This is a genomic window from Pigmentiphaga sp. CHJ604 (genome assembly GCF_036972535.1).
GTDB lineage: Bacteria > Pseudomonadota > Gammaproteobacteria > Burkholderiales > Burkholderiaceae_B > Pigmentiphaga > Pigmentiphaga daeguensis.
Map to the genome: position 1 here is coordinate 389606 of NZ_CP136998.1, position 54702 is coordinate 444307.

54 protein-coding genes and 1 pseudogene (1 of these 55 running past the window's edge) are annotated in these 54702 nt (G+C 68.5%); 21 read left to right on the forward strand and 34 right to left on the reverse strand.

The window, feature by feature from the left end; translation table 11 throughout:
• Window positions 1–413: the final stretch of an AraC family transcriptional regulator gene (locus R4823_RS01960; protein ID WP_087838440.1), read on the forward strand. It extends 451 nt beyond the left edge of the window; 413 of the gene's 864 nt are visible here — the last part of the coding sequence; its start codon lies off the left edge, out of view; it ends in the stop codon at window positions 411–413.
• On the opposite strand, the gene R4823_RS01965 is transcribed toward R4823_RS01960, so the two are convergent.
• Window positions 400–1377, reverse strand: coding sequence for a tripartite tricarboxylate transporter substrate binding protein (locus tag R4823_RS01965; protein ID WP_165963151.1), 978 nt, complete (start codon window positions 1375–1377; stop codon window positions 400–402). The genes R4823_RS01960 and R4823_RS01965 overlap by 14 nt on opposite strands.
• Window positions 1378–1497: 120 nt before the next feature.
• Complete coding sequence (locus R4823_RS01970) at window positions 1498–2379, reverse strand: pirin family protein (protein WP_338617176.1); 882 nt, start codon at window positions 2377–2379, stop codon at window positions 1498–1500.
• Between the two features lie 117 nt (window positions 2380–2496).
• Between R4823_RS01970 and R4823_RS01975 the strand changes: the two genes are divergently transcribed.
• Window positions 2497–4914: an AsmA family protein gene (locus R4823_RS01975; RefSeq protein ID WP_338617178.1), complete on the forward strand. Its 2418-nt coding sequence runs from the start codon at window positions 2497–2499 to the stop codon at window positions 4912–4914.
• 22 nt (window positions 4915–4936) lie between these two features.
• Window positions 4937–5809 (forward strand): MOSC N-terminal beta barrel domain-containing protein, encoded by an 873-nt coding sequence (locus R4823_RS01980; RefSeq protein ID WP_087838436.1) that lies wholly within the window; start codon window positions 4937–4939, stop codon window positions 5807–5809.
• A gap of 13 nt (window positions 5810–5822) precedes the next feature.
• On the opposite strand, the gene R4823_RS01985 is transcribed toward R4823_RS01980, so the two are convergent.
• From R4823_RS01985 to rsmD, 3 genes are all read right to left on the reverse strand, one after another.
• Window positions 5823–6074, reverse strand: a complete 252-nt coding sequence (locus tag R4823_RS01985) for a YfhL family 4Fe-4S dicluster ferredoxin (RefSeq protein ID WP_087838435.1) — start codon at window positions 6072–6074, stop codon at window positions 5823–5825.
• A 28-nt stretch (window positions 6075–6102) separates the two neighbouring features.
• Window positions 6103–6603 carry a pantetheine-phosphate adenylyltransferase gene (gene coaD / locus R4823_RS01990; RefSeq protein ID WP_087838434.1) on the reverse strand — a complete coding sequence of 167 codons (501 nt, stop codon included), beginning with the start codon at window positions 6601–6603 and terminating at the stop codon, window positions 6103–6105.
• A gap of 177 nt (window positions 6604–6780) precedes the next feature.
• The gene (gene rsmD, locus R4823_RS01995; protein WP_132979797.1) at window positions 6781–7383 is read right to left on the reverse strand and encodes a 16S rRNA (guanine(966)-N(2))-methyltransferase RsmD; all 603 of its coding nucleotides are present in this window, start codon (window positions 7381–7383) and stop codon (window positions 6781–6783) included.
• 114 nt (window positions 7384–7497) lie between these two features.
• Between rsmD and ftsY the strand changes: the two genes are divergently transcribed.
• Window positions 7498–8703: a signal recognition particle-docking protein FtsY gene (ftsY, locus tag R4823_RS02000; RefSeq protein ID WP_338617181.1), complete on the forward strand. Its 1206-nt coding sequence runs from the start codon at window positions 7498–7500 to the stop codon at window positions 8701–8703.
• A 33-nt stretch (window positions 8704–8736) separates the two neighbouring features.
• On the opposite strand, the gene R4823_RS02005 is transcribed toward ftsY, so the two are convergent.
• Genes R4823_RS02005 through R4823_RS02015 form a run of 3 tightly spaced genes read right to left on the reverse strand, consistent with a single transcriptional unit; the run spans window position 8737 to window position 11471 of the window.
• Window positions 8737–9645, reverse strand: coding sequence for an alpha/beta hydrolase (locus tag R4823_RS02005; RefSeq protein WP_338617184.1), 909 nt, complete (start codon window positions 9643–9645; stop codon window positions 8737–8739).
• Between the two features lies 1 nt (window position 9646).
• Window positions 9647–10615 carry a tripartite tricarboxylate transporter substrate binding protein gene (locus tag R4823_RS02010; protein ID WP_338617187.1) on the reverse strand — a complete coding sequence of 323 codons (969 nt, stop codon included), beginning with the start codon at window positions 10613–10615 and terminating at the stop codon, window positions 9647–9649.
• Window positions 10616–10673: 58 nt separating this feature from the next.
• On the reverse strand, window positions 10674–11471 hold the full coding sequence (locus R4823_RS02015; protein ID WP_338617190.1) for an aspartate dehydrogenase: 798 nt from the start codon (window positions 11469–11471) through the stop codon (window positions 10674–10676).
• A gap of 104 nt (window positions 11472–11575) precedes the next feature.
• Here R4823_RS02015 and gcvA point away from each other — a divergent pair, with 104 nt between their 5' ends.
• Window positions 11576–12451, forward strand: a complete 876-nt coding sequence (gene gcvA / locus R4823_RS02020; protein ID WP_338617192.1) for a transcriptional regulator GcvA — start codon at window positions 11576–11578, stop codon at window positions 12449–12451.
• Window positions 12452–12473: 22 nt separating this feature from the next.
• Here gcvA and R4823_RS02025 read toward each other — a convergent pair whose 3' ends face one another.
• The 7 genes and pseudogenes from R4823_RS02025 to R4823_RS02055 form a co-directional block, all read right to left on the reverse strand.
• A complete protein-coding gene (locus R4823_RS02025) occupies window positions 12474–13424 on the reverse strand; it encodes a succinylglutamate desuccinylase/aspartoacylase family protein (protein ID WP_338617194.1) in 951 nt (316 codons plus the stop codon).
• A 2-nt stretch (window positions 13425–13426) separates the two neighbouring features.
• Window positions 13427–14410: a tripartite tricarboxylate transporter substrate binding protein gene (locus R4823_RS02030; RefSeq protein ID WP_132979802.1), complete on the reverse strand. Its 984-nt coding sequence runs from the start codon at window positions 14408–14410 to the stop codon at window positions 13427–13429.
• Window positions 14411–14611: 201 nt separating this feature from the next.
• Window positions 14612–15523: a LysR family transcriptional regulator gene (locus R4823_RS02035; RefSeq protein ID WP_087838426.1), complete on the reverse strand. Its 912-nt coding sequence runs from the start codon at window positions 15521–15523 to the stop codon at window positions 14612–14614.
• A 100-nt stretch (window positions 15524–15623) separates the two neighbouring features.
• A complete protein-coding gene (locus R4823_RS02040) occupies window positions 15624–16370 on the reverse strand; it encodes an amino acid ABC transporter ATP-binding protein (protein WP_087838425.1) in 747 nt (248 codons plus the stop codon).
• A gap of 44 nt (window positions 16371–16414) precedes the next feature.
• Window positions 16415–17431, reverse strand: a pseudogene (locus R4823_RS02045) (amino acid ABC transporter permease); the annotation flags it as partial.
• Window positions 17432–17544: 113 nt separating this feature from the next.
• Window positions 17545–18699, reverse strand: coding sequence for an amino acid ABC transporter permease (locus R4823_RS02050; RefSeq protein ID WP_338617199.1), 1155 nt, complete (start codon window positions 18697–18699; stop codon window positions 17545–17547).
• Window positions 18700–18706: 7 nt separating this feature from the next.
• Window positions 18707–19690 carry an amino acid ABC transporter substrate-binding protein gene (locus R4823_RS02055; protein WP_243724521.1) on the reverse strand — a complete coding sequence of 328 codons (984 nt, stop codon included), beginning with the start codon at window positions 19688–19690 and terminating at the stop codon, window positions 18707–18709.
• Between the two features lie 182 nt (window positions 19691–19872).
• Between R4823_RS02055 and R4823_RS02060 the strand changes: the two genes are divergently transcribed.
• Both R4823_RS02060 and R4823_RS02065 read left to right on the forward strand, forming a co-directional pair.
• Window positions 19873–20568 carry an ATP-binding cassette domain-containing protein gene (locus R4823_RS02060; RefSeq protein ID WP_087838421.1) on the forward strand — a complete coding sequence of 232 codons (696 nt, stop codon included), beginning with the start codon at window positions 19873–19875 and terminating at the stop codon, window positions 20566–20568.
• Entirely contained in the window at window positions 20565–21470 is a 906-nt protein-coding gene (locus R4823_RS02065; protein WP_087838420.1) for an ABC transporter permease, read from the forward strand. The genes R4823_RS02060 and R4823_RS02065 overlap by 4 nt, the downstream gene beginning before the upstream one ends.
• Window positions 21471–21512: 42 nt before the next feature.
• Here R4823_RS02065 and R4823_RS02070 read toward each other — a convergent pair whose 3' ends face one another.
• The gene (locus tag R4823_RS02070; protein ID WP_338617204.1) at window positions 21513–22421 is read right to left on the reverse strand and encodes a LysR family transcriptional regulator; all 909 of its coding nucleotides are present in this window, start codon (window positions 22419–22421) and stop codon (window positions 21513–21515) included.
• Between the two features lie 116 nt (window positions 22422–22537).
• Between R4823_RS02070 and R4823_RS02075 the strand changes: the two genes are divergently transcribed.
• From R4823_RS02075 to R4823_RS02095, 5 genes are all read left to right on the forward strand, one after another.
• Entirely contained in the window at window positions 22538–23515 is a 978-nt protein-coding gene (locus tag R4823_RS02075) for a tripartite tricarboxylate transporter substrate binding protein (protein WP_338617207.1), read from the forward strand.
• An 8-nt stretch (window positions 23516–23523) separates the two neighbouring features.
• Window positions 23524–24780, forward strand: a complete 1257-nt coding sequence (locus R4823_RS02080) for an aromatic ring-hydroxylating dioxygenase subunit alpha (RefSeq protein WP_338617209.1) — start codon at window positions 23524–23526, stop codon at window positions 24778–24780.
• Window positions 24781–24820: 40 nt separating this feature from the next.
• Entirely contained in the window at window positions 24821–25288 is a 468-nt protein-coding gene (locus R4823_RS02085; protein WP_338619246.1) for an aromatic-ring-hydroxylating dioxygenase subunit beta, read from the forward strand.
• Window positions 25285–26280 carry a 2Fe-2S iron-sulfur cluster-binding protein gene (locus R4823_RS02090; RefSeq protein ID WP_338617212.1) on the forward strand — a complete coding sequence of 332 codons (996 nt, stop codon included), beginning with the start codon at window positions 25285–25287 and terminating at the stop codon, window positions 26278–26280. Before R4823_RS02085 ends, R4823_RS02090 begins: the two co-directional genes overlap by 4 nt.
• A 103-nt stretch (window positions 26281–26383) precedes the next feature.
• Window positions 26384–27970 carry a CYTH and CHAD domain-containing protein gene (locus R4823_RS02095; RefSeq protein WP_338617213.1) on the forward strand — a complete coding sequence of 529 codons (1587 nt, stop codon included), beginning with the start codon at window positions 26384–26386 and terminating at the stop codon, window positions 27968–27970.
• Window positions 27971–28004: 34 nt separating this feature from the next.
• Here R4823_RS02095 and R4823_RS02100 read toward each other — a convergent pair whose 3' ends face one another.
• Complete coding sequence (locus tag R4823_RS02100; protein WP_338617216.1) at window positions 28005–28907, reverse strand: LysR family transcriptional regulator; 903 nt, start codon at window positions 28905–28907, stop codon at window positions 28005–28007.
• A gap of 122 nt (window positions 28908–29029) precedes the next feature.
• Here R4823_RS02100 and R4823_RS02105 point away from each other — a divergent pair, with 122 nt between their 5' ends.
• On the forward strand, window positions 29030–29845 hold the full coding sequence (locus R4823_RS02105) for an alpha/beta fold hydrolase (RefSeq protein ID WP_338617218.1): 816 nt from the start codon (window positions 29030–29032) through the stop codon (window positions 29843–29845).
• Between the two features lie 35 nt (window positions 29846–29880).
• Window positions 29881–30885: a tripartite tricarboxylate transporter substrate binding protein gene (locus tag R4823_RS02110; protein WP_338617220.1), complete on the forward strand. Its 1005-nt coding sequence runs from the start codon at window positions 29881–29883 to the stop codon at window positions 30883–30885.
• Between the two features lie 16 nt (window positions 30886–30901).
• On the opposite strand, the gene R4823_RS02115 is transcribed toward R4823_RS02110, so the two are convergent.
• The 3 genes from R4823_RS02115 to kynB all read right to left on the reverse strand — a co-directional run bounded on the left by R4823_RS02115 (window position 30902) and on the right by kynB (window position 33727).
• Window positions 30902–32092, reverse strand: a complete 1191-nt coding sequence (locus R4823_RS02115) for an amino acid aminotransferase (protein WP_338617222.1) — start codon at window positions 32090–32092, stop codon at window positions 30902–30904.
• Window positions 32093–32154: 62 nt separating this feature from the next.
• Window positions 32155–33009 carry a tryptophan 2,3-dioxygenase gene (gene kynA, locus R4823_RS02120; RefSeq protein WP_338617225.1) on the reverse strand — a complete coding sequence of 285 codons (855 nt, stop codon included), beginning with the start codon at window positions 33007–33009 and terminating at the stop codon, window positions 32155–32157.
• A 46-nt stretch (window positions 33010–33055) separates the two neighbouring features.
• Window positions 33056–33727 (reverse strand): arylformamidase, encoded by a 672-nt coding sequence (gene kynB, locus R4823_RS02125; RefSeq protein ID WP_338617228.1) that lies wholly within the window; start codon window positions 33725–33727, stop codon window positions 33056–33058.
• An 86-nt stretch (window positions 33728–33813) separates the two neighbouring features.
• Here kynB and R4823_RS02130 point away from each other — a divergent pair, with 86 nt between their 5' ends.
• A complete protein-coding gene (locus R4823_RS02130) occupies window positions 33814–34287 on the forward strand; it encodes an Lrp/AsnC family transcriptional regulator (protein WP_338619248.1) in 474 nt (157 codons plus the stop codon).
• A 6-nt stretch (window positions 34288–34293) separates the two neighbouring features.
• Here R4823_RS02130 and R4823_RS02135 read toward each other — a convergent pair whose 3' ends face one another.
• Window positions 34294–34671: a RidA family protein gene (locus R4823_RS02135; RefSeq protein ID WP_087779920.1), complete on the reverse strand. Its 378-nt coding sequence runs from the start codon at window positions 34669–34671 to the stop codon at window positions 34294–34296.
• Between the two features lie 160 nt (window positions 34672–34831).
• On the opposite strand from R4823_RS02135, the gene R4823_RS02140 reads away from it, so the two are divergent.
• The 6 genes from R4823_RS02140 to R4823_RS02165 are packed head-to-tail and all read left to right on the forward strand — an operon-like array spanning window position 34832 to window position 40863.
• Window positions 34832–35599 carry a hypothetical protein gene (locus tag R4823_RS02140; RefSeq protein ID WP_338617229.1) on the forward strand — a complete coding sequence of 256 codons (768 nt, stop codon included), beginning with the start codon at window positions 34832–34834 and terminating at the stop codon, window positions 35597–35599.
• A 43-nt stretch (window positions 35600–35642) separates the two neighbouring features.
• Entirely contained in the window at window positions 35643–36635 is a 993-nt protein-coding gene (locus R4823_RS02145; RefSeq protein WP_338617232.1) for a tripartite tricarboxylate transporter substrate binding protein, read from the forward strand.
• Between the two features lie 4 nt (window positions 36636–36639).
• A complete protein-coding gene (locus R4823_RS02150; RefSeq protein ID WP_338617236.1) occupies window positions 36640–38262 on the forward strand; it encodes an FAD-dependent monooxygenase in 1623 nt (540 codons plus the stop codon).
• A gap of 13 nt (window positions 38263–38275) precedes the next feature.
• Entirely contained in the window at window positions 38276–38983 is a 708-nt protein-coding gene (locus R4823_RS02155; protein WP_338617239.1) for an isochorismatase family protein, read from the forward strand.
• The gene (locus R4823_RS02160) at window positions 38980–39882 is read left to right on the forward strand and encodes a polysaccharide deacetylase family protein (RefSeq protein WP_338617241.1); all 903 of its coding nucleotides are present in this window, start codon (window positions 38980–38982) and stop codon (window positions 39880–39882) included. The genes R4823_RS02155 and R4823_RS02160 overlap by 4 nt, the downstream gene beginning before the upstream one ends.
• Window positions 39883–39933: 51 nt before the next feature.
• Window positions 39934–40863 carry a LysR family transcriptional regulator gene (locus tag R4823_RS02165; protein ID WP_338617242.1) on the forward strand — a complete coding sequence of 310 codons (930 nt, stop codon included), beginning with the start codon at window positions 39934–39936 and terminating at the stop codon, window positions 40861–40863.
• A 10-nt stretch (window positions 40864–40873) separates the two neighbouring features.
• Here R4823_RS02165 and R4823_RS02170 read toward each other — a convergent pair whose 3' ends face one another.
• The 13 genes from R4823_RS02170 to gspK all read right to left on the reverse strand — a co-directional run bounded on the left by R4823_RS02170 (window position 40874) and on the right by gspK (window position 54675).
• The gene (locus R4823_RS02170) at window positions 40874–41374 is read right to left on the reverse strand and encodes a glutathione peroxidase (protein ID WP_279814460.1); all 501 of its coding nucleotides are present in this window, start codon (window positions 41372–41374) and stop codon (window positions 40874–40876) included.
• Between the two features lie 129 nt (window positions 41375–41503).
• Window positions 41504–42466, reverse strand: coding sequence for a tripartite tricarboxylate transporter substrate binding protein (locus tag R4823_RS02175; protein WP_087838405.1), 963 nt, complete (start codon window positions 42464–42466; stop codon window positions 41504–41506).
• 1 nt (window position 42467) lies between these two features.
• Window positions 42468–43529 carry an amidohydrolase family protein gene (locus R4823_RS02180; protein WP_243724515.1) on the reverse strand — a complete coding sequence of 354 codons (1062 nt, stop codon included), beginning with the start codon at window positions 43527–43529 and terminating at the stop codon, window positions 42468–42470.
• Between the two features lie 43 nt (window positions 43530–43572).
• Window positions 43573–44100: a VOC family protein gene (locus R4823_RS02185; protein WP_087838404.1), complete on the reverse strand. Its 528-nt coding sequence runs from the start codon at window positions 44098–44100 to the stop codon at window positions 43573–43575.
• A 29-nt stretch (window positions 44101–44129) separates the two neighbouring features.
• Window positions 44130–45086, reverse strand: a complete 957-nt coding sequence (locus R4823_RS02190; protein WP_087838403.1) for a fumarylacetoacetate hydrolase family protein — start codon at window positions 45084–45086, stop codon at window positions 44130–44132.
• A gap of 161 nt (window positions 45087–45247) precedes the next feature.
• Window positions 45248–45784, reverse strand: a complete 537-nt coding sequence (locus tag R4823_RS02195; RefSeq protein ID WP_087838402.1) for a MarR family transcriptional regulator — start codon at window positions 45782–45784, stop codon at window positions 45248–45250.
• 51 nt (window positions 45785–45835) lie between these two features.
• The gene (gspF, locus tag R4823_RS02200; protein WP_087838401.1) at window positions 45836–47050 is read right to left on the reverse strand and encodes a type II secretion system inner membrane protein GspF; all 1215 of its coding nucleotides are present in this window, start codon (window positions 47048–47050) and stop codon (window positions 45836–45838) included.
• 14 nt (window positions 47051–47064) lie between these two features.
• Window positions 47065–48489 (reverse strand): type II secretion system ATPase GspE, encoded by a 1425-nt coding sequence (gene gspE / locus R4823_RS02205; RefSeq protein WP_087838400.1) that lies wholly within the window; start codon window positions 48487–48489, stop codon window positions 47065–47067.
• Entirely contained in the window at window positions 48486–50990 is a 2505-nt protein-coding gene (gspD, locus tag R4823_RS02210) for a type II secretion system secretin GspD (protein ID WP_243724516.1), read from the reverse strand. The genes gspE and gspD overlap by 4 nt, the downstream gene beginning before the upstream one ends.
• A gap of 4 nt (window positions 50991–50994) precedes the next feature.
• Window positions 50995–51738 (reverse strand): type II secretion system protein N, encoded by a 744-nt coding sequence (gene gspN, locus R4823_RS02215; protein ID WP_087838399.1) that lies wholly within the window; start codon window positions 51736–51738, stop codon window positions 50995–50997.
• Entirely contained in the window at window positions 51738–52319 is a 582-nt protein-coding gene (gene gspM, locus R4823_RS02220) for a type II secretion system protein GspM (protein ID WP_087838398.1), read from the reverse strand. Before gspM ends, gspN begins: the two co-directional genes overlap by 1 nt.
• Window positions 52316–53719 carry a type II secretion system protein GspL gene (gene gspL / locus R4823_RS02225; protein ID WP_165963154.1) on the reverse strand — a complete coding sequence of 468 codons (1404 nt, stop codon included), beginning with the start codon at window positions 53717–53719 and terminating at the stop codon, window positions 52316–52318. Before gspL ends, gspM begins: the two co-directional genes overlap by 4 nt.
• Window positions 53716–54675 (reverse strand): type II secretion system minor pseudopilin GspK, encoded by a 960-nt coding sequence (gspK, locus tag R4823_RS02230; protein ID WP_243724517.1) that lies wholly within the window; start codon window positions 54673–54675, stop codon window positions 53716–53718. Before gspK ends, gspL begins: the two co-directional genes overlap by 4 nt.
• Window positions 54676–54702 lie beyond the last annotated feature (27 nt).

The following is a 54702-nucleotide window of genomic DNA, read 5'->3' on the forward strand; positions in this document are numbered from 1 at the left end:
TAGGCGCGACCTTCGACCGGCTGTTCATGCTGGCGGGCAGCCGCAACCTGTTGCGTGGCGAACCGCGCAGCTTCGGCATCTACTACGACGACCCCGAGCAGGTGGCCACGCAGGACCTGCGCAGCGAAGCGGGCCTGGAGGCGCCGCCCGGCGTGGCGCTGGACGCGCCCCTGCACCGCGTGGAGCTGCCCGCCGGCCGCTGCGCGGTACTGGAGCACACCGGGCCGTACAGCGAGCTGGAGTCGGCCTATGCCTGGCTGTTCGGCGGCTGGCTGCCGGCCAGCGGCGAGCAGCCGGCCGACTTCCCGGTGTTCGAGGAATACGTGAACGACCCGAAGACCACCCCGCCGTCCGACCTGAAGACCCGCATCTACCTGCTGCTGGCGGACAAGACCTGGATCAGCCCCCGCTGAGATCTATGCGCGAGGCGATGTCGCCGTAGACGGACAGCTCGCGGGACAGCTTGGCGCGGAACTCGGCGGGCGTCAGCGGCTTGGCCGCCAGGTTGCCCTGCGCTTCCAGCGCCTGCTGCACGGCGGGGTCGCGCAGGATGTCGGCCACGTCGGCGTTGATCTTCGCCACCACCTCGGGCGGGGTCCCCGCGGGAGCAAGCAGGCCGTGCCAGGTGCTGATCAGGTAGTCGGGCACGCCGGCCTCGGCGAAGGTGGGAACGTCCTTCAACTGCGCCAGCCGCTCGTTCGACGCCACCGCCAGCGCCCGCAGCTTGCCCTGGCTGATGTAGCCCATGGCCGAGCCCGGCGTGGGGAAGGACATGTCCACGACGCCCCCCATCAGGTCGGTCATGCCCTGTGCCGCGCCCTTGTAGGGTACGTGCAGGATGTCGGTCCCGGTGCGGATCTTGAACAGTTCACCCGCCAGGTGCGGCACGCCGCCTATGCCCTGCGAGCTGTAGCTGAACGGTTTTTTCTTCTCGCGCAGCGCCGCCAGCAACTGGCCCAGGTTCCGGTAGGGCGAGGCCGCGTTCACCACGAGCACGTTGGGCACCTCGACCGTCAGCGCAACCGGCGTGAACGATTTCTCCACGTCGTAGCGCAGGTTCTTGTTCACGAACTTGTTGAGGTTGTGGCTGCTGGCGGCCACCAGCAGCGTATAGCCGTCGGGCCGGGCGTTGGCCACCGCGGTGGCGGCGATCGTGGCATTGGCTCCCGGCTTGTTGTCGACGATGACCGACTGCTTCCAGCGCTTGGCCAGTTCGCTGGCGATCAGGCGGGCGGACTGGTCGATGGCTCCGCCGGGGGTGTAGCCGACCACGAAAGTGACCGGTTGGGAGGGGTAGTCGGCCGCCAGGGCCGGTGGGCACAGCGCAAGCGCAGCGGCCAGGGCGGCCGCGAGCCGTCCGAGTGCAAGGACGCGCATGGGGGGTCTCCGGATGTTCTGGTGAGGATATGGCGCGCCTGCGAGACGCGCCATGCACACTAGACACCGCGCGCAGGCCGACCTCAAGCCGGATTTTTCTAGTTTCCGCCCAGCGAAAACCTACCAGGGCACCGGCGGCGCGACCAGCCGCCGGTTTTCGTAGCCCTTGACCGAGCCGAAGCGCGCGCTGCCGGCCTCCCAGTCACGCTGGGCCTGGGCAATGGCCGCCTTGCTGCCGACGAAGTTCCACCAGATGGTGATGTCGTCGGTGGGCGGTTCGCCGCCGATCAGCAGCAGCCGGCTGCCGGCCTCGCTCGACAGGTTCAGCTCGACCCGCCCTGGCGAGAGGTAGGCGAGCTCGTTCGGGCCGAAGCGTTCGCCCTCGACCTGCGCCGCACCTTCCAGCACCAGCAGGCCGTGTTCGAAACCGGGCTCGAGCGCCAGGCGCAGCGAGGCGCCTTCCGGGCTTTGCAGGTCCATGCCGACCAGCGGCGTATGGACCCGGGTGGGCGCCGTGCGCCCGGCATGGGAGCCCGCCAGCAGGGTGAAGTCCAGGCCGGCTTCCGACCAGCGCGGCAGGTCGGGATAATGGTCGAACGCCGGGGCGATTTCCTGCTTGCCGGGCGGCAGCGCGATCCATAGCTGGGCGGCGTGCAGCACGCGCTGGTCGGGCAGGGATTCCTCGGTATGGCTGATGCCGATGCCGGCGGTCATCAGGTTGACCTGCCCCGGGCGCAGAATTTGCTCGTTGCCCAGGCTGTCGCGATGCAGGGCCTCGCCCTCGATCAGCCAGGTGAAGGTCTGCAGGCCGATGTGGGGATGCGCCTCGACCAGCATCCCCTGGCCGGGCTCGAACCGGGCCGGCCCGGCATGGTCCAGGAAACACCAGGCCCCGATGCGCCGGTGCTGTCGTACCGGCAATACCCTGTCCACGCTGATGCCGCCCCCGATCTGCGCCGTGCGCGACTCGATGCGTTCGATACCGGAATTCTCAGCAGTCATGTCAGGTTCTCCATATGCAGCGCGTAGGGGGGACCCGTTATCATATAGGCCTGGTGGGTACAGTCGCGGAACCGGCAGCGGCACGCCGGCCATCCAGGATTTTCGGAGACGTGTTAAATGCGGTGGTTCAAGCGCATCGCAATCGGTGCGGCTGTCCTGCTCGCCGTGGCGGCCATCGGGTTGACGGCCCTGGTGCTGCTGGTCGATCCCAATCACTACAAGGGTCCGGTCGCCGACGCGGTCAAGAAACGCTACGACCGTACCCTGCGCATGGACGGCAACGTCCGGTTCAGCGTTTTCCCCAATCTGGGCGTGGAGATCGAGAAGCTGTCGCTGTCCGAGCCTCGTTCCACCCAGATCTTCGCGGCGGTGGATACCGCACGGGTATCGGTGGCGGTGCTGCCGCTGCTGTCCGGCCGCATCGTGGTCGACCGCGTCCGGGTCGTGGGACTCAAGGCCAACGTGGTGCGCTATCAGGACGGCAAGTTCAATTTCGAGGACCTGCTGGGCCCGGCGCCCAAGACCCCGGACCAGCCGGCGGGCGGCCAGCTGGATGCCGGCGGCAAACCTTTGCTGTTCGACGTGGCGGGCATCGAGTTCAGCGGTGGCGAGCTGGCGCTGCGCGACTACGTGAAAGGCACGTCGATGCGAGTGGAGCGGCTGTCCGCCACGACGGGACGCGTGGCGCCGCGCACGCCGTTCGACCTGGACCTGTCGGCCAGGGTGCTGGGCCAGAATCCGCGCGTGGACGCCACCATCCAGGTCCAGGGACGGCTGACGGTGGATCCCGGGCAGCGTTTTTTCTCGGTCAAGGACTTCGATCTGAAGGCGACGGGCGTGCTGCCTTCCATCCGGGCCACCGCGCTGACGGCGCAGGGCGATTTCGCCTATGACGGGCAGCGCCAGGCCATCGACGCCTCGGGCGTCTCGGTCGCGTTCCAGGGCGACGTGGCGGGCAGCCGGCCGCTCAGCGGCGTGGACCTGCGGCTGGACGCCCCGCGCCTGAATGCCGGGTTGGCCGAGGGCCGGGTACAGGTCGAGAAACTGTCGTTGTCCGCGCAAGGCAAGCTGGGCGCCGATCCCTTCGAACTGTCGCTGTCCGCGCCTGCGCTGCACGTGTCGCCGCAGGCAGCCCAAGGCGAGGCGCTGACCGCCCAGGTGAGCCTGGATGGCAAGCGCGACCTGGACCTGCGCGTGGCCCTGTCGGGCATATCGGGCAGCGCCGACAAGCTCGGCATCGAGCGCCTGTCTTTGGACGGAGAACTCAAGGAAGGAGAGCGCGTGGTCCGGCTCTCCAGCGCCTCGCCGGTCCAGGCCAGCCTGCCGCGCAGGAAAGTATCGCTGCCCCAGCTGGCGGGCCAACTGGAGATCCAGGACCCCGCGCTTCCCGACAAGCTGATGACGATCCCCGTCAAAGGCAGCGTGCGCGCCAACTTCGAGCGGGAACACGTGGTGGCCAGGCTCGATGCCATGATCGAAGGCGGCCAGTTCAACGCCTCGGCCGAGGTGTCGCAGTTCGACGAACCGCGCATCGCCTTTACCGTCGCCGCCGATACGCTGGACCTTGACAAGCTGATGCCCCCGGCCGGGCAGGTGGCGGCGGGCGGCGGGGCCGGCGGCAGCGTCCGCGCGCCCGCGGATCCGCCGGTGGACCTGTCCGCGCTCGAGGACATCACGGCCAGCGGAACCGTCAAGGTCGGCAATCTTGTCGCGCGAGGACTCAAGGCCGGCAACGTCTCCGCCTCGGTGCGGGTGGCCAAGGGGCGCGCCGATGTCAGTGGCCTGAAGGCGTCGCTGTACGGCGGCTCGCTGTCGGGCAGCGTGTTCGCGGACGCGTCCACGAACCGCATCGGCCTCGCGCCCACGCTCACCAACGTTTCACTGCAACCGCTGTTGTCCGATCTCAAGCACAAGGACGGCCTGATCGGCCGCGCGACGATCGCCCTCAACCTGACCGCGACCGGCAAGACCGTGGGGCAGATGAAGCGCGGCCTGAACGGCACGGCCAGCCTGGCGGTGCGCGACGGGGCCATCAAGGGCGTGAACGTCGCCCAGTCCCTGCGCGATTTCCGTGCGCTGCTCTCCGCCCGCAAGGACGATGCCAGGCAGCACCAGGATACGCTCCAGACCGATTTTTCGGAACTGCAGGCCCAGCTGGTGTTCGCCAGCGGCATCGGCACCGTGCGCAGCCTGAGCGCCAAGGCGCCGCTGCTGCGCATCTCGGAAGGGGAGCCGGCCCGCATCGACATCCCGGGCGAACGCTTCGACCTGGTGGCGCTGGTCACGGTCGTGAATACCTCCACGGGACAGGACGGCAAGGACCTCGCGGATCTGCGCAATGTCACCGTGCCGGTCCACGTGGCGGGGCCCTTCGCATCGCCGTCCTATACGATCCAATGGAGCAAGGTCGCCACCGACGTGCTCAAGAACACCGTCAAGAACAAACTCAAGGAAGAGCTGGGCATCGAACCGTCCGAGGCGGGCGACAAGCTGCGCGGCAAGGTCAAGGACCGGCTCAAGGGATTGTTCCGGTAGACGAATTCTTAGCGGAAAGCCGATGTCCATTTCCATCTCCGGCCTGTACATCTACCCCATCAAGTCCTGCGGCGGCATCGCCCTGGACCGCTCTCCCGTCGGCATGGCCGGCCTGCACAACGACCGCCGATGGATGGTGGTCGACGCCAATGGCGTCTTTCTTTCGCAGCGCAGCCATCCGGCCATGGCCCGGGTTCGCACCGACCTGCGCGACGGCTACCTGCTCGTGACCGCACCGGGGCAGCCGCGCCTGGACATACCGGTCGACGTGGTCGAAGACGACGACAGCGTGCGCACGCGGGTCACGGTCTGGCGCGACGAGGTCGATGCCGTGGACGAGGGGGACCTGGCCGCCCAATGGTTCGGCGCATTGCTGGGTACGCCATGCCGGCTGGTCAAGGTGCACCCGCAATCGCATCGGCTGGCCAGCACGACGCGCATCGAGAATTGGCTGGCGCGTCATCCGGTGGCCGAAGGCTTTCCGCGACACCACGTTTTCGCCTTCGCCGATGGCTACCCCATCCTGGTGGCCAACGAGGCTTCGCTGGCCGAACTGAACCAGAAGCTGGCGGCGGCGGGACAGGCTCCGGTCGGCATGGACCGCTTTCGTCCCAACGTGGTGCTGAGCGAGTTCGGCGCCTACGACGAGGACTACACCGTGCTGGTGACGGTGGGCGAGGTCCGGCTGGCGCTGGTCAAGCCCTGCGTGCGCTGCGAGATCCCCAATACCGACCAGCTCACCGGCGCGCGGGCGAATGAGCCCATGGCCACGCTGGGCACTTTCCGCAGCCAGCCCGAAGGCGGCGTGACGTTCGGCATGAACGCCATCGTCAGCGCGCCGCCGGGCGCCGTGCTGAACGTGGGGGACCGGGCCGAGGTGGTGCTGGATTTCTGACGGAAGGCGCGCCCTAGGCGGGCGCCGTCAATTTGCGGTACTTCACCATCAACTGCTCGTGGGTCTCGTGAAACTCGGGATGCAGCTCGATGCACTCGACCGGACAGACCACCTTGCATTGCGGCTCGTCGTGGTGGCCGACGCACTCGGTGCAGCGGGCAGGGTCGATCTCGTAGATCTCCGTGCCCAGGTAGATGGCATCGTTGGGGCACTCGGGCTCACAGACGTCGCAGTTGATGCATTCGTCGGTAATCAGCAGAGCCATGGTGGGGACTTCCTTGCCGCTTGGGGACTCAGGCGCCGTCGCGACCGCCCAGCTGCGTGACCTTGGCGTGCAGCCAGCGTTCGACCGACGGGAAGACGAACTTGCTGACGTCGCCGCCCAGTTGGGCGATCTCGCGCACGATGGTGCCCGAGATGAACTGGTACTGGTCCGAAGGCGTCAGGAACATGGTTTCGACATCCGGCAGCAGGTATCGGTTCATTCCGGCCATCTGGAACTCGTACTCGAAGTCCGAGACGGCACGCAGGCCGCGCACGATGACGCGGGCGTTCTGTTCGCGCACGAAGTCCTTGAGCAGGCCGGAGAAGCTGGCCACCTGGACGTTGGGATAGTGGCCCAGGATCTCCCGGGCGATCTCGACCCGTTCGCTGACCGTGAAGAAGGGGGCCTTGTTGCGGCTGACCGCCACGCCCACCACCACCTTGTCGAACAGCCCGGCCGCGCGGCGGACGAGGTCCTCGTGGCCGCGGGTCATCGGGTCGAAGGTGCCAGGGTATACGGCAATGATCATGCGTAGGCTCCGTATTTCTATTGATGGGCGTCAGCCTTTTCGGTCCCGGCCCGGATGGCGGGGACGAATCGTCCGGCGCCTTCGGCGGCCGGCATCCGGTTTCCGGATGATGTGATTATTTCCTTATTTGCGCGGCGCAGCAAATTGGAAATGACGCGTATCAGACGTTTCCAGGCGCTACGCCGCTTTCGCCTGGGCGCGCAGCAGATGGAAATGTACCGCGCCGGCCTTGTCCTGCCGCAGCAATTCGGTCCCGGGCGGTGCCTGTATCGGCGCTTCGGCTTCAATATAGAGCATTCCACCGTCAGTAAGTGCTTGCAATGATGACGCGAGGATACGATCCAGCCAGTCCTGGCCGAAGGGCGGGTCCAGCAGCACCAGGTCGAAACGGGCGGCCGGACGCGCCAGGTAGGCGCGGGCATCGCCGGTCACGATGCTGACATTGTCCGCCCCCAGGCGCGCGCGCAGTGCCTCCAGCGACGCCGTCGCGCGGCGGTCGCTTTCCACCAGCACGGCCTGTGCCACGCCGCGGGAAGCGGCCTCGAAGCCCAGCGCGCCCGAGCCGGCGAAGGCGTCGAGCACGGTCTTGTCGGCGAATTCGCCGCCCCACAGATGGTTGAGCCAGTTGAACAGGGTCTCGCGCACGCGGTCGGGCGTGGGGCGCAGGCCGGGCAGGTCCAGCACGGGCAGCGGGGTGCGCTTGTAGCGGCCGCCGATGATGCGGACCTTGTGCGGAGCGGAGCGGTGGGAGCGGGCGGCGGGAGGGCGGGATGAGGGCATGGCGATCGACCGGTAGAATCCCAGATTCTATATGCCGGCGGCCGCGTGTCCGCCGGGTGGGCCGCCGCCCGTCGTCCCGATGAAGGCGCAGGCCGTTACAGCAGACAGGTTTCCATGTTCAGTTTCTTCAAGAAGAAGACCCCCCAGCCTTCCCCCGAGCAGGATCGTGCGCAGGAGCCGCCCGCCGCGCCCGTTCCCGCGCCGGCGGCGGACCAGCCCGCCGTCCCGCCGGCTCCCCGGGAGCCAATTGCCCAGGAGCCCGTCGCTCCCGGGATGGCGGCGCCCGACACGCCGGTAGCGCCGCCTCCCGTGCCGGAGGAGCCGGCGGTGCCCGCCCAGGCGCCCGCGCCGGCCCAGCCCGTCCCCGCACCAGCTCCGGCGCCGGCGCTCCAGGCGGCCCCACCCGCCAAGTCGTCGTGGCTGGCGCGCCTCAAGAGCGGGCTGTCGCGCACCGGCCAGAGCCTGACCACGCTGTTCGTGGGCGTGAAGGTCGACGAGGACCTGTTCGAGGAACTGGAGACCGCGCTCATCATGGCCGATACCGGCGTGGACGCGGCGCAATCGCTGCTCAAGGGGCTGCGCGAGCGGGTGCGCCAGGAACGCATCGAGGATGGCGACCGCGTGCGCCAGGTACTGCGCGAACTGCTGGCCGAGCATCTGCGGCCGCTCGAGCGCCGCTTCGACCTGGACCGCCCCGCGCCCATCGTGACCATGATCGCGGGCGTGAACGGGGCCGGCAAGACCACGTCCATCGGCAAGCTGGCGCGCACCTTCCAGCAACAGGGCCGACGCGTGCTGCTGGCCGCGGGCGATACCTTCCGCGCGGCCGCGCGCGAACAACTGGTGGAGTGGGGCCGCCGCAACGACGTCACGGTCATCGCCCAGGAAGGCGGCGATCCGGCCGCCGTCGCCTTCGATGCGGTCAAGTCCGGCCAGGCGCGCGGCATGGGCGTGGTGATGGTCGATACCGCCGGCCGCCTGCCCACGCAGTTGCACCTGATGGAAGAGGTCAAGAAGATCAAGCGCGTGATCGCCAAGGCCGATGCCTCGGCGCCGCACGAGGTGCTGCTGGTGATAGACGGCAACACCGGACAGAACGCGCTGGCGCAGATCAAGGCCTTCGACCAGGCCCTGGGCCTGACGGGCCTGATCGTGACCAAGCTGGACGGCACCGCCAAGGGCGGCATCCTGGCCGCGGTGGCGGCCGGCGCGCAGGGCGTACGGCCGGTGCCGGTGTACTGGATAGGCGTGGGCGAGGGCATCGACGACCTGCAGCCCTTCGTGGCGGACGAGTTTGCCGGGGCGCTGCTGGGGAATTGATGCCGGCGGGAACGGCCCTGGCGCCGTCAGGTCCTAGGCCGGCCGCTCCATGAACGCCAGGATCTGCCGGCCCAGGTCATCCTCGGCGGTATTGAAATGCGCCACGATCGACGTATGGTTGTGGCCCGCCATCCAGACGAAGCGCGGCGCGCGGCGCCGGACGCGGGTCAGCGCGGCAAGCAACTCCACGCAGTGCACGTCGATCAGCGGGTTCTCGTACTCGGCTACGGCGATCATGGTGGGCAGCGCCTGCGCCGTGACGTGGTTGACCGGCGAGCCGTCCTCCATCGTGGCGGGCGAAGTGCCGTAGTAGGCCTCCACCCGGCTGGCGTTGGGATTCTCCGCCGAATTCTCGGCCCGCACGCGGCCGGACACCACCACCAGGCCGGCCAGGCCGTGCCCTGCGGGCGGGTGGAAGCGGGCATCGTAGGCGTAGTGCGCCGCATGGGTGCCGCCGGCCGAATGTCCCATCAGGAAGATGCGGCCCGGGTCGGCGCCCAGTTCGTCCGCGTGGGCGCGCACCCACGCCACCGCGGCGGCGATGTCCTGCGTGCCGCTGGGATAGGGATGGGCGGGCGCCAGGCGGAATTCGACGTTGACGCCGATGATGCCGTGCCGGGCGAAGTACCAGAGCACATTGCTGTAGATCTCCGCCGTGCGGTCCTTCTCGCCTTCGACGAAGGCGCCCCCGTGCACGAACATCAGCACCGGCCGGCGCGAGGCCGCCTGGCCCAGCGGCTGGAAGACGTCCAGGCACTGGCGCGGATCGTCGCCATAGGGAAGGTCGCGCGTGACCGTGGCCAGTTTCGGCGCGTCGCGCAGGATCTCGGAGAACCCCTGCACCATCTGGCGGACGTGGGCCTGTACGCTGGTGCCCCAGCGCGGACCGAGTTCCGCCATGGCCTGGCGCAGGGACGGGGGGATGTCGGGAGGATGCGGCATGTCAGTCCACCTTGCCGATGCGGCGAACGGCGGCCTGCACACGTTCGGCGTCGGTCTTCCAGTAGGCCGCGAATTCGGGCGCGTCCATGTAGTCGATGGGGCTGCCCAGGTTGAGGAATACCTGTTGCAGTCCCTGTTGCGCGGTGACCTTGCGCACCGCCTCGCGCAGCGCGTCGATGACGGGCTTGGGGGTGGCGGCGGGGGCGATCAGGGCCGACCATTGCGTGAACTCGACATCGTAGCCCAGCGACTTCAGGCTGGGGACGCCGGGCATCGAGGCCAGCGGCTTGGTACCCCAATGGGCGAGGGGCCGCATCTTGCCTGACTTGACGAAGGTGCTGGCGTTGGCGGGCCCGCTGGCCGCCAGCTGGACCTGCCCGGCCAGCAACGATACCAGGGCCGGGCCGCCGCCCGAGAACGGCACGTGGGTGATGGGAGCGCCCGATGCGGCCTTCAGCATTTCCATGGGGATGTGCATGGCGCCATACACGCCAGATGACCCGTAGTTCAGCGCCTGCGGGTTCTTCTTGGCATCCGCGACCAGTTCGGCCACCGATTTCCACGGCGCGTCGGCCCGGACCACCAGCAGGTTGGGGTCGGCGGTGATGCGCGCAATGGGTACGAACTGGTCCAGCTGAAAGGCCGGCTTGCGGCCCAGCAGGCGGTCGGCCTCGGGCAGCCCCGATATGGACGACAGCGTCAGCAGCAGCGTGTAGCCGTCGGGCTTGGCGCGCGCGACCATGCCCGTGCCCACGACACCGCCGGCGCCACCCTTGTTCTCGACGATGACCGGCTGTTTCAATTCATGGCCCAAGGCATCGGCCAGCGGGCGGGCGATGTTGTCGGCCAGGCCGCCGGCCGCATTCGGCACGACGATCGTGACAGGCCCGGCGGGGAAGGGTGCGGCGGCCATCGCGGGGCCGGCGATGGTGCCCAGCGCGGCCAGGCAGGGGATGAGTTTCTTGAGCATGATGGTCCTTGCAACGATGTCGTGGGTGCCGCGCCGGGCGCCGGCACGCACAGGGGGGTCAGATCACGATGGCGTTCAGGCGATTGCGCACGGCGCGCACGATGGACATGCCGGCCAGCGCCGAGGTCTTGGGGTTGGACGCGAAGGCGGCGGCCTCGACCATGACCTCGAGCCGGCCGAAGGCGCCACGCGCCGAAATGGTGTGCGTGTTGCCGCCGGCGGCGGGGTCGGCGATCAGGCGGACCCGGGTCTGGTCCAGCCCCATGCCGGCCAGCCCGACCATGGCGGCGACGTTGGCGTTCTGCGGGAAGGTCGCGGCGGCTTCGCGCGCGGTGCCTTCGAAGAACACCGTGGCTTCGGCAAGATGCTCCAGGTCGCACAGGCTGGCGGCCGCCGTGCCTTGCCAGCTGCCAGGGGGCTTGCGCCCGGTGTAGTCCACCGATGCCAGTCCGCTGTCGCGTGCGGCCGCCAGTGCGTCGACGCCGGCCAGCGCGCCTGGCACCAGCGTCAGCTGCGCCCCGCCCGCCCGGCAGGCCGCATCCAGCCGGTCGACCATGCCGGGCAGCGCCAGCGCGCCCACCGACGCGACGATGGTGTCGATACCCTGTTCCAGCAGCCGGGGCACCAGGGTACCCAGCGCTTCATGGCCGGCGCATTCGACGGCGAAGTCGGGGCGGGTTTCCAGGCCGTCGACCGATTGCACCACCTGGCCATGCCTGCCCAGCTTGCGGCGGGCGTCGTCGGCCCGTTCAGCCCGTTCCAGCACCAGCCACCGGCCGATGCGCGGATCGTCCCTCAGTTGATCAAAAATCGACTGCCCCATGGCTCCGAAGCCTGCGAGCAAGATGGTCTTCATGCGGGAATGCCTCCGGTTCGTCAGACTCGAATCGTGCGGGCCTGGGCGCCGTCAGGCAATCGATATATAGTCAACCCGGTTTACTTTTCATCAACATCTCCAGGATGAAACTGCCGCCCCTGAACCCCCTGCGGGTGTTCGAGTCCGCCTCGCACACCTTGAGCTTCACGCAGACCGCGCGCGAGCTGCACGTGACGACGGGCGCGGTCAGCCGGCAGATCCGCGTACTGGAGGAATTCCTGGGCATGCGCCTGTTCGAGCGTGCCAGCGGCGAAGTACGCCTGACGCCGGCGGGCCGGGAGTACCGCGACGACCTGAGCGGAGCCTTCGAGCGCATATCGCAGGCGACCACCAAGGCCCTGAACCGGAACCGGGACCAGCCGCTGCACGTGTGGTGCCAGATGACGTTCGCCATGCGCTGGCTGCTGCCGCGCATGGCCGAGTTCCATGCGCGGCATCCGGACCGCGATGCCGTTTTCACCACGTCGCTCAAGCAACTGGACAATCTAAGCGACGCCGACGTCGCCATCTGCATCGGCCATGGCGACTGGCCGGGCGTGATCGCCCACCGGCTGGTGGACATCGAGCTGCTGCCGGTGTGCAGCCCGGCCTTGCTTGCCGGACCGGTGCCCCTGCGCGTACCGGCGGACCTGGCACGCCATACCCTGCTGCAATCGGCGGCCCGGCCCGGCTATTGGGGGCGGTGGCTGGCCGCCCATGGCGTGGACGGCGTCGACCCGGCGCACGGGCTGACCTTCGAGAACGTCACGCTGGCCTACCAGGCGGCGCTGCAAGGCATGGGCGTCGCCATGGGCCAGTACGCGCTGGTGGCCGACGACCTGGCCGCCGGCCGGCTGGTTGCGCCGTTCGAAGGGCGGCTCGTGCTGGATTCCGCCTTCTACCTGGTCTATCCCGAACGCCTGCGGAACGATGCCCACGTCTGCGATTTTCGCGACTGGGTGATGGCGCAGGCGGCCTGATCGCGGCCGGGCCTCCCAAGCCTCAGGCGACCCGCCGCGCCAGCCTGACCACGGTCACGCCCGGCACGAGTTGCCGCAGCGAAGGCATGACCAGCGTGCAATGGTCGTACGGTGTCGTCACCGGCTCGCCGTCCTGCCAACCGATGATGGTGCCGGCGCGCTCCAGCTCCTCCAGCCCCTGCCAGGGCTGCGCGAACCGGAAATCCATGCTGCGCGCGACCACCGGCTGCGTGACCTCGATGGCCTGCTGGGCGTCCGGCGCGGGGCCCATCCATTCGGCGGGAATGTCGTTGTCGTCGACGATGCCCGAGGCGCGCAGGAAGCGCGCCACCTGGTCCTGCGCCACGGCCCGGCTTTCGAGCGCGCCGTGGTAGCCGCATTCGATCAGCAGCGAGCGCGTGCCGTTGTCGGTCATCTGGCCGAAGCGTCCGTAGTCGCGCATGCGCACGCCGTCCTTGTGTCCGGCGTCGACGATGATGTGGCGCGGCGCGCCCAGTTCGCGGGCCAGGTCCAGGTTGCGCGGCTGCATTCCGGTCAGCAGCAGCGGGGCGCAGGGTTCGTGCATGGAATGCAGGTCCAGCAGCCAGTCGGCTTGCCGCACCCAGGGCAGCAGCGCGGCGGCGCGCGCGCGCTCGCGGGTAGTAGGGGCGGCGAGCTTGTCGTCGCTCCAGACCCGGTTCAGGTCCTCGTCCAGATAGCGCGAGGCGTCGTGTCGGGCGGCATCGAAGGTATCGAACGCGGCCAGGTTGCAGAACGCCAGCGTCAGCTTGCCGCGCCGGGGCCGCAGGCCGGATTCCAGCGCGGTCTTGACCGCCCAGGCGCCGCACAGCTCGTTGCCGTGTACCAGCGAGGTGACCAGCACATGGCGGCCGGGCGTGCCCGAGTCGAAGTGCCAGACGCCTTCGACGCCGGTGTTGCCGGCACGGACGGCGGACAGGTCGGGCACGGGCAGCAGGAAATCGTGAGTCGCCATCTTCATTCCTCGATCTTGGCGAACTCGACGATGCGCTTGTACTTCTCGGTCTCCTTGCGCTGGAACTGGGCCAGGTCGACGCCCGGGGCGGCCACGGTGGATCCCGATTCCTGCATCTTGCTGCGGAACTCCGGCATCTTCAGGACGTCGTCCAGCGCGGCGCGCAGCTTCGCGACCACGGGCGCGGGTACGTTGGCGGGGCCGTACAGACCGAACCAGATGTCCATGTTGACGTCCTTCAGGCCGGCTTCGGCGAAGGTGGGGATCTCGGGCGCGAGCGGCGCGCGCGAGGCCTGCATCAGGCCGATGGGCACGAGCTTGCCGGCCCGGATGTTGGCCAGCGCGCTGGACAGCACGAACACGCCGAATTGCAGTTGGCCGCCCATGATGTCGCTGGCCAGCGGCGCGACGCCGCGATAGGGCACGTGCACCAGCTGCAGGCCGCCCGCTTCCTTCAGGCTCTCGGCCGACAGGTGCAGCGCGGTGCCGACGCCCGAGGTGCCGAAGCTGAACTTGCCGGGATTGGCGCGGGCCTGGGCCAGGAACTCGGAGATGTTCTTGATGGGGGAGTTGGCCGAGGCCACCAGCACCATGGGCTGGGTGCTGATCATGCCGATGGGCGTGAAATCCTTCAGGCCATCGTACTTGACCGCCTTGTTGATGAGGCTGGCGATGGCCATCTCGTTGGATGCGCCCAGCAGTAGCGTGTAGCCGTCGGCGCGGGCCTTGGCCACGCGCTGGGCGCCGATCACGCCGCCGGCGCCACCCACGTTCTCGACGATGACGCGTTCGCCGATGCGCTTGGACAGCGCCTCGCCGAACAGGCGGGCGGTCAGGTCGGTGCTGCCGCCGGCCGGGTAGCCCACTACCAGGGTGATGGGGCGGGCGGGATAGTCGTCTTGCGCATGGGCCGGGACGGCGGCGGCGCCGGCGCAGGCGGCGAGCGCCAGCATGAGGGCGCGGCGCGTAAGGGTAGGCTGGTTCATGGTGAGGCCCCGTACAGAGCAGTTATCGTGCCGCCATCCTTGCGCACGGCATGGATGCAAAGGTGCGAATCAGGCACATGTATGTGCGGATTCGGCCCGGCACCAGGGTTTGCCCCAGGAAGGTGCGGAGGTGGCGGATATACGAAACGCTTGGCGCCCCAGGGTGGTGCGGGACGCGGGCGGGGCTTCCCGCGGTACGGATCAGCGGGCGAATTCCGTCGCTGCCCAGACCGCCTCGACCACGTCGGCCTGGCGCGCGCGGGGCCGGTACAGCCGGACCTCGAACGGGACTTCGTCGCTGCGGCCGCCCAGGACCACCATGTTGCGGCGCTGGCAGTCCGCCGCCACCATGGACCAGGGCAGCCACGCGACGCCCAGGCCCTTCTTGACGAATTCGTAGACGGCGTCGGCCGAGTCGCAGCGCAGGAACACGTTCATGCCCGCCAGCGGATTGCGCTCGAAATGCTCGCTCAGCAGCCGTTCCATGGACAGGCCGATGCCGTAGGCGATCAGCGGCGTGGCCTGGCTGGCGCCGATCAGGCTGTAGCGGGGCTTGCCTTGCGCATCGGCCACGCTGACGGGGACCAGCTTCTCCGTGGACAGCGTCAGGTGGCGATAGCGGTGGCCGTTCAGCGGCACAGACAGCGCGCGGTGCTCGTAGCAGCACAGCATGTCGACCTTGCTCTGTTCAAGCATGGCGGCAAGGTCGGAAGTCGCGCCGGTGATGATGTCGATCTGCGCCTTGCCCCGCAGCGGGCTGCGCGGCATGTGGGTGATGCGAGCCAGCCAGTCGGCCACCAGGGTGCGGGCCAGGGTGCGGCCCGTGCCTATGCGCAGGCTCATGCCCTGGTTGGTGCCGTGGCGCTGGATTTGCGAGCGGGCGTTGGCGACGCTTTCGACCGTGCGTTCCGCGGTCTTGAGCATGACCTCGCCCTCGGGGGTGAGCTGGACCGGCGTGCGATTGCGTTCCACCAGCGGCGCTCCGGCCCAGACCTCCAGCGCGCGGATGCGGCGGCCGAAGGCGGGATGGGTGACGTGCCGCATTTCAGCGGCGCGCACGAAGCTTTGCGTGCGGGCGAGCGCGATGAGGTCTTCGAAGAGTTTGAGGTCCATGAGTTCCGGATTTTAATGCCTCGGGGTGCTCATCCCCGGTTGGCTTGCTCAATCGTAATAATTGGGCGTTTCGGGTTCATGGCGCCGCCGCCGGATCCGCTCAGTGCAGGATCTGGCTCAGGAACAGCCGGGTGCGCTCGTTCTGCGGATTCGAGAAGAAGGCCTCGGGGGTGTTCTGTTCGACGATCTGGCCCTGGTCCATGAAGATCACGCGGTCCGCGACCTGCCTGGCGAAGCCCATTTCGTGCGTCACGCACAGCATGGTGATGCCGGTCTCGGCCAGCGAGGTCATCACGTCCAGCACTTCCTTGACCATCTCCGGATCGAGCGCGGAGGTCGGTTCGTCGAACAGGATGATCTTGGGCGACATGCACAGCGATCGCGCGATGGCGACCCGCTGCTGCTGCCCGCCCGAGAGCTGTCCCGGGTACTTGTGCGCCTGCTCCGGAATGCGCACCCGTTCCAGGTACTGCATGGCGGCGGCCTCGGCCTGCGCCTTGGGCTGCTTGAGCACCCATATCGGGCCCAGCGTCAGGTTCTGCAGGACGGTCAGGTGCGGGAAGAGGTTGAAATGCTGGAACACCATCCCGACTTCCCGCCGGATCGCCTCGATGTCCTTCAGGTCGCTGGTCAGTTCTATGCCGCCCACGGCGATGCGGCCCTGCTGGTGTTCCTCCAGGCGGTTGATGCAGCGGATCAGCGTGGACTTGCCGGATCCGGACGGGCCGCAGATGACGATGCGTTCGCCGCGCTCCACCGCAAGGTCGATGTCGCGCAGCACCTGGTACTTGCCGAACCATTTGCTGACGCCTTCCATTTGTATGATCGGCTGCGTGGATGAGGACATGGCGGTTTTCCTGTCGGGGGCTTGCGTCCGGGCGGGACGGGAGCTCATCGTTCCCGGTCCGTGCGCAGGCGCTTCTCCAGCGATTGGCTGTAGCGCGACATCGCGAAGCAGAATACGAAGTAGATGGCGGCGATGAACAGGTAGGCCTCGACCGAGAAACCCGGCCAGGCGGCATCGGCCAGCGAGGCCTTGGCCGACTGGGTAAGGTCGAAGATGCCGATGATCACCACCAGCGAGGTGTCCTTGAACACCAGGATGAACATGCTGACCAGCGGCGCGATGATGGTCTTGAGCGCCTGCGGCAGCACGATCAGGCGCATCTGCTGCCAGTAGCCCAGGCCGATCGAGTCGGCGCCCTCGTACTGGCCCTTGGGGATGGCCTGCAGGCCGCCCCGCACCAGTTCGGCCAGGTAGGCGGCGGCGAACAGGATGATGGCGATCTGCGCGCGCAGCAGCTTGTCTATGCTCATGCCCTCGGGCAGGAACAGCGGCAGCATGACCGAGGACATGAACAGCAGGCTGATCAGCGGCACGCCGCGTATCAGTTCGATGTAGACCACGCACAGGGCCTTGATCGCGGGCAGGCGCGAGCGGCGCCCCAGCGCCAGCAGCACGCCCAGGGGAAAGGCCAGGCCCATGCCGAAGGTGGCCAGGATCAGCGTCAGCGGCAGGCCGCCCCACAGCGTGTTTTCGACGTATTGCAGGCCCAGCACGCCGCCCCACATCAGGATGCCGGTGGCCGTCAGCGCGACGACCCAGACCAGCGCCAGCCAGCGGTTCCAGAAGCGGCGCAGGCAACTGGCCACGACGGCGCCGATCAGCAGCGCGCTGGCCAGCAGCGGGCGCCATTGTTCGTCGTAGGGATACAGGCCGAACAGGATCAGCCGGTGCTTCTCGGCGATGAAGGCCCAGCATGCGCCGCCGGCCTCGCGGCATTCCTGCGCCGACGAGGCCACGAAGGTCGCGCGTATCAGTCCCCATTCCACCAGCGCCGGCACGATCATCAGCAGCAGCCAGGCCACCAGCAGCGTCAGTACGACGTTCAACGGAGACGAGAAGAGGCCCCCCCCTACGCGCTTCGCGCGCCCCCCAGGGGGCGGCGCTGGCGGACCGGCGGAGCCGGATCCGCGGCGCCCTGGAGCAGAGTCATCGTCGATGAGGGACGCCGCCTCCATTAGCGTTCCACCAGCGCCATACGGCGGTTGTACAGATTCATCAGCACCGAGATCGTCAGGCTGACCGCCAGGTACACCGTCATGATGATCAGCACGCCCTCGATCGCCTGGCCGGTCTGGTTCAACGTCGTGTTGGCGATGGAGACGATGTCCGGATAGCCGATGGCGACGGCCAGCGAGCTGTTCTTGGTCAGGTTCAGGTACTGGCTGGTGACCGGCGGGATGATGACCCGCAGCGCCTGGGGCAGCACGACCAGCCGCAGGACCTTGCTGCGCCGCAGGCCCAGGGATTCGGCGGCTTCCCACTGGCCGCGGTTCACGGACTGGATGCCGGCGCGCACCACTTCGGCGATGAACGCCGCCGTGTAAATGACCAGCCCGAACAGCAGCGCCGTGAACTCGGGGGTAAGCGTGGCGCCGCCGATGAAGCCGAAGCCCTGCAGGTGGGGCACGTCGAACTGCACGGGCGCGCCGCCCGCCAGCCACCCGGCCAGCGGCAGTCCGACCAGCAGCGCGACGACCCAGTGGGCAATGGGGCGCACGTCTCCGCTGTGCTGCTGGCGCTTGCGCATCCAGTGGGCCAGCGCCAGCGACAGCACGACCGCCAGGCCGAATCCCGCCGCGGCCAGGTCGAAGCCCAGGTGGTCGGCGGGCAGCGGCAGCTTGATGCCGCGGTTGGACAGGAACACGCCGGGCAGCAGCTCCAGTGCCTGGCGGGCCGGAGGCAGGGTCTCGGTGATCAGCGCATACCACAGGAAGAGTTGCAGCAGCAGCGGCGTGTTGCGCATCAGTTCGACGTATACCGATGCCAGCCGCGCCACCAGCCAGTTGCGCGACAGGCGGGCAATGCCCACTACCGTGCCCAGGATCGTCGCCAGCACGATGCCGGCCGCCGCCACGCGCAGCGTGTTCAGCAGACCGACCAGGATGGCCCGCGCATAGGTGTCCTGCGGATCGTAGCGGATGGGCGTCTCGCCGATGGCGAAGCCCGCTTCGCGTCCCAGGAAGCCGAAGCCCGACGCGATGTTGCGGGCGGCCAGGTTGGCCAGCGTGTTCGAGACCAGGAACCAGGCCAGCCCGGCGACGGCGGCCAGGGCGACGGCCTGGTAGACCGCCGACCGGACGGAAGGGTTGCTCCAGCTGAACCGGGTCATGCGCGCATCAGCGGATGGGCAGCGCGTACATCAGGCCGCCCTTGGTCCACAGCGCGTTGGCGCCGCGCTGCATCTTCAGGGGGCTGCCCTGGCCCAGGTTGCGTTCGAAGCTCTCGCCGTAGTTGCCGACCTGCTTGACGATGTTGTAGGCCCACTTCTCGTCCACGCCCAGGTTCTTGCCGGCGCCGGGCGTCACGCCCAGGATGCGTTGCACGTTGGGGTTGGCGCTCTTGGTCATCTCGTCGACGTTCCTGGACGTGATGCCGTATTCCTCGGCCTCGATCATCGCGTTCAGCGTCCACCGGACGATGGCCGCCCACTGCTCGTCGCCCCGGCGCACCATGGGCCCCAGCGGCTCTTTCGAGATCATCTCGGGCAGCACGACGTAGTCGTCCGGGTTGGACAGCTTGGTGGTGCGGATCACGTTCAGCGCCGAGATGTCGGTGGTGTAGGCGTCGCAGCGGCCGGCGGCGAAGGCACGGACCAGTTCGTCGAACTTGTCGATGACCACGGGCTTGAAGGTCAGCTTGTTGGCGCGGAACCAGTCGGCCAGGTTCAGTTCGGTGGTGGTGCCCGGTTGCAGGCAGATGGCCGCCTGGTTGAGTTCCTTCGCGCTCTTGACGCCCAGCTTCTTCGATACCAGGATCCCCTGGCCGTCGTAGAAGTTCACGCCCACGCCCGTCAGGCCCAGCGCCGCGTCGCGCTGCAGCGTGATGGAGGTGTTGCGGGGCAGGACGTCCACCTCGCCCGATTGCAGCGCGGTGAAGCGTTGCTGGGTATTGAGCGGGGTCAGCTTGAACTTGGTGGCGTCGCCGAACAGCGCGGCCGCGACGGCCTTGCACAGGTCCACGTCGATGCCGGTCCAGTTGCCCTTGCTGTCGGGGTTGCTGAAGCCGGCCACGCCGGTCGACACGCCGCACTGCACGAAGCCTTTCTTCTTGACGGCGTCCAGCGTGGGGCCGGCGTGGGCGGCATGCGCGGCGCCCAGCATCAGGGCGGCGGCGAGGAAGGATTTCAATGCTTTCATGGCGGGTTCCTTGCGCGGGGGGCCCTGGACTATAAAGCATCGCGGGCCATGGCCTCCTTGGGGAAACGTACCGTAGCATGTGTTCGGTATGATGAAAACCTCGGGGCCTGTCGTCTCCGGACGGCCCAGGTTACTATTTCGACCTCATGATCGAATTCCAGCAAGTCTACAAATCCTACGGCCGCGGCATCGACACGCTGGCCGATGTGACCTTCGGCATCGCCCAAGGTGAATTCGTCTTCGTCTCCGGCCCTTCCGGGGCGGGCAAGTCGACCCTGCTGAAGCTCATCGCGGGGCTGGACGTCCCCAACCTGGGCACGGTCCTGGTCAACGGGAAGAACGTCGGCAAGCTGCCCGGCCGGTTCCGGCCCTACCTGCGGCGCGCCATCGGCACCATCCTGCAGGACGTGCACCTGCTGAGCGACCGCAGCGCCTTCGAGAACGTCATGCTGCCCCTGACGGTGACCGGCCATTCGCGCGCGGCCGCCGCCAAGCGCGCCCACGCCGCCATCGAGCGGGTCGGCCTGTCCGGCAAGGACGGGTTGCGGCCGCAGGAACTGTCGGGCGGCGACCAGCAGCGGCTGGCCATCGCGCGCGCCATCGTCAACCGTCCCGGCCTGCTGATCGCCGACGAACCCACCGCCAACCTGGACCGCGAGAGCGCCCGCCGCATCGTCGAGGTCTTCCGCGACTTCAACCGCGTGGGCGTGACCACGATCCTGGCCACGCACGACGAAAGCCTGATCACCGACTACGCGACGCGCGTGCTGCTGGTGAAGGAAGGCAAGGTCACCGACGGCGGCAAGCGCACGCCGCGCCTGGGCGGGGAGGTCGAGGCATGAGTCCCCTGATCCGCCAACATCGCTATGCGCTGGGCGTGACCCTGCGCCGCCTGCTGTCGCAGCCGTTCTCGTCCATCGCCAACATCCTCGTCATCACGCTGGCGCTGGCCATTCCGCTGCTGGGGGCCACGGCCCTGATGTCGCTGCGCCCGGTGGCCAACCACCTGACGGCCGACCCCGAGATGACCGTCTTCATGCAGGTCAGCGCCACGCCGGCCGAGACCGGGGCCGTGGCCGACCGGATCCGGCGCGATCACGCCAGCGAGATCCGGGGCCTGCGGGTGATCAGCCGCGACCGCGCGCTGGCCGAGCTCAAGGCCAACCCGGCCTACGCCCAGGCCCTGGCGGTGCTGCCCGACAATCCCCTGCCCGACGCCATCGTCGTCACGCTGGAGGGCGAGGACCTGGCCCAGCGGTCGGCCAAGCTGGCGGCCCTGTGGAAGACCTGGGCCAAGGTCGACATGGTGCAGGTGGACAGCGCCTGGGTGCAGCGGCTGGAGGCCATCCTGCGCTTCGCCCGCGCGAGCCTGCTGTTCCTGGCCCTGGTGGTGGCGGTGGCGGTGCTGGCGGCGGTATTCAATACCGTGCGCATGCAGGCCCTGTCCCAGCGCGAGGAAATCGGCGTCGCACGGCTGGTGGGCGCCACCGAGTCCTTCGTGCGGCGGCCTTTCCTGTACCTGGGGGCGATCAGTTGCGGCGTGGCGGCACTGGCCGCGATCGGGCTGGTGGCCGTGGTGCTGGATCCGCTCAATGCCGCGCTGGCAGACCTGGCCCGCAGCTACGGGACCGAATTCGCGCTGCGCCTTCCGCAATGGGAATGGCTGGCGGCGTTCGTGGTCGGGGTGGCCCTGCTGGGAGCGCTGTCCGCGCGCTGGTCGGTCACCCGGAATACCCGCTTCTGATCCGCATGCCCCGCCGTCGCGCGGGGTGCCATCCCCGGGGCGTCAGAGGTTTTCCTCGTCGCTCCAGTCGCCATTCTCGGCCAGCCGCCGCTTGAGCCAGTCGACCAGGGCCCGCACCCGGGGCAGGGCGCCGCGGGTGCGCGGCAGCAGCGCCTTCAAGGCCAGTTCCGGCAGCCGATAGCCGTCCAGCACCGTGCGCAGTTGGCCGCGCGCCAGCGCCGGCGCGGCCATGCCGGCCGACAGGACCGTGATGCCGTTGCCCGCGATGGCCGAGGTGCGCAGCACGCGGCTGCTGTTGGAGGTGAAGCGCGACCGTACCTCCACCTGCGCCGTGCCGTCCGCGCTTTCGAACTGCCATAGCGCGCCCGAGGGCGTGAAGACCAGGCAATCGTGGTCGGTCAGCTCGCGCGGATGGACCGGGTTGCCGCGTGCTTCCAGATACGATGGCGCCGCGCAGACGACGCGGGGATACGGGGCTAGCCACTCGTCATCGACGTTCGCATACAGCTCGGGCAGGGCGCCGACCACGATGTCGAAGCCTTCCTCCACCGGGTTGACGGATCGGTCCAGCATGACGACGTCCAGCAATACCTGTGGATGGGCCTGCTGGAACTCGGTCAGGATGCGGGCCAGGTAAGGGGCGCCCAGCGTGGTCGGGATCTTGATGCGGATGCGGCCCAGCAGCCCGCCCCGCGTCTTCGTCATTTCCCCCAGCGTGTCGTCGAAATCGGCCACCAGGCCCGCGATGCGCGGCAGGAACTGCTCGCCCAGGTCGGTCAGCGTGACGCTGCGGGTCGAGCGGTTGAACAACTGACCCCGCATCTTCCATTCCAGTTGCCCCACCCGCTTGGTGATCACCGAGGGGGAAACGCCCAGTTGGCGCCCCGCTTCGGAAAAGCTGCCGGTACGGACGGTCGCCAGGAAGGCGCGCATGTTGTCCAGCGTGTCCATTTTTCTCGAAATGAAAAAAGTGATCGGGCGAATTCGTGGATTATCACTCAGATCAAAAGTAATTACGATGTCGACCTTAGAAACGGGCGTGGCTCAACCGCGCCGAGGAGACGATCGTGAAGCAATTCGTGGCACCGCTGGCAGCGGGCATCGTGGCATGGACCTGTATGGGGTCCGCGTGGGGGCAGGGTGGCGACGCGTACCCGACCAAGCCGGTCCGGATCATCGTTCCTTTCCCCGCGGGGGGCACGGCGGACTCGATCCCGCGCATCGTGGCCGAGAAACTCGCCCTGAAGTGGTCGCAGCCGGTCATCGTCGAGAACCGGCCCGGCGCCGGCGGCAACATCGGCGCGGATACCTTCGCCCGGGCCGAACCCGACGGCTATACCCTGATCGCCAGCCCGCCGGGGCCGATGGCGATCAACTTCAACCTGTACAAGAAGCTGGGCTACGACGCCCGCCGGTTCGCGCCCATCTCGGTGGCCGCGACCATGCCCACCGTGCTGGTGGTGCGGCCCGAGCTGGCCGCCATGCCGCCCCAGGACCTGTTCCGCCAGATCCGCGGGAATCCCGACAAGTTCACCTATGCCTCGCAGGGCAACGGCACGACCTCGCACCTGGCCGCCAACCTGTTCAGCATGGAGCTGCGGGCCCAACTGCTGCACATTCCCTACAAGGGGACGGCGCCCGCGCTGACGGACCTGATAGGCGGGAAGGTGGACCTGATGTTCGACAACATCAGCTCGTCGCTGGCCTTCCATCAATCGGGGCGGGTGAAGATCATCGCCGTGGCGGCGGACAAGCGGGTGGCCTCGCTGCCCGACGTGCCAACCTTCGGCGAGCTGGGTCTGCCCGACGTCGTGGCCGGCAGCTGGGTCGCCTTCGCCGCCCCGGCCGGGACGCCGCCGGCCATCACCGCCAGGATCAGCCAGGCGGTGGCCGAAATCGTCCGCATGCCGGACGTGCAGAAACGATTCGCCGACCTGTCGGCGGCCGCCGTCGGGGACACGCCGGCCGAGATGGCCGCTTTCGTCGGCAAGGAAGCGGAGCGTTGGGGCGCGGTGATCCGCACCGCCCACGTCACGCTGGATTGAGAGCAGAAATGGAAACGACCATAGAGGATCGCATCGAGGCCGGCATGCCGGCCTGGCCGGATACGCTGGCGCGCGTGCCGTTCGAGGTGTACCAGAGCCGAGCGGTGCACGGCCTGGAGCAGAAGAACATTTACGAAGGCGCCACCTGGAACTACCTGTGCCTGGAGGCGGAGCTGGCCGAACCCGGCGACTACGTGTCCACCTTCATGGGCGCCATGCCGGTGGTGGTGACGCGCGACGCCGACGGCGAACTGTACGGTTTCGAGAACCGGTGTGCGCACCGGGGTGCGCTGATCGCGCTGGAGAACGCCGGCAACGCCAAGGGCTTTTCCTGCGTCTACCACGCCTGGGCCTACGACCTGCAGGGCAACGTCAAGGGCGTGGCCTTCCAGCACGGAGTGAACGGCAAGGGCGGCATGCCGGCCGGGTTCGACGCGGGCCGGCATGCGCCGCGCAAGCTGCGCATCGCCGCCACCTGCGGCCTGGTGTTCGGCAGCCTGAGCGACGACGTCGATCCCATCGAGGAATACATCGGCGAGGACGTGCTGGCGCGCATCCGCCGGCTGCTGGGCGACCGGCCGCTGGAGGTCATCGGCCGCTACACGCAGATCCTGCCCAACAACTGGAAGCTGTATTTCGAGAACGTCAAGGATTCGTATCACGCGAGCCTGCTGCACCTGTTCCTGACCACGTTCGAGATCAACCGCCTGACCCAGCGCGGCGGCCTGATCGTTTCGCCCGACGGCGGCAGCCACGTCAGCTATTCGATCATCGACAAGACCGCCGAGGCCGGATCGGAATACAAGGACCAGGAACTGCGGGTCGACAACGAGCACTACCGGCTCCAGGACCCGAGCTTCCTCGACTACGTGGACGAGGTCGGCGACGGCATCACCCTGCAGATCCTGTCGGTGTTCCCGGGCTTCGTGCTGGGACAGGTCAACAACAGCGTGGTCGTGCGGCAGGTGCTGCCCAAGGACGTCGACGCGACCGAACTGAACTGGACCTATCTTGGCTATGCCGACGACACGCCCGAGCTGCGGCGCATGCGGCATCGGCAATTGAACCTGGTCGGGCCGGCGGGGCTGGTCTCGATGGAGGACGGCGCGGTGGGCGGCTTCGTCCAGCGCGGCGTGGGCACGGCGCGCGAATACTCGGCGGTCCTGGAGATGGGGGGCGAAGACACGGCATCATCCGACACGCGCGCCACCGAAGCGTCGGTGCGCGGTTTCTGGAAAGCCTATCGCCGCCACATGGGAGTCTGACATGGACCAATCGGATGTCAAACAATGGCTGGACGCCCGGATGTGCGCGCAACTACGCATCGACCGCCTCAACGCCGCCTATGCCCGGTGCATAGACAGCGACGAGCTGGAAGCCTGGCCGGATTTCTTCGACCGGGGCTGCCTGTACACCGTCACGTCCGACGACAACCACCGCCGGGGATTCGTGGGCGGCATCGTCTACGCCGACTCGGTGGGCATGCTGCGCGACCGGGTGTCGGGCCTGCGGGAAGCCAACATCTATGAAGGCCACCGCTATCGCCACCTGGTCGGCCCCGCTTCGGTACTGTCGCTGGAGGATGGCCGGGCCCGCGCCGAGACGCCCTTTGCCGTCTATCGCATCATGCGCACCGGCCGTACCGACCTGTTCGTGACCGGCCGCTACGTCGACGTGCTGCGCCTGGACGCCGGCGACGAGGCGAAGATCGTGGAACGGCGGGTCGTGTGCGACAGCTCCAGCTTCGACACGCTGCTGGCGATTCCGCTATGACCTGGCAAGTCACCGTGGCCGGCACGCCGCACGGCTTTCCCTGCGAACCGGGGGAGTCGCTGCTCGACGCCGCCGAGCGGGCCGGCTTCGAGCTGCCGTATTCCTGCCGGAAAGGGGTATGCGGCAATTGCGAGGGCGGGCTGGACAGCGGCGAGGTGGCCGTGGCGGGGGTGGCCTGCGCGGCGTCAGGGCGGGGCATCCTGTACTGCCGGGCCACGCCGTCGAGCGACGTGACCATCAGTCCGGCCTCGATACGCCCGGCCGACCGGTCCGCGCGCAAGCGCGTCCAGGCCAGGATCCACAGGATCGACCGCCTGGCCGACGACGTCACGCTGTTGCGGCTGCGCCTGCCCACGGGCGTACGGGTGAAGTTCCGCGCCGGACAATACCTCCAGGTCGTGCTGCGGGACGGCCAGCGGCGGCAGTTTTCGATGGCCAACCCGCCGGGCATCAGCGACGAGGCGCACCTGCACATCCGCCATGTGCCCGGCGGCTACTTCACCGGCACGGTGCTGCCGGCGCTGGAGCGTGGGCAATCGCTGGAGGTCGAACTGCCGTTCGGCGATTTCCATTGGCGCGAGGAGCACCGCGGGCCGATCGTCTTCGTGGCCACTGGAACCGGCTTCGCACCCATGGCGTCCATCATCGAGGACATGCTCAAGCGCAGGATCGAGCGGCCGCTTTCACTGTACTGGGGCGGGCGCACGTCGCGTCACCTGTATGCGCTGGAAACCGTAGCCGCCTGGCGCGCCCGCCATGCCGGCCTGCGCTTCGTTCCCGTCCTGTCGGACGAACCGGCCGGCACGCTGGACGGCGCGCGGACCGGGATGGTCCACCATGCCGTGCTGGAAGATTTCCCCGACCTGTCTTCGGCGCACGTCTACGCGTGCGGCTCGCCCGCCATGATCGCGGCGGCGCGCGGCGAGTTCGCCGAGCGCGCCGGTTTGCCGTCCGCGCAATTCTTCAGCGACGCTTTCGTCGTGGGGCCGTGAGCGGCGGCCGCGTTTTCGTTACCTGAAGATGAATTGTCATAATCCGGAGCCCTGCTGAACGCTACCATTGAGGCTTTTCATGCCCGCGGCCGACCTGCTCCCGATGGTAGAACAAGAACTCAAGTTTTCCGTCCCCTGGGCCGCGCGCAAGGCTGTCGCCGGCCAGTTCGCTTCCCTGTCATCCGCGCCCCGCATGCATCTGCGCGCGGTGTACTTCGACACCCCCGACAGGCAACTGGCCCGCCAGCGCGCGGCGATCCGGCTGCGCCAGGAGGGCCGCAAGTGGGTGCAGACCTTCAAGATGGCCGGCGCCGACGCCATGTCGCGCGTCGAACTGAATCATCCCAGTCCCGGCCGTACCCTGGACCTGTCCGTCTATGCCGGCACGCCCGCCGAAGCGGTGCTGGCCGGCCTGACCGCCGAACTCGGCGTGCGCTACGAGACCGACGTCTGGCGCAAGGCGGCCGCGGTGCGTACCCGCGCGGGCTCGGTGGAGGTTGCCTACGACGTGGGCACGATCCGGGCGCAGGGACTGGAGCTGCCGGTGTGCGAGCTGGAGTTCGAACTGCTGTCCGGGCGGCCCCAGGCGCTGTTCATCGTGGCCGGCCGCTGGCTGGCCCGGCATGGCCTGGTGCTGGACCTGCGCAGCAAGGCCGAGCGCGGCGACGGGCTGGCCAATGCCGCGGCCCGCATCGCTGCCGCGCCGCTGGACGAACGGCCCCAGGTCAGGGAAGCGGAGATCGCCGCGTTCTGGGCGCCGCGCTTCGCCACCGGGATCGGGCTGGGCCAGGACGAGACGCCCGATCAGGCGCTGGCCGCGATGACCGCTGAATGCTTCGAGCAGATTGCTCGCAACGCGGCGCCGTTGGCGGCAGCCGACGCGCCTCCCGGGGTACGGCTGGGGGGCGCCGAACACGTGCACCAGTTGCGTGTCGGCATGCGCCGGCTGCGCTCGGCCTGGAAGCTGCTGGACGGCAATGCCGAACTGCCCCCGGCGGCGTTGCAGGACGGTGCGCGCAGGCATTTCGCCGACTTCGGCCGGGTCCGCGACCAGGACGTGATGGGCGGCGAGGTCCTGTCCGCGCTGGTCGATGCCGGCATGCCGCCCTTGCAATGGCAGCCGACGGCCGGGATCGACGCGGCCACCCTGGCGTCGTCCGTGGATTTCCAGGCGTGGCTGCTGGGCCTCCTGGCCTGGAATGTGGGCTTACGCGAGCCCGGCCCCAGCCTGCCCATGGCCGGCGGACTGCCGGCGGCCGAACCGGCGGCGGAGCCGGAAACCGCGCGCCCCGTCCGTCTCGCGCGCGCCGTCACGCCGCGCCTGCGGAAGTGGCACGGCCGGCTGGTCCGAGAGGGGCGGCACTTCGTGCGCCTGGAAGACGAGCGCCGCCACGCGCTGCGCAAGCTGGCCAAACGCCTGCGCTACGGCCTGGCCTTGTCGGCGCCTTTATACCGCGCCGCGCGCGTTCGCGCCTATCGCAAGAAGCTCGCGGCCCTGCAGGACATCCTGGGCGAGATCAACGACCTGGTCGTGGCGCGCACGCACTATGCATCGCTGGCCGACGCGCATTCCCAGGCCTGGTTCGCGCTGGGATGGATCGCCGCGCGGCTGCGGGAACTGGAGGTCCAGGCCGAGGCGGCCTTCGGCGTGCTGGCCGAGGTCAAGGTGTTCTGGAAGGCCCGGCGGTGAAGGCGCGGGGCCGCAGGCGCGCCCGGTAGGCGTGCTAGGCGCCCGCGGGCATCCGCGCCGCCTCGTCGCGCAGCAGGGCCAGAAAATACTCCGCCGCCGGCGTTGCCGGGATCTCCTGATTCCAGATGGCAACCAGGTCGCGTTGCAGGCACAGCTCCGGCAAGGACAGCGCCGCGAGATCCGGATAGTGGCGCAATACGGATTCCGGCCACAGCGTCAGGAAGCGGCCCTTGCGCAGCAGCTCCGCGGTGCATGGAATCGAGACTCCCTGAACGGTGGCTGTGGGCGCCGGCTGCTCCAGCTGCTTGAACAACGCGACCAGATGCGGCCGCAGCACGCCGTTCTGCGGCGGCAGCACCCAGGGATAGTCTCGCAGGCGCGGCAGGCATGACCGCCCCGGCAGTTTCCGCAGCGGATGGTCGTGCGCCATGGCGACATGGAAGGGGTCGGCCATCAATCGGCAGTGGGCCAGCGCCGCCGGCAACTCCAGATTGGTGAGCATGGTCACCGCCACGTCCAGGCGGCCCTCGCGCACGCCCATGATCAGCGGATGGTACAGCCCCTCTTCCACGAACACCTGCATGCCCGGGCGCTCGCCGTACAGCCTCAGCAGCGCGCGGGGCAGCAGCGTGGCCGATGCCCCGGCGCCGCTGCCCACGCGCACCACGCCGATATGCGCGCTCTTGAGCGCATCCAGTTCCTCGTGCGCCGCCGCGAGCTGCATGTCGATCGCGCGCACGTAGGGCAGCAGCGTGTGCGCGTAGACCGTCGGCGCCACGCCCCAGGCATGGCGGGTGAACAGCGCCATGTCCAGGGACTGTTCGAGCTGGCGCAGGCTCTTGCTCAGGGCGGGCTGCGACATGCCCAGCGCCCGGCTGGCCTTACCCAGCGACCGGTGTTCGTATACGGCAAGAAAATGCTGCAGCTTGGCGTCCATGCGGCACCCATATCCATTGGTTATGACTGAGCCAGCCCAAAGCCATCTAGCAGCCCGCCCCAAGGGATGCATAGAATGGGCCTCCACCAAGGTTTCTCATCTTTTCGAAGGCGGCGACACCCATGCACCAAGGATATCAGCTCACTTCCGGCTCGCCCCGCATCGCCTACGAGTCGCACGGCCAGGGCGCGCCCATCGTGTTCGTGCATGGCGTGGGGGGCAACCTGGACAATTGGCGCGACCAGCTCGAGCACTTCGGCCGCGATCACCGTGCCGTGGCGCTGGATCTGCGCGGCTACGGCCATAGCGACGACATCCCCGGCCCCCTGGATTTCCACGATTTCGCGGCCGACGTGCTGGCGGTCATGGATGCGCTGGGACTGGCGCGCGCGCCGCTGGTGGGGTTGTCCATGGGAGGGCTGGTGATCCAGTCCGTCTATGCGCGCGCGCCGGAGCGGGTCAGTGCCCTGGTGCTGGCGGCCTGCCGGCCGGCCGATGCGCCGGTGGCCCATGGCGAGCAGTTCGCCCGCGATCGCCTGGCGCCGCTGGAGTCCGAGCAGCCCCAACAGGCGCTGGCCGACAGCCTGCTGCCCAAACTGATGGGGCCCGCCACCGCGCCCGACGTCGTGGCCCGGCTGCGCGACAGCCTGCTGCGTCTGCGGCTGGACCAGTACCGCCAGATCGTGCCGGTGCGCACGCGGGTGCCGCCTTATCTGGCGCTGGCCGACATCCGCGTGCCCGCGCTGGTATTGGGCGGGCGGCAGGACCAGCTCGCGCCGGTCGAGCAGATGCAGGCCATCGCCCGTGCCATCGCCGGCAGCGAGCTGGACATCTTCGAGGACTGCGGCCACTTCCTGAACATCGAACAGGCGCCGGCCTTCAACGCCCGCCTGCGCGCATTCCTGGATGCCGCGGCCGCGCGCGCGCCGTCCGTCTGAACCCGCCGTTCCACCCTCGGACCTGGAGTCTTCCCATGTTCATCGCAAGACCGCTTTTCGCAGGAACATTGTCGTTGCTCGCCGCCGTGGCCACGCTGTGGGTGGCGGCCGCCGCGCCCATAGCGGCGCACGCGCAGTCCGGGTATCCGGACAGGCCGGTCAAGCTGCTGGTGCCTTATCCGCCCGGCGGCGCCATGGATCTGGTGGGGCGCATCCTGGCCAAGGACTTCTCCGAGCGCACAGGCCAGCCCATGGTGGTCGAGAACAAGCCCGGGGCCGCCACGATCATCGCCGCCACCGCCCTGGCCGGCGCCGCGCCGGATGGCTACACGCTGATGCTGGCGCCCAACTCCACGCTGACCATTATTCCGCAGCTCTACGCCAAGCTGCCGTTCGACGTGAAGCGGCTGGAAGCGGTGGCGCTGGTAGGGACCAACCAGATGGTGTTTTCCACCAGCAGCGGCAGCGGCCTGAACGATCTGGCGGCGCTGGTGGATAAGGCGCGCGGAACGCCGAAAAGCGTCTCGTACGGTTCGTTCGGCAATGGCAACATCACCCACCTGTTGGGGGAGCTGCTCAACCAGTCGGCGGGCATCGCCATGCTGCATGTTCCCTACCAGGGCGCGGCGCCGGCCATGAGCAGCCTGCTGGGCGGCAACATCACGGCTACCTTCGACACCGTCACCAATGTGGCGCCCCAGGTGCAGGCGGGCAAGCTGCGCGCGTTGGCTGTTACCGGCCGCCAGCGCAGTCCGCTGCTGCCCGACACGCCCACCTTCGCCGAAAGCGGTTATCCGGCCCTGGCGGCCGTGGACAGCTGGGTCGGCCTGCTCGCTCCAGCGGGCATGGATGCCCGGGTAAGGGCCAGGCTGGACGCGCATCTGAACCACATCCTGCGCGATCCGGCCTTCGTCAGGCAGTTGAGCGAGCGCGGCTTCGACGTGCCCGTCGTCGATGCCGCGATGCTGGCGCAGCAGGTCAAGGAAGAGCGCGGCCTGTATCGCCAGGTCATCGGCAAGGCGAACATCCGGCTCGATTGAGCCGCACCAGCCTGGATCAGGCCAGGACCTTGGCCATGGACGCGGCCACGTAGTCCAGGTTGGCCTCGAACAGTCCGGCCACGCACATGCGGCCGGACTGGATCAGGTAGACGCCGAACTCGTCGCGCAGCCGGTCGACCTGCGCCGGGTTCAGGCCGGTGTAGCTGAACATGCCGCGCTGGTTGACGAAGTAATCCACGTCCAGGTCCGGGCGCAGGGCGTGCAGGCGATCGCGCAAGCCCTTGCGCATGGCATGGATGCGCGTGCGCATCTGCGCCACTTCCCCTTTCCATTCCTCGCGCAGCGCGGGGTCGTTCAGCAGGGCGCTGACCACGCGGCTGCCGAACAGCGCCGGGCTGGAGTAGTTCTTGCGGACCGTGGCCTGGAGCTGGCCCAGCACGCGGCCGGCTTCGTCGGCGGTCGGGCAGACCACCGACAGCCCGCCCACGCGTTCGCCGTACAGCGACATGTTCTTCGAGAACGAATTGCCTACCAGCATGGCGATGCCGCGGTCGGCGGTCTCGCGCACGACCCAGGCGTCTTCTTCCAGGCCGTCGCCGAAGCCCTGGTAGGCCATGTCGAAGAACGGGATGGCGTTGCGGGCGACCAGCACGTCGATGATCTTGAGCCACTGTTCGCGCGACGGGTCGATGCCCGTCGGGTTGTGGCAGCAGGGCTGGAGCAGCACGATGCTGCGCTCGGGCAGCGTCTCGAAGGTGGCCAGCATCTCGTCGAAGCGGATGCCGTTGGTGGCCGCGTCGTAGTACGGGAAGGCATGCATGGGGAAACCCGCGCCACCCAGGATGTTGTAGTGGTTCTCCCAGGTGGGATCGCTGATCCAGATCTCGCTGCCGGGGAAATGTGCCTTCAGGAAATCGGCGCCTACCTTGAGCGCGCCCGAGCCGCCCAAGGTATGGATGGTCGCCACCCGGCCCTCGGCCACGGCGCGGTGCCCGGCGCCCAGCACGGTTTCCTGGATCGCCTTGCGGTACTGGGCATCGCCTTCCATCGGCAGGTAGACCGCGGGCACCGAGGTGTCGATGCGGTCGCGGGCCTGGCTCACGCTGCCGAGCACGGGCACCTTGCCGGCGCCGTCATAGTAGAAGCCGATGCTGAGGTTGACCTTGTGCTCGCGCGGGTCTTTCAGGAAGGTCTGCACCAGCGACAGGATGGGGTCGCCAGCATAGCGGGGAACGTGCTCGAACATGGAACGATTTTCCTTGGAACTATCAATCAATTATAGGACGGCGCGGGAGAGGTGTTCCCGGGTCAGAGACTAGTTCTCATCTGCCAGAGCTCGGGGAACAGGACCACTTCCAGCATCTTGCGCAGGTAGCTCACGCCGGCCGTGCCCCCCGTTCCGCGCTTGAAGCCGATCACGCGCTCGACCGTCGTCACGTGGCGGAAGCGCCATTGGCGGAAGGCGTCTTCCAGGTCGACCAGCTTTTCCGCCAGCGCGTACAGGTCCCAGCAGGCATCCGGGTCGGCGTAGACCTTCAGCCAGGCGGCCTCGACCGAGGCATCGTATTGGGTGGGTTGGGTCCAGTCCCGCGCGAGGCGTTCGGGCGCGACGGCGAAACCGCGCCTGGCCATCAGCATCAGGGCCTCGTCATATAGCGAAGGCGCTTCCAGCGCGGCTTCCACCAGTGCCTTGCGCTCGGGGTGATGGGCATGCGGCGCCACCATCGCGGCGTTCTTGTTGCCCAGCACGAATTCGATCTGCCGGTACTGGAAGGACTGGAAGCCGGAGGAACTGCCCAGGTACTGGCGGAACTTGCTGTATTCCGACGGTGTCATGGTCGACAGCACCGTCCAGGCATGGACCAGCTGCTCCATGATGCGCGAGACGCGCGCCAGCATCTTCAGGGCCGGCTCCACCTCGCTGCGCTGGATGCAGGCGCGGGCCGCGAACAGCTCGTGCAGCATCAGCTTCATCCAGAGCTCGCTGGTCTGGTGCTGGATGATGAACAGCATCTCGTTGTGGTCGGGCGACAGCGGATGCTGGGCGCCCAGCAACTGGTCCAGGCCGAGGTAGTCGCCATAGCTCATGGATTTGGAGAAATCCATTTGCGCGTTGTGCCACGCGGAGGGGGATGCGTTGCTGTCTTGCCGGGAGGCAGTCATGGAAAAACGTCCTGGACGATGGGTCGTTGAAACGGAAGCGGGATGGTCAGCGTAGTGGCCGCAGCACCGCGCGCACGGGACTCGCGTCCAGCGTCGCGAAGCGCAGCGGCAGGGCAATCAATTCGTAGTCGCCTTCGGGCGCCTGGTCCAGCACCAGGCCCTCGAGAATGGCCATGCCCGCCGCGTGCACTGCGCGGTGAGCGTCCATGGTCTTGGATTCCTGCGGATCGATGGACGGCGTGTCGATGCCGACCAGCCGCACGCCGTGCCGCGCCAGCAGCTCGATGACGGCGGGTGCGATCGCGCAGAAGCCGCTGTCCCAGCGCTCGACCGGATTGCGGGCGTAGGTGCGCAGCAGGACACGCGGCGGCACATCCGCCAGGGCGTGCTCGATATGGCGCGGTTCCACCAGCGGACCGGCATCCAGACAGTGGATGACACGGGCCGGACCGAGATAGGTGTCGAGCGGCACGGCGCCGATGGGCACGCCGTCGCGCGCGTAATGCAGCGGCGCGTCGGCATGGGCGCCGGTGTGCGGCGACAGCGTGACGCGCCCCACGTTCACGGGACAGGCGCCTTCCATGCGCCAGACTTCGGCTTGCTGGAACGGCGTGTCGCCCGGCCAGACGGGGGTGGCGGGGGAAAGCGGGGGGCTGATGTCGATCAGGGACATGGCGTGGCGAGATAGGATCAGGTGGAATCTTATCGAAGCGGCCATCGAATGTGCTGGCATTTTCAATGGCTGGGAAGGGTCGAATTCGAATAAAATTCGAAAATCAAAGAATTTGACGAAATTCCATGCGAATAAAACTCGACCGCCTCGACATGCGCATCGTCGAGTGCCTGCGGCGCGACGGCCGCATCAGCAACCAGGACCTGGCGGCCCAGGTCTCGCTGTCGCCGTCGGCCTGCCTGCGGCGGGTCAAGCTGCTGGAAGAGGCCGGCATCATCCAGGGCTATGGCTGCGTGCTGGACTACGCCAAGCTGGGCCTGGAAGTCGAGGCCGTGGTGCACGTGTCCATGCGCCACGAGGTGGAGGGATGGCACGAAGCCTTCGTGGCCGCCATCAAGGACTGGCCGGAGGTGCTGTCCGCCCGCATCGTCACGGGCGGAGCCAACTACATGCTGGTGGTGCGGGCGCGGGACGTCAGCCACTACTCGGACTTCATCGTCAACCGCCTGTATCGCGCGCCCGGCGTGCGCGACATCGAGTCCAACATCGTGCTGGGCTACATCAAGCGCTCGGCCTCGCCCTTCGAGGTGCTGGACCGGGAGTGATCCCCGCTATTTGTTGACCACCCCGAACGCCACGATCTCCACCTTCATGCCCGGCACGACCAGGGCGGCCACGGCCGCGCTGGAGCGGCTGGGGTAGGGCGCGGTGAAGAACTCGCGGTAGACGGCGTCGATGGCCTTCATGTCGTTGACGTCGGTCATGTAGATCAGTACCTGCGTGACGTCGTCCAGCGTGCCGCCGGCCGCTTCCACCGCCGACTGCAGGTTGCGGAAGGTCAGCCGGGCCTGGTCCTCGATCGGGCCGGTGTCGATGCTGCCGTCCTTGCGCACCGGTCCTTGCGAGGTGAACAGGATCCCGCCGCTGCGCACCGCCCAGGAAAAGGGCTGGCCCACATCGGGCAGGCCGACGTCGATGACTTCTTTCATGTTGTTGCTCGCTGTCTGACGGAAAGCGCAGATGCTCCCATGAAACGGGGGAACTTGCCCAGGGTGGCGACGCCGCGTGATACCCCCCATCAACCAAAGTTAATTGTTGCGACGGCGACGTCTGCCCATAATTTCTTCGACTCTCGAACGAAGGAATGTCATGAGCGACGTAGTACGCGAGTACGGCAACGGTGCGGTGCTGGGCGTGGCGGTTCCGCAGGCGAATCCCGTGGTCGAGCCCGAGCTGGCGGCCCTGCTGCCTGCCGGATTCTCGATGCTCGTCACGCGTCTGCAAGGCAGCCGCACGGATTCGCGCCAGCGGCTGATCGACTACCTGGGCAATCTGCCGGCCAGCCTGGAGACCTACGACAGCGCCAAACTGGACGTGCTGGGCTATGCCTGCACCGGCAGCTCGTATCTGGTCGGGGCGGATGAGGAACGGCGCGCGCTGGATGCCGCGTCGGCGCGCTTCGGCTATCCGATCATTTCCTCGGCGCAGGCGCTGCGCCGGGCCCTGGACCATCTGGGCGCGAAGCGGGTCGCCCTGTTCGCGCCCTATCCGCCGTTCCTGGTCGAGGCCAGCAAACACTATTGGAAAGCCGTGGGCCTGGACATCGCCGATTGCGCCTCGGTGTCGCTGGATACCAGCGATACGCGCGACATCTACGGCATCACGACTCCCCTGGTGATGTCGTCGTTCAGCCGGCTGCGCTGGCAGGATGCCGACGCCATCATGTTCACCGGAACCGGCATGCCGACGCTCAGGGCCCTGGTCGAAGTCTCGTCCATGACCGGCAAGCCGGTCCTGTCTTCCAACCTGTGCCTGGCCTGGGCCATGGTGAGGGAGGCCGGCGGCGCGGCCTACCTGGCTCCCGAGCGGGTGGGAGAGCCGCTCTACGGCGGATGGGCCGCCCGCATTCCCGTCTAGTTTTCCCGGCGCGGCGGCGACCGCGCAACTTCAGGAGAATCGCATGAACGCTTCCAGACAAGCGTGGCATCGTCACGCCCGAGTCCTGTTGGCCTGGACCCTGTCCGCGGCCGCGTTGTCCGCGGCCTGGGCGGCGGACTATCCCAGCCGTCCCGTCACGTTGATCGTGCCGTTCGCGGCGGGGGGGCCGACCGATGTCACCGCGCGCATCTTCGCGCGTGCCATTTCCCCCGAACTGGGCCAGACCGTCGTGGTGGACAACCGGCCGGGCGCCGGCGGCACCCTGGGGGGCGGGCTGGCGGCCCGCGCGGCGGCCGACGGCTACACGCTGCTGTGGGGCGGCACCAGCACGCTGGCGGTCGCGCCGTCGCTGTATGCCTCGCTGCCCTACGATCCGCTTGCTTCGTTCCAGCCGGTCAGCCGCGCCGTGCGCGGGCCGCTGGTACTGGCGGTCAACAGCAAGCTGCCCGTGCGCACGGTCGCGGACGTCGTGGCATTGGCCAAGGCCAAGCCGGGCAGGCTGAGTTTCGGCTCCGCGGGCGTCGGGTCGATCATCCACCTGACCGGCGAGCTGTTCAAGGCGCGTGCCGGGATCGACATGATCCATGTCCCCTACAAGGGCAACGCGCAGGTACTGACGGACCTGACTGGCGATCACCTGGACATGGCGTTCATCGCCCTGGGGCACATGCTGCCCCACATGCAGGACGGCGGCCTGCGCCCCATCGCCATTTCCAGCCTGGAGCGCAACCCGCTGGTCCCCGATCTGCCGACCCTGGCCGAAAGCGGCTATCCCGGGTTCGAGTCGCTCGAATGGTTCGGGCTGGTGGCGCCCAAGGGAATTCCCGCCGATGTGCTGGCGAAGCTGAACAGCGCATTCCGCCACGCCAGCCAGCACCCGTCGGTGCGGGCGGAAATCGCCAAGCTCGGCTACATGCCCGTGGACGAGACGCCGGACCAGTTCTCGGCGGCGGTGGTGGCCGAAGGCAGGAAATGGAAGCAGGTGGTGATGGATGCAAAGGTTTCGGTGGAGTGACTGTATGACTGAAGAAGTGTTGTCCACCCCGGTCGCGATCGTGGGGGCCGGCCCGGTGGGCTTGTCCCTGGCGCTGGATCTCGCGTGGCGGGGCATCGATGCGGTGGTGCTGGAAAAGGAGGACGGGCATGTGACCCATCCGCGCGCCGGGTTCGTTTCCGTGCGGACGATGGAGCTCTTCCGGCGCTGGGGGATCGCGCAGTCGGTTCGGGAAAGCGGGTTTCCCGACGATTTCGCGCTTTCCATCGAGTTCTGCACCAGCCTGGCCGGCCATACGCTGGCCAGGGACGAGTATCCCGCGCTGGCGGCCATGCCGCTGCCGGAGTGGTCGCCGGAGAAGAAGCAGCGCTGCCCGCAGCACTGGCTCGATCCGGTCCTGAAGGCGGCGCTGCGGGACAGCGGCCGCGGCACGCTTCGGGTCGAGACGCGGGTCGATGGCTTCGAGCAGGACGAGGAACGTGTCCTGGTCCGCGCGACGGACCTGCGCCGGGGCGCGCCGCTGACGATCCGGGCCGACTATCTGGTCGGCTGCGACGGCGGGGGCAGCACGGTCCGGACCGGTCTCGGCATAGAGATGGAGGGCAGGGGGCATCTGAATTATTCGATGAGCGTGCTGTTCTTCTGCCCGGGGCTGCTGGCGCAGTGCGGCAAGCAGGCCGCCGAACGGTTCCTGCTGATCGGACCGGAAGGAACGTGGGGCAACGTCACGGTGATAGACGGGCGCGAGGTGTGGCGGCTGACCGTGTACGGCACGGCGTCGAAGTTCGATATGGATGCCTTCGACGCCAGGGCCTGGGTGCTGCGTGCGCTGGGCACGGACCGGATCGCGTTCGAGGTGGTGTCCATCCTGCCATGGAAGCGGGCGGAACTGGTAGCCGAAAGCTACGGGCAGGGACGGGTATTGCTGGCCGGCGATTCCGTACACACGATGTCGCCCACGGGAGGCATGGGCATGAATACCGGCCTGGGCGACGTGGCCGACCTGGGGTGGAAGCTGCAGGCGATGATCGAGGGATGGGGCGGACCGGCCCTGCTGCCGGCCTACACGCGGGAGCGCAAGCCGGTGGCGGTGCGCAATGCCGCCTACTCGACCCACAACTACAAGACCTGGGTGTCGCCGCCCCGATGCGAATACCTGCTGGAGGAAACGGCGCAGGCGGAAGCGGCGCGCCGCGAGATCGGCGGGCAGATGAAGCGCGCCACGCAGTACGAATGGCAGTCGTGGGGGTTGCAGATGGGATACCGCTACGACGATTCGCCGCTGTGCGTGGCGGACGGCACGCCGCCGGTTCCCGACGAATATTCGCGCTATGTGCAGACCGCGCGCCCGGGCGCGCGCGCGCCGCACGTTTGGCTCGAGCCGGGGCGGTCGACGCTCGATCTGTTCGGCAAGGGATTCGCGCTGCTGGCATTCGGCGACGAGGCCATGGCCGAGGCTGCCCGATTCGTGCGCGAGGCGGATCGCAGGGGGATGCCGCTGGCGGTGCACCGGATCGACGCCGCGCAGGCGGCCGAGGCGTATGGCGCGCCGCTTGTGCTGGTGCGTCCTGATGGCCACGTGGCGTGGCGGGGAACCGAGGCCCGCGACGCGGCCCGGATCGTCGATATCGCGCGCGGTGCGCGCTGAGGAGGAAAACGACATGTCGGAAATATGGGACCAGCTCATTCCCGAGCGAGACCGGGCCGCTTCCCGCCTGGCCGGCTTTGGCCGGCCGTCGGGGCTGGGCCGTCGCCCGGCGCTGTTGATCATCGACGTGCAGTACCGCACGGCGGGGACGAAGCCCATGCCGTTCGAGCAGGCGGTGCAGGAGTTCGCCACGTCCTGCGGCGATACCGCCTGGCTGGCGATCGAGCACATCGCCGATCTGCTGGCGCTGTTCCGCGCGAAAAACTGGCCGGTGCTGTATCCCCACGTCGCGCCCAAGTTCGGCTTCGACCAGGGGCGATTGACGGAGAAAGTGCCGACCATGATGCAGATCCCGGCCAAGGGCTACGAGTTCGTGGAGTCCATCGCGCCGCGCCAGGGCGACGTGCTGCTGCCCAAGAAACATCCCAGCGCATTCTTCGGCACCCCGCTGGCCAGTTATCTGGTCAATACCGGCGCTGACACGCTGGTGGTGACGGGATGCGCGACGTCGGGCTGCGTGCGCAGCAGCGTGGTGGACGCCTTTTCCTACAACTACCGGGTGGCCGTGCCTTCGGACGCGGTCTATGACCGGAACCAGGCTTCGCATGCCGTCAATCTGTACGACATGGCGGAGAAGTACGCGGACGTGATGGATACCAGGACATTGCTGGCGGCGCTCGAAGCGTTGTCGCCGGCGGCATCGGAGGAGGAAGCGAAGTGAAGAAGTTCGAGCACGGCAATGATCGCTACGACTACAGCGCCATCGTCAGCCGGCCTGTCTACGACTGGCCCGAAGGGCGGCGGTTGGCGGTTTATTTCGCCCTCAACATCGAGGGCTTCGAGTTCGGGCGCAATCCCGGCAACGATTTCACCTCCATGCCATCCGCTCCCTACCACCGCGGATACGCTTATCGCGACTACGGCAATCGCGTGGGGGTGTGGCGCATCCTGCGGGAATTCGAGTCGTTCGGATTTCCCTTGGCGGTGCTGGCCAACGGATCGGTCTACGACGTCTGCCCGGAGGTACTGGAGGCATGCCGGCAGCGTGGCGACGAGATGGTCGGACACGGGCGTACGAACTCCGAGCGCCAGGCCGACATGGCGCCGGACGCCGAGCGGACCATGCTGGGCGAGGTCAAGTCGCTGTTCGAGCGGCATGAGGGCAAGGCGCCGGCCGGATGGCTGGGACCGTTCATCTCGCAGAGCCCGAACACGCCGGAACTGCTCAAGGAACTGGGATGGAAATACATGCTCGACTGGTGGTTCGACGACCAGCCCATGTGGTTCCGCACCAAGCACGGCCCCATTCTCGCGGTGCCCTATCCGTCGATGGAACTCAACGATCTGCCCGCCTACGTGAACCGGGGAGCGAGCGACGAGGAGTTCACGCGCATGGCCATCGATGCGTTCGACGAACAGCTCCAGGAATCGGCGCAATACCCGATGGTATATTGCCTGTCGCTGCATACGTTCCTGACCGGACAGCCCCATCGCATCAGGCAATTGCGGCGGATCCTGTCCCATATCGCCTCGCAGCGCCACCGGGTATGGCTGACGACGCCCGGAGCGATCGCCGAGCACGTCGCGAGCCTGCCGCCGGGTGTCGTTCCCAGCCGCTGAACGGGATGCCCGGGCCCCAAGCGCGCATCACTCCCTGTCCGGGTGCCCAGCATGGACATACGCCAGATACGCTGCTTCGTCGCGCTTTATGAAGAGGGCAGCATCACGCGCGCAGCCCGCCGGCTGCACGTCGTCCAGCCCGCGATCAGCCAGCAGATCAAGCGGCTGGAGGCACATCACGATGTGCAACTGTTCAGCCGGGACCCGCATGGCGTGACGCCCTATCCCCTGGCGCACGAGTTCTACCGGCATTGCATCCGCGTGCTGACGGAACTCGAACGCGCGGGAGCGGTATTGGCGAGCGGCGCGGACCGGTTCAGCGGCAAGATCCGGATCGGCGCCCAGGCGTCGTTTCACCAGTTCGTGATGGCGCGGGCGCTGGAGGCGTTCCGCGAGCGCCATCCGGCGGTCGAATTCTTGTCCCGCGACGGGTACCGCAGCGACCTGATCAGTTGGCTGATCTCCGGCGACCTGGAGTGCGCGCTGCTCAGCACGACGCAGGACCTGCTCAACATGCAGACCCGGGATATTTCCACCGAAGCCCTGGTGGTGGTCGGTCATCGGAGTACCCTCGCGGACCGGGACCACGTGCGGGGAAATGAATTGGCCGGGTTCCAGCTGGTGCTGCCGTCGCGCTACAAGTCCATGCGCAACCTGATCGACGCCCAGTTCGGCCTGCAAGGACTGGTCTTGCGGCCGCAATTGGAAATCGACTCCTTGCAGAGCCTGTTGCACGTCACGCTCAGGCCGGGGTGGCTGTCCATCATTCCGCCCATGGCCTTGTCGTCGGAGTTGTTCGGGGGAGCCCTGCGCAGCGTGGCCCTGGTCGAGCCGGTCATCAGGCGCAAGGTGGTCGTGGCCTGGCAGCGCCACAAGACGCTCTCCGCACCGGTTCACGGGTTCATCGATATCCTGTCGGAGATCCTGGCGGGTATCCCGGGGGTGGAGATTCCAGGCAGGGACGCCGAGGCGCGGGATTGATCGTGGCCGGTCAGGACGAAGCCGGACCGGAGCCCAGCGCCGCCTCGACATCCGGTCCGATCGATTCCGGCTTGTCCGTGGGCGCGTAGCGGGCGATGGGCACGCCGGTTCGATCGACCAGGAACTTGGTGAAGTTCCACTTGATGGCGCCGGTGCCCAGCAGGCCGGGCTTGGCGCTTTTCAGCCAGCGGTAGAGCGGATGGGCCCCGTCGCCATTGACGTCGATCTTGGCGAACATCGGGAAGGTCACGTCGTAGTTGAGCTTGCAGAAGTCCCGGATGCTCTCGTTGCTGCCCGGCTCCTGGTGGCCGAACTGGTCGCAGGGGAAGCCCAGGATTTCCAGGCCGCGTTCGCGGTAGGCGCGGTACATGGCTTCCAGGCCCGCGTACTGGGGGGTGAATCCGCATTGCGAGGCCACGTTCACCACCAGCAGCACCTTGCCGCGAAAGCGCTCGAGCGGTACGTCGCGGCCTTCGATGTCCGTGGCGGAAAAATCGTAGATGGTCGTCATGGCGTGTCCCTGGGTGAGTGGCGGGGCGCGCCCGGTTGGGGCGGCGCGCCGTTTCACCGCGCATCATCAGGCGCCTGCCGCCCCGCCGTCAACTCCGCCGGAAGCGCTGCCCTTCGCCTGGTCGCGTGCTCATTCGGGCTCGACGCCGGAGCGTTCGACCAATGCCTTCCACCGTTCCATGTCGGCGCGGATGCGCGTGCCCAGTTCTTCGGGGGAACTCAGGGCGACTTCCAGCCCCTGCTGGTGCAGCGATTCGCGGATTTCTGCCGAGGCGAGGGCCTGCCCGACGGCGCGGTGCAGACGCTCGACGACGGGCCGTGGAGTGCCGGCGGGAGCGAGTAGGCCTATCCAGGGCGCGAACGGGAAGTTGGCGTAGCCGGCTTCCTGCAAGGTGGGTATGGCGGGCGCCAGCGGCGAGCGGTGGTCGGCGATGACGGCGACGAGCCGCAGCTTGCCCGCCGCCACGTGGGGCAGCGCCACGTTCAGGGACAGCAGCGCGGCCTGCACCTGTCCGCCGATCAGGTCGGTGACGAGTCCCGACATGCCCTTGTAGGGGACGTGCAGCATGTCGATCCTGGCGGTCTGCTTGAACAGTTCCATCAGGAAGTAGTGCGGCGTCCCGAGCCCGGGCGAGGCATAGGACAGTCCGCCGGGACGCTTCTTGGCCAGTTCGACGAGTTCGGCCAGTGAGTGCGCGGGTAGCGAAGGCGTGACGGCCAGCGCCCACGTGCCGGTCGCGACCATGGCCACCGGCGCGAAGTCCTTTGAAGGCGAGAAGGTGACGCTTTTGTACAGGTACGGAAGCATGGTGATGGTGTCGGCGGTCGAGAGCAGGGTGTGCCCATCGGGAGGCGCCTTCGCCACGCCGGACGTTCCAATGGTGCCGCTTGCGCCGACGCGGTTCTCGACCACCACGGGCTGGCCCAGGACGCGCGCCATTTCCGGGGCCAGCTTGCGGGCGACGAAATCCCCTCCGGCGCCGGGGGTATAGGGAACGACGACGGTGACGGGCCGCGTGGGAAAGGTCTGTGCGCCCGCGCCACCCGTCAAGGCGGCCAGCGCGGCGGTGAGCATGATCCCGAAGCGTTTCATGTCAGGCCTCCTGGACGCTGGTGGCTGCCGCGGGCGCGGCCTTGTGCGCGAGGCCTATCAGCCCGGCGATGTTGTCATGGCAGATCTTGCGATGGGCGTCGGCGGGCAGCGCCAGGGACCGGATGGCGCGCAGTGTGTCGCGGATGAAGCCCGGGCCTCCTTCGGGATCGAACGGGCAGTCGCTGGCGAACACCACATGGTCGTTGCCGAAGAAGTCCAGTCCGCAGCGTATGGAGGAGGCCGAGCCGCCCACGGCCGTGTCGCCGTAGAACCGGCGGAAACAGTCGACGGGGCGGTCGCCGAGCATGTCCTTGATGTAGCCGAGGTCCTCGTCCGCGGTGCGTACGCCGATCTGGTCCCATAGCGTGCCGACGCGGCCTTCGAAGTAGGGAATCATGCCGCCCAGGTGATGAGTGATGATCTTCAGCGTGGGCAGGCGCGTCATCAGCCCCGAGAACACCAGGCGCGCCATCGCCACGCTGGTTTCATAGGGCCAGCCCAGCACCTGCCAGATCTCGAAGCGGGATTTGCCTTCCGTCGGATAGTCCGCGTAGCCGGCGCCGCGGTGGGGATGCATCCAGATCGGCACGTCGTGGTGGACGGCGCGCTCGAACAGGGGCAGGAAGCTCGGATGGTCCAGCGGCGCGCCGTGTATGTTGGTCTCGATCTGGATACCGGCGGCGCCCAGCTCGAGCACGGCGCGGTCGAATTCTTCCAGCGCCGCCTCGATGTCGTTCAAGGGCAGGCTCGCGACGAAGGCCGGGAAGTAGGCGCGGTGGCGGTCGACGATCTCGGCCAGGCCGTCGTTGCCCAGCCGGGCGAGGGCGGGCGAGGCCTCCGGCCCCAGGACGTTGTCGGCCGAGGGTTGGGACAGCGAGATCACCTGCCGGTAGTCGCCGAAGCCCTTCATCATCTCGATGCGGCGGGGCACGTCATGGAGCATGGGCACGGTGCCCAGGCGCTTGGCGATGTCGCGGTTGGTCGAAAGCCGCTCCACCTCGCGCAGGTAGGCGGGAGGCATGAGATGGGTGAATGCGTCGAGCACGGGCAGGTCGTCGTTCATCGGTGTCTCGCTGGTGATTGTCGTTGGAGGAACTGGCCGGCGCTCAGTCCGTGCGCGTGGCGTCGATGCCCTGGCGCAGCCGGCGTTGGGAAGGGCGGTCGGCCATGCTGTGGCGATCGCCCGCGGCGAAGACGTCGTCGTGCTGGAAGCCGTCGTAATGCTGGATCTCCCACCAGTTATGGTCGAGGTCTTCCAGGTAGAACGAGTACACGCCGTGCTGGCTCTTGACCGACAGGACCTGCCGGATCTCGTACTTTTCCTGGAGCGCCCTGGCGGCTTCCCAGGCAGCGTCGACTTGCGCCGGGGTGGCGACGTCCAGGCCCCAGTGGTTGAAGACGCTGACGGGCTTCAGGCGTTCTCCCACTTCCAGGCAGACGATGTGGAACTTCAGGCCGCAGCGGATGGACAGTCCGCGCGAGGCATGGTGCACGCATTCGAGTCCCAGGAATTCTTCATAGAAGCGCCTGGATTTCTCGATGTCATAGCACTCCAGGGTGCCATGGGACAGCACATAGGGCCTGACGACCGACCCGGCATGGGCCGGCGCCGGGACGATGCTTTCGATGTTCATGTCTGGTCTCCTCTCTTGTCGCGGATGCGTCAGGCGGCCGCGATGTCGTTGCGCAAAGTGCCGATGCCGGCGATCTCGACCTCGACCTGGTCGCCCGGGTGCATGAAGACCTGCGGGTCGCGGCCGAAGCCGACGCCGGCCGGGGTGCCGGTCAGCAGCACGTCGCCGGGCTGGAACCGGTACCACTGCGAGAAGTAGGCGATGGTCTCGGCGATGGGATGGATCAGGTCGCCGACGCTGGTCGATTGCATGACGCGGCCGTTGAGCCGGGTGACGAGCTGCAACGACGACGGATCGCCGACTGCGTCGCTCGTGGCCAGCACCGGCCCCATGGGAGTGAAGCAGGGGAACTGCTTGCCCATGATGTTGAGTTCCCAGCTCTGGCGTCCTTCGACCGGGGTGCGGGCGGCCTGGACGCCCGGCATCCAGTCGCGCGCCGAGACGTCGTTGGCCGCCATGTAACCCGCGACGTGGTCGAGCGCCTGTGCCGGCCGCACGCGGTGGCAGGCGCGGCCGAAGACGACGGCCAGTTCGCCTTCGTAGTCGACCTGTTCGATGCCGGCGGGGATGGGAATGCGGGCGCCGGGGCCGGCCACGCTGTCAGGACTCTTGAGGAAGGCGGTCGGATGGGGCGGCGGGCCGCCCCCCATCTCGCGGACGTGGGCGCCGTAGGCGCGGCCCGCCGCAAGGATCAAACGGGGATCAGGCACCGGAGCCAGCAGCGGGGTCGCCGATGCATCGGTCAGGGCTCCCGTGCTGCGTAGCCGGTCCCGTTCGCTAGCGCCCAGCCCTTCCGCGCGGCGGACCAGGCGGCGCACGGCTTCCAGCCCTTCCGGGCCCGCCTGCAGGATGCCGCGCACGCTTGCGGGCAGCCAGGCCTCTATCGTGCCGGGGGCCGCCGCGCGGCCAAGGTGCAGGATCTCGCCGGATTCCAGCAGGGCGCCGGCAATCCCGCCGGGGGTCGCGTCGATCGTGACGAGCTTCATGGTGGACCTCGGGCAAGCAATGGCATCGGAACCACGGAGCAGTTCTCGACACGAGTCATGCCCACGCAGCGCATGCGAAGCATTGGATCACTAAATGGTAGTTTAAACAACCTTTTTGGCGCGACGAAGATCCTAGGGAATTCCCCGGGGGAAAAGGCGGGTCAGTGCGAGTCGGCCTTGAGCGTCGCGCGCTTGTTGACCCTGCGGGCCACCGTGATCTTGCGGTTGACCGGAGAAGAGGGCGAAGCGCCGGCGACCGCGTTCCGGTACACGGCGCGCAACGTCCGGAAGGTGGCTTCCACGTCGGCGTCGGGTATGTCGGCCAGCCACTGCTTTTGCAGGGTCTGCGTCAACGGAGAGAATTTGCGGACGATGGCCCGTCCCGCGGGGGTAATGGAGACGCTGGTCGCGCGCTTGTCGCCCGGTTGCGCCGAGCGCATGACGAAGCCGCGCTCTTCGGCCTGCGCCACGGTGCGCGACAGGTAGGACAGTTCGGCGCCGGTATGGCTGGCGAGTTCGCTCAGCGACTGGTGGTCGCGGTCGTTCAGCGTGGCCAGCACGCGCCAGACGGACAGCGGGATGTCGTCCGCCTTCAGTTCGTCGCCGAAGGTGGCGGCGATGATGTGGGCCGCGCGGTGCAGCAGGTATCCCAACGAATTCTCGAGGTGGTCGTTGGAATGGCCGGCGGGTTTCTTCATGAGTCGGATGCGGCGAACCCGGCGGCGCTGGCGCCGCCGGTGCAACGTGCGCTAGCGCACGAGCTGGTTGATTTCGATGATGGGCATCAACACCGCCAGTACGATCAGCAGCACGAAGCCGCCCATCAGCAGGATCATCAGCGGTTCGAGCAGTGCCGTCAACGCCATGGCGCGGCGCTCGACCTCGCGCGACAGCGTCTGCGCCGCGCGTTCGAGCAGCTCGGGCAGGGTGCCGGTCTTCTCGCCGCTGGCGGTCAGGTGCACCAGCAGGGGCGGAAAGGTCTTCTGTACCTGCAGCGCCGAGGCCAGCGATACGCCCTCGCGCACGCGAGACGTGGCGTCGTCCACGCTGGCCCGCAGGCGGTCGTTGCCCAGCGTCTGGCGCGACGCGTCCAGCGCCCGCAGCAGCGGTACCCCGCTGCCGGTCAGGATGGCCAGGGTGGAGGCGAAGCGGGCGGCGTCCAGGCCCAGGATGAAGCGGCCGGCCAGCGGCATCTTCAGCAACCGGGTGTGCCAGGCCAGTCGCGTGGCGGGCGCGCGCAACATCATGCGCCAGCCGGTCAGCGCGGCGGCAAGGACCAGGGCGACCAGCCATCCCCAGCTGCGGACGAAGTCGCTCAGGCTCAGCATGACGCGGGTCAGCATGGGCAGTTCCTGGCGTGCCTGCGAAAAGGCGCTGACGACCTGCGGCACGACGTAGCCCAGCAGGAAGATGACGATGCCGACCGATACCAGGGCGACCACCGCGGGATAGATGAAGGCGGTCAGGACCTTGATGCGCAGGGCGTTGCGTTCCTCGATGTAGTCGGCCAGCTTCTCCATGACGTGCGCCAGGTCGCCGGACTCCTCGCCCGCCGCCACCAGGGCGCGGTAGATGTCGGGAAAATCGCGCGGCCGGGTGGCCAGCGCGTCGGCCAGCCGGTGGCCCGCCCGCACGTCGGCGCGCACGGCGGCCAGGACCTCGGATACGTGCTTTTTCTCGGATTGTTCGGCCGTCGCGGTCAGCGCCGCGTCCAGCGGCAGGCGGGCCGCCAGCAGGCTGGCCAGTTGCCGCGTCGCCCAGGCCAGTTCCGAGTCGGACATGCGGGGGCCGAACCAGCCGCGGCTTGCGCCGCTGCTGCGCTGGGCGCCGGCCTCCTCCACGGCCAGGGGCGTCAGCCCCCGCGCCCGCAACTGGGCGCGCGCCGCGCGCGGGCTGTCGGCGTCGATCATCCCACGGTCGAGCTTGCCCAGTGCGTCGGCGGCTTCGAAGCGATACGAAGGCATGTCAGCCCTTCCTCCTACACATCCCGTGTTACCCGCACCACTTCTTCAGGCGAGGTCGTGCCCGAATCGATCCAGCGCTCGCCGTCTTGCCGCATGGTGCGCATGCCGGCCGCCTGGGCGGCACTGCGCAGTTCCTGCTCGCCCGCGCCTTCATGGATCAGTTGCCGCTGCGTGTCGTCCACGGTGTAGAGCTCGTGGATGCCGGTGCGGCCGACGTAGCCGGTATGGCTGCACGTGGCGCAGCCCACCGGCCGGTACACCGTGCGGCCGTCCGGCTCGGTGTGCGGCGCCTTGCAGTCGGGGCACAGGCGCCGCACGAGGCGCTGTGCCAGCACGCCCAGCAGCGAGGACGACAGCAGGAAGGGTTCCACGCCCATGTCGGTCAGGCGGGTCACCGCGGACACGGAGTCGTTGGTGTGCAGCGTCGCCAGCACCAGGTGGCCGGTCAGCGAGGCCTGTACCGCGATCTGCGCGGTTTCCAGGTCGCGGATCTCGCCGATCATGATCACGTCCGGATCTTGGCGCAGGATGGCGCGCAGCGCGAGCGCGAAGCTCATGCTGATCTTGGAGTTGACCTGGGTCTGGCTGATGCCGGGCAGGTCGTACTCGATCGGATCTTCCACCGTCAGGATGTTGGTGGTGGAGGCATCGAGCCGGCCCAGCGCGGCGTACAGCGTGGTGGTCTTGCCGCTGCCGGTGGGGCCGGTGACCAGGACGATGCCGTGGGGCTGGTGGATGAGCCGGTCCAGCTGTTGCAGCAATCCGGCGTCCATGCCCAGGCGCGACAGCTCGAGCCGGCCCGCTTCCTTGTCCAGCAGGCGCAGCACCGCGCGTTCGCCGTGCCCAGTGGGCAGCGTGGATACCCGCACGTCGATGGGACGGCCCCCCACGCGCAGCGCGATGCGGCCATCCTGCGGCAGGCGCTTTTCCGAGATGTCGAGGTTGGCCATGATCTTGATGCGCGAGATCAATGCCGCGTGCAGCGCCTTGCGCGGGCTGACCACGTCGCGCAGCGTCCCGTCCACGCGGTAGCGCACCACCGAGTGGGTCTCGAAGGGCTCGATATGGATATCGCTCGCTCCGTCGCGCGCGGCCTGGGTGAACAGCGCGTTGATCATCCGGATGACGGGCGCGTCGTCCTGGGTTTCGAGCAGGTCTTCCACTTCGGGGATATCCTGCATCAGGCGCGCCAGGTCGATCTCGTTCTCGGCGGCGCCCACCACTGCGGCGGCGTCGCCGGTGTCGGCGTAGGCCGCGGTCAGGCGGGTTTCCAGTTCGGCGTCGGAAATCCGCGCGATGCGCACCGCGCCATGGCGGCGCTGGACCTCGGCGATGGCCCAGGCCGGCGTGCGCGGGCTGACCGTCAGCAGGTTGCCGTCGGGCCGCATGCTGAGCAGTGCCCGCTGGGCGCGGGCCCACGAATAAGGCAGCGGATTCATGGCCGCGTCACGATCTCGGCGGCATAGCCCAGGTCGCGCAGGGCCGCCAGTGTCGTGTCCACCGTGACGCGGTCGCGCGCCACGCGCATGCGCACGTCCCAGCGCTGCGCGTCGTCGTGGACCACGTAGGCGCTCATGCCGGCGTCGGCCACCCGGCGCGCCGCCAGTTGGGCTTCGCTTTCCGAGGGCGCGCCGAACACCTGGAGCACGATGGTCGGGTCGGTCGATTGCAGGGCGGAGACGTCGCGCGGAATGGTCGTGGGGGGCACGTTGCCCGCCCCGGCGCGGCCGCTCTGGACGGGATCGCCCACGCCCGGCACGCGCGGCGGCAGCTGGGGCGCCTGCATGTCGGGCAGCAGCCAGTGCGAGCCGGGCTGCGCCTGGGCCTGCTGCGCGCGCATGTATTCGTAGCGGTCGATCATCAGGCTGCTTTGCGAGCCGCCTTCGCGCACCACGTAGGGCCGCAGGAACACCATGAGGTTGGTCTTGGTGCGCTTGCGGTTGTCGTAGCGGAAGAGGTTGCCCAGCACGGGAATGTCGCCCAGCCCCGGCACCTTTTCCACGCTGCCGGTGACCTGGTCCTGGATCAGGCCGCCGATGACGATGATCTGGCCGTCGTCCACCAGCACGTTGGATTCGATGGCGCGCTTGTTGGTGATGATGCCCGCGCTGTTGGACTTGCTCTCGTCGACGCTGCTGACTTCCTGGTAGATGGTCATCTTCACCGTGCCGCCTTCGGATACCTGCGGCTTGACCTTGAGCGTCAGGCCCACGTCCTTGCGCTCGATGGTCTGGAAGGGGCTGACGGTGGACGTGCTGCCGGTCTGCGCGTACTGGCCGGTGATGAAGGGCACGTTCTGGCCGATGATGATGCTGGCCTGTTCGTTGTCCAGGGTCAGCAGATTGGGCGTGGAGAGGATGTTGCCGCCGGCCTGGGTTTCCAGGGCACGGGCCAGGAAGCCCAGGTTGGTGACCTGGCCGATGCCCGGGATGTTGACCGAGCCCTTGGCGATGCCGATGCTCAGGCCCTTGCCGATGGAGCCTATGTTCTGTGCCGCGCCGATGATGTTCGAACCCGTGCCGCCGAAGCTGGTGCCGCCCACCACGGCGGTGCCGTTTCCCGCGTTCAGGTTGCCCAGCCCGGTCAGCCACTGGATGCCGAACTCGGCGGCGGTCTCGGCCGAGACTTCGACGATCAGGCTTTCGACGAAGATCTGCGCGCGGCGCACGTCGAGCTGGTCGACGATCTCGCGCAGGCTGCGGTAAAGCGGCTCGGGCGCGGTGATGATGAGCGTGTTGGTGGTGGCGTCGGCCTGCACCGTCGCGCCGCCGCCCGTGAACACGGTCGAGCCGGCCTGGGTCGTGCCGCTGCCCAGGGTGCTGGAGCCGCCCAGCCCGGTCGCGCCGCCCAGGGCGCCGGACGTGCCCGAGGTATTGGAATTATTGCCGAGGGACGAGGTGTTGTTGCCCGAGAGGCCGGTCGAGCCGCCCAGGCCCGTGCCGAGGCCGCCGCTCATCCCGCCGCCCAGGCTGCCGGTACCGCCCATCGTGCCGGTGCCCGACTGCCCGGTCAGCACGCCGCGCAGCACTTCGGCCAGCTTGACCGCTTCGGCGTTGCGCAGGTAGACGACGTGCATGTTCGTGGCACGGGCGGCTGGGTTGTCCAGCTTGGCGATCAGGTCGCGCGCGAGCTTGTTGCGCGCCGGGCTGCTGGCCCGCAGCAGCACACTGTTCGTGCGCGGGTCCGCCACCGCGGTGATCCGCTGCGTGGCGTCGCCGCCGGTACCCGGGTCGAGCAGCTTGGTGACCAGCGCGGCCACGTCGGTGGCGATGCCGTACTTGATCTCGATCAGGTCCGTGGCGATGGCCGAGGGCGTATCGACGCTGGCGATGACGTTGGCGATGCGCTTGAGGTTGTCGGCGTAGTCGGTGATGACCAGCGTGTTGTTGCCCGGGTAGGCGTTGATCGGGTTGTTCGGCGCGATCATGGGCCGCAGCACGGGCACGAGATTGGTCGCGCTTTCGTAGTTGAGCTTGAACACCTGCGTGACGAGCTGGCCGCTGTTGGCGCCGGCGCCGCTGGTGACGGGACTGCCCTGCAGCTTGGCGTCGGCTTCCGGAACCACCTTGCTGACGCCATCCACTTCCACCACCGCGAAGCCCTGCATGCGCAGCGCGCCCAGCAGCATGCGATAGGCCGTGTCGCGGTTGACGGGGTTCTCGGAAACCAGTGTCAGCTGGCCCTTCACCCGCGGATCGACCAGGAAGGTCTTGCCGGTGAACTGCCCCAGCGCGCGTACCACCGCTTCCAGCTCGGTGTTGACGAAGTTGAGCACCACGCCGTCGGCCGCCGAGGCATTGGCGGGGCCTGCGGCGGCGGCCGCTCCGGCCGGCGGTACGGCCAGCGCCAGCATGGCCGAGGAGACCGCCGCGGCCAGCGTCCGGGCGAAGGGTGCCGGGGCCGGTCGGTTGCGGAAAGGGGCTTGGTTGAGCATAGGCATGATGTTAGCGGCCGATTTGCAGGATGGAATCGTCGCCCGAGCGGCGACCCAGCGCCGATAGCGTGCTTTGCAGCGCGGCGCGGGCCTCGGGCGAGGCATTGGGGGCGGGGCGGGCGACCCCGTTGAAGCGGAAGCCGGTACGCGCGGCCCAGCGTCCGGACCCTTCCATGGTCAGGGGGCCGGACAGCGTGGACAGCGCGAGCGCGACGGCGCCGCCGGCTTCTCCGGTCAGGCGCGCGCGATAGTGGCCGATGGGCCGCAGCAGCGACAGCGCGGTACCGGCGTCGCTCCACTCGGCGTCCAGGAGCTCGCCGGGCGGAATGCCGCCGTTGAGCCGCAGGGACGGCCACTTGAGCCGCAGGTCGCCGGTGGGGCGCAGGGTGTTGAAGGGCGCGCCCAGCTGCGCCAGCGTCGAGGCGGGGAGCTTCAGCGTGCGGCCCGACAGCAGGAAGCCGTTGGTCTGCAGGCGCAGCCCCAGCGGGCCGTCCAGCCAGGGATGGCGGATCTCGACCGCCGGGCCGCCGTCCCATGTCGTCTTCCATTCGACGGGCGTGGGCAGGGTGCTGCGGGCCTCGGGGAAACCGAGGGCAAGCAGCGCGCTGCCGCGCCAGATGGTGCCCGAGGCGTCGACCACCGCCACCGGCCATTGGGCGGGCAGGATCGCGATCAGCCAGCGGGCCGGCAGTACCGCCAGGGCGGCGGCCAGGGCCACCAGGACGCACAGGAGGATCTTGAGCCAGGTGCGCATCAGCGGCCCTGTCCGGCCGTGGCCGGGGTGAAGACCAGGACGCCCGACGCCTTGCCCGTCAGCAGGCGTCCGTTATCGTCCGTGGGGCGTTCGAGATCGGCTTGCGCCAGTTGGAGGCGGGTGCGGCCGGGCACCGAGGCCAGCCACTGCATGAGGCCCGCGGCCTGCACCCGGTCGACGGTGACCTGCCAGGCATCGCCGCTGGTGCCCGCCGGTGCGTCGGCGGGAGCGACCTCGGCGGCGATGCCGGCGCGCTCCAGGCTCTGGGCCAGGGCCTGGCGGGTTTCGTCGGCCGTCATCCGGCCGCTGGTCACCCGCTGCAGGCTGCGCGCCTCGGTCGTCAGCGCGTCGACGCGGGCCGCCTGCGTGCGCAGCAGCGGCAATTGCGCTTCCAGTCGGTTGGCGCGGGTCCAGGCGGGTTCGATGAACAGCAGGAACACCAGGGCGATGCCGGCCACCGCGCCGGCGATGCTCAGCAGGCGGCGCTCGCGCGGTGCGAGCCGGGCCCAGCGCCGTCCGGCGTCTTCGCCCAGCCGGGCCAGCGCCGGCGGCATGGAAAGTTTGAAAGCGGGGAGATTCATCGTCGCGGGTTGTCCTGTTGAATGCGCACGCCGCCGCCCTGGGGCGCCGGGCGCGTGCCCCCGTCCTGGCCCGCGCTGGCGGCGGAGCGGATGGTCCAGACGCCGTCGTCGTGCGTGACCTGCAGGCCCAGGCCCTCGGCGCGCTGCAGGATGGCCGGATCGATTTCCATCCGGCTGGCCACGGGCGCTGCCGTGGGCGCGGGCGCGGCGGCCTGTTCCCGGCGCTGCATGAGGCGCCGCAGGCCATGCGTGGCCTGTTGCTGCTGCGTTGGCGCCGGTGGCGGCGCGGCGCCGGCCTTGGCGACCATGCCTATGCCGTCGTCCACCAGCTCCAGCTTCAGTTCGCCCTGGGTGTAGCGCAGCGCGACGACGTTGTTCGTGGCGGCCGGCAGCAGTTGCGTGGTCGCCAGCGCCAGCGGCAGGAAATCGGATGAGCCGAATTCGCCGCCCGCGGCTCGCAACGCATCGCGCCGCTGTTCGGCCTGGCGCAGCGGATCCAGCACCACGGGAATGTCCGGGAACGCCGTCTTGACCTGGGTGGCCATGCGCTGGCGCAGGGCGACTTCCTCGCGGCCCAGTTGCCAGGCGTGGATGTTCAGGCCCACGAGCCACACGGCGGCCGCGCCGGCCGCCCAGGCGGCCGGCTGGCGCCACGGCGAACGGCCGGAGCGATGGGGTTGCAGGTCGGCCAGGGCCAGCGACCACCCCGGAAGCACGCCCTGCCAGCGCGCCCCGGTGGGCAACGCGCGCCGCTCGGTCGCCGAGAGTTCGGGCCAGCCCGCGGGCTGCGGGTCGATCCAGCCGACGACACCGGGCGCATCCTGCTCGAGCGCGGGCAGCAGCGCCGCCACCGCCGGATCGGCATCGGTCGTCGCGAACGGGTCGATGGCCCAGACCTGGCCGGCCTGGGGACCGGTGCGCACCACCACGTGGTCGTCGCGCACCAGCACGGTCCAGCCCGTGTCGGTCAGCGGCAGGGCCAGCGGAGCCGGCACCAGGGCGTCGGCGGGCAGGCCGCTGTCGGCCAGCAGCCGCAGGGCGCGCGCAAGCGGCTCGCGGGCCGCCCAGGCCACGGAGACGGAGCCATCGCCGGCGCGGGCGCCGTGGGCGACCGCCAGGCCTTCGATGTCGCCCAGCAGCATGGGCTCGACCGCTCCGGCGACGGCGGCCTGCAGCCGGTGCGTGGGCAGGGGCGGCACCGTGACGGTGGTCAGCACGCTGTCGGCCGGGTGCAGGATGCCCTCGACGCGGCTGGGCGGCACGGCCGCGGCCAGTTCGGCCAGCGGCAGTTCGCCCGTCCGCTGGACGGCATGCTGCCGGTCCAGCAGCGCGAACGCCACCCGCGAGTCGGCATGCAGCAGGGATAGGGCGGGCAGCTCTAGCCGCAACGTTGTCTTCAATTGGTCTCCCTCTTCCAGACCACGGTGGGTGAATTGGCATTGGCCCGCGAGACGAGCGCCTGCATTGTGACGGCAGCGCGCTCCAGCGTCACGGTGCCGGAAACCATGAACCACTTGCTGGCGGTGACGATCTGCGAGTCGCTGATAGTAATGTCAGGATTGGCCAGGCGGTTGCCGAAATCGGCACGGTCGTTGAACCAGGTGCCGGCGTTGCGCTGCTCGGTCAGCGCGCGGGCCTGCGCCAGCGACAGGCCCGGCACCACCGCCGCCAGCACCTCGGCGGGGGCCGTGTTGGCATTGACCGCGGTGGTTTCGGGCAGCACCGTGACGTAGGGGCGCAGGGCTTCGATGGTCTTTTCGTCCACGTCGGTGATGCCTTCCAGGTCGTCCACCGTCCGTATCATCGGGGCGGAAGGGCCGCGGCCCTGGCTTGCTTCCCCGTTCTGGCCGGTTCCCGTGCCGCTGCCCGTACCCGTTCCTGTTCCCGTACCCGTTTCTCCGGAAGTGCCCGGCACCGCCTGCGCGCTGGCGATCCGCACGGCGATCCGCGGCGCCAGGCTGCCGGGCAGGCCCAGCATCGCGCACAGCCGGTCCAGGGCCGCGATCTCCATGGGCTGCGGCACGCCGGCCTTGGCCAGGTTGCGCAGGTTGTACTTGCCCTGTTCATCCTCGATGCGGCCGGAGAACAGGGCCACCCGGTCGTCCCCGGGGCGGGTGATGCGGGTATCGGCCACGGGCGTGGCCCACAGCTCGCCCAGGCGCGTGGTGTTGTTGCGGCGGGCGTCCTCGCGCAGGACCAGCCGCGCCCAGTCCAGGCCGCCCAGCAACAGCCAGCGGGCCTGGATGCGGGCCTGTTCGTTCTCGACCGCCCGCACCGACGCCGCCTGGCGCTGGAAAAGGCCGGTTACCAGCACGGCCACGGCGGCCACGATCAGCAGCGCGCTGATTACCGCCATGCCGCGCTGCCGGCGCCTGGCGCGAGG

Coding starts and splice junctions, on each gene's coding strand:
- R4823_RS01965 (WP_165963151.1), bottom strand. CDS start 1,377: ATGCGCGTCCTTGCACTCGGACGGCTCGCGGCCGCCCTGGCCGCTGCG.
- R4823_RS01970 (WP_338617176.1), bottom strand. CDS start 2,379: ATGACTGCTGAGAATTCCGGTATCGAACGCATCGAGTCGCGCACGGCG.
- R4823_RS01975 (WP_338617178.1), top strand. CDS start 2,497: ATGCGGTGGTTCAAGCGCATCGCAATCGGTGCGGCTGTCCTGCTCGCC.
- R4823_RS01980 (WP_087838436.1), top strand. CDS start 4,937: ATGTCCATTTCCATCTCCGGCCTGTACATCTACCCCATCAAGTCCTGC.
- R4823_RS01985 (WP_087838435.1), bottom strand. CDS start 6,074: ATGGCTCTGCTGATTACCGACGAATGCATCAACTGCGACGTCTGTGAG.
- coaD (WP_087838434.1), bottom strand. CDS start 6,603: ATGATCATTGCCGTATACCCTGGCACCTTCGACCCGATGACCCGCGGC.
- rsmD (WP_132979797.1), bottom strand. CDS start 7,383: ATGCCCTCATCCCGCCCTCCCGCCGCCCGCTCCCACCGCTCCGCTCCG.
- ftsY (WP_338617181.1), top strand. CDS start 7,498: ATGTTCAGTTTCTTCAAGAAGAAGACCCCCCAGCCTTCCCCCGAGCAG.
- R4823_RS02005 (WP_338617184.1), bottom strand. CDS start 9,645: ATGCCGCATCCTCCCGACATCCCCCCGTCCCTGCGCCAGGCCATGGCG.
- R4823_RS02010 (WP_338617187.1), bottom strand. CDS start 10,615: ATGCTCAAGAAACTCATCCCCTGCCTGGCCGCGCTGGGCACCATCGCC.
- R4823_RS02015 (WP_338617190.1), bottom strand. CDS start 11,471: ATGAAGACCATCTTGCTCGCAGGCTTCGGAGCCATGGGGCAGTCGATT.
- gcvA (WP_338617192.1), top strand. CDS start 11,576: ATGAAACTGCCGCCCCTGAACCCCCTGCGGGTGTTCGAGTCCGCCTCG.
- R4823_RS02025 (WP_338617194.1), bottom strand. CDS start 13,424: ATGGCGACTCACGATTTCCTGCTGCCCGTGCCCGACCTGTCCGCCGTC.
- R4823_RS02030 (WP_132979802.1), bottom strand. CDS start 14,410: ATGAACCAGCCTACCCTTACGCGCCGCGCCCTCATGCTGGCGCTCGCC.
- R4823_RS02035 (WP_087838426.1), bottom strand. CDS start 15,523: ATGGACCTCAAACTCTTCGAAGACCTCATCGCGCTCGCCCGCACGCAA.
- R4823_RS02040 (WP_087838425.1), bottom strand. CDS start 16,370: ATGTCCTCATCCACGCAGCCGATCATACAAATGGAAGGCGTCAGCAAA.
- R4823_RS02050 (WP_338617199.1), bottom strand. CDS start 18,699: ATGACCCGGTTCAGCTGGAGCAACCCTTCCGTCCGGTCGGCGGTCTAC.
- R4823_RS02055 (WP_243724521.1), bottom strand. CDS start 19,690: ATGCTGGGCGCCGCGCATGCCGCCCACGCCGGCCCCACGCTGGACGCC.
- R4823_RS02060 (WP_087838421.1), top strand. CDS start 19,873: ATGATCGAATTCCAGCAAGTCTACAAATCCTACGGCCGCGGCATCGAC.
- R4823_RS02065 (WP_087838420.1), top strand. CDS start 20,565: ATGAGTCCCCTGATCCGCCAACATCGCTATGCGCTGGGCGTGACCCTG.
- R4823_RS02070 (WP_338617204.1), bottom strand. CDS start 22,421: ATGGACACGCTGGACAACATGCGCGCCTTCCTGGCGACCGTCCGTACC.
- R4823_RS02080 (WP_338617209.1), top strand. CDS start 23,524: ATGGAAACGACCATAGAGGATCGCATCGAGGCCGGCATGCCGGCCTGG.
- R4823_RS02085 (WP_338619246.1), top strand. CDS start 24,821: ATGTGCGCGCAACTACGCATCGACCGCCTCAACGCCGCCTATGCCCGG.
- R4823_RS02090 (WP_338617212.1), top strand. CDS start 25,285: ATGACCTGGCAAGTCACCGTGGCCGGCACGCCGCACGGCTTTCCCTGC.
- R4823_RS02095 (WP_338617213.1), top strand. CDS start 26,384: ATGGTAGAACAAGAACTCAAGTTTTCCGTCCCCTGGGCCGCGCGCAAG.
- R4823_RS02100 (WP_338617216.1), bottom strand. CDS start 28,907: ATGGACGCCAAGCTGCAGCATTTTCTTGCCGTATACGAACACCGGTCG.
- R4823_RS02105 (WP_338617218.1), top strand. CDS start 29,030: ATGCACCAAGGATATCAGCTCACTTCCGGCTCGCCCCGCATCGCCTAC.
- R4823_RS02110 (WP_338617220.1), top strand. CDS start 29,881: ATGTTCATCGCAAGACCGCTTTTCGCAGGAACATTGTCGTTGCTCGCC.
- R4823_RS02115 (WP_338617222.1), bottom strand. CDS start 32,092: ATGTTCGAGCACGTTCCCCGCTATGCTGGCGACCCCATCCTGTCGCTG.
- kynA (WP_338617225.1), bottom strand. CDS start 33,009: ATGACTGCCTCCCGGCAAGACAGCAACGCATCCCCCTCCGCGTGGCAC.
- kynB (WP_338617228.1), bottom strand. CDS start 33,727: ATGGCCGCTTCGATAAGATTCCACCTGATCCTATCTCGCCACGCCATG.
- R4823_RS02135 (WP_087779920.1), bottom strand. CDS start 34,671: ATGAAAGAAGTCATCGACGTCGGCCTGCCCGATGTGGGCCAGCCCTTT.
- R4823_RS02140 (WP_338617229.1), top strand. CDS start 34,832: ATGAGCGACGTAGTACGCGAGTACGGCAACGGTGCGGTGCTGGGCGTG.
- R4823_RS02145 (WP_338617232.1), top strand. CDS start 35,643: ATGAACGCTTCCAGACAAGCGTGGCATCGTCACGCCCGAGTCCTGTTG.
- R4823_RS02150 (WP_338617236.1), top strand. CDS start 36,640: ATGACTGAAGAAGTGTTGTCCACCCCGGTCGCGATCGTGGGGGCCGGC.
- R4823_RS02155 (WP_338617239.1), top strand. CDS start 38,276: ATGTCGGAAATATGGGACCAGCTCATTCCCGAGCGAGACCGGGCCGCT.
- R4823_RS02165 (WP_338617242.1), top strand. CDS start 39,934: ATGGACATACGCCAGATACGCTGCTTCGTCGCGCTTTATGAAGAGGGC.
- R4823_RS02170 (WP_279814460.1), bottom strand. CDS start 41,374: ATGACGACCATCTACGATTTTTCCGCCACGGACATCGAAGGCCGCGAC.
- R4823_RS02175 (WP_087838405.1), bottom strand. CDS start 42,466: ATGAAACGCTTCGGGATCATGCTCACCGCCGCGCTGGCCGCCTTGACG.
- R4823_RS02180 (WP_243724515.1), bottom strand. CDS start 43,529: ATGAACGACGACCTGCCCGTGCTCGACGCATTCACCCATCTCATGCCT.
- R4823_RS02185 (WP_087838404.1), bottom strand. CDS start 44,100: ATGAACATCGAAAGCATCGTCCCGGCGCCGGCCCATGCCGGGTCGGTC.
- R4823_RS02190 (WP_087838403.1), bottom strand. CDS start 45,086: ATGAAGCTCGTCACGATCGACGCGACCCCCGGCGGGATTGCCGGCGCC.
- R4823_RS02195 (WP_087838402.1), bottom strand. CDS start 45,784: ATGAAGAAACCCGCCGGCCATTCCAACGACCACCTCGAGAATTCGTTG.
- gspF (WP_087838401.1), bottom strand. CDS start 47,050: ATGCCTTCGTATCGCTTCGAAGCCGCCGACGCACTGGGCAAGCTCGAC.
- gspE (WP_087838400.1), bottom strand. CDS start 48,489: ATGAATCCGCTGCCTTATTCGTGGGCCCGCGCCCAGCGGGCACTGCTC.
- gspD (WP_243724516.1), bottom strand. CDS start 50,990: ATGCCTATGCTCAACCAAGCCCCTTTCCGCAACCGACCGGCCCCGGCA.
- gspN (WP_087838399.1), bottom strand. CDS start 51,738: ATGCGCACCTGGCTCAAGATCCTCCTGTGCGTCCTGGTGGCCCTGGCC.
- gspM (WP_087838398.1), bottom strand. CDS start 52,319: ATGAATCTCCCCGCTTTCAAACTTTCCATGCCGCCGGCGCTGGCCCGG.
- gspK (WP_243724517.1), bottom strand. CDS start 54,675: ATGGCGGTAATCAGCGCGCTGCTGATCGTGGCCGCCGTGGCCGTGCTG.